This is a genomic window from Bordetella tumbae (assembly GCF_965139195.1).
GTDB lineage: Bacteria > Pseudomonadota > Gammaproteobacteria > Burkholderiales > Burkholderiaceae_B > Bordetella_A > Bordetella_A tumbae.
On record NZ_CBCSJH010000001.1, the window covers coordinates 186,798 to 243,947 of the forward strand.

At 58.1% G+C, this 57,150-nt stretch carries 49 protein-coding genes, 1 tRNA gene and 1 pseudogene (2 of these 51 running past the window's edge); 21 read left to right on the plus strand and 30 right to left on the minus strand.

Going from position 1 to position 57,150, the window contains the following annotated elements; all coding sequences use genetic code 11:
- Positions 1–810, minus strand: the 5' portion of a protein-coding gene (gene panB / locus ACNA0J_RS00915; protein WP_415815489.1) for a 3-methyl-2-oxobutanoate hydroxymethyltransferase. Its footprint begins 96 nt before the window's first position; 810 of the gene's 906 nt are visible here — the first part of the coding sequence; it begins with the start codon at positions 808–810; its stop codon lies off the left edge, out of view.
- A gap of 80 nt (positions 811–890) precedes the next feature.
- The gene (locus ACNA0J_RS00920) at positions 891–1,655 is read right to left on the minus strand and encodes a MipA/OmpV family protein (protein ID WP_415816473.1); all 765 of its coding nucleotides are present in this window, start codon (positions 1,653–1,655) and stop codon (positions 891–893) included.
- A 163-nt stretch (positions 1,656–1,818) separates the two neighbouring features.
- Between ACNA0J_RS00920 and ACNA0J_RS00925 the strand changes: the two genes are divergently transcribed.
- On the plus strand, positions 1,819–2,478 hold the full coding sequence (locus ACNA0J_RS00925; RefSeq protein ID WP_415815491.1) for a response regulator: 660 nt from the start codon (positions 1,819–1,821) through the stop codon (positions 2,476–2,478).
- A 3-nt stretch (positions 2,479–2,481) separates the two neighbouring features.
- Positions 2,482–3,858, plus strand: a complete 1,377-nt coding sequence (locus ACNA0J_RS00930) for an ATP-binding protein (RefSeq protein ID WP_415815492.1) — start codon at positions 2,482–2,484, stop codon at positions 3,856–3,858.
- 106 nt (positions 3,859–3,964) lie between these two features.
- Here ACNA0J_RS00930 and ACNA0J_RS00935 read toward each other — a convergent pair whose 3' ends face one another.
- The 6 genes from ACNA0J_RS00935 to ACNA0J_RS00960 all read right to left on the minus strand — a co-directional run bounded on the left by ACNA0J_RS00935 (position 3,965) and on the right by ACNA0J_RS00960 (position 10,778).
- Entirely contained in the window at positions 3,965–5,494 is a 1,530-nt protein-coding gene (locus ACNA0J_RS00935; protein ID WP_415815494.1) for a tripartite tricarboxylate transporter permease, read from the minus strand.
- 6 nt (positions 5,495–5,500) lie between these two features.
- Positions 5,501–5,929: a tripartite tricarboxylate transporter TctB family protein gene (locus ACNA0J_RS00940; protein WP_415816475.1), complete on the minus strand. Its 429-nt coding sequence runs from the start codon at positions 5,927–5,929 to the stop codon at positions 5,501–5,503.
- 241 nt (positions 5,930–6,170) lie between these two features.
- The gene (locus tag ACNA0J_RS00945; protein ID WP_415816477.1) at positions 6,171–6,851 is read right to left on the minus strand and encodes a response regulator; all 681 of its coding nucleotides are present in this window, start codon (positions 6,849–6,851) and stop codon (positions 6,171–6,173) included.
- Positions 6,852–6,996: 145 nt separating this feature from the next.
- Entirely contained in the window at positions 6,997–8,229 is a 1,233-nt protein-coding gene (locus tag ACNA0J_RS00950) for an MFS transporter (protein ID WP_415815496.1), read from the minus strand.
- 174 nt (positions 8,230–8,403) lie between these two features.
- Positions 8,404–9,936 carry a glycine betaine/L-proline transporter ProP gene (proP, locus tag ACNA0J_RS00955; protein WP_415815498.1) on the minus strand — a complete coding sequence of 511 codons (1,533 nt, stop codon included), beginning with the start codon at positions 9,934–9,936 and terminating at the stop codon, positions 8,404–8,406.
- A 113-nt stretch (positions 9,937–10,049) separates the two neighbouring features.
- The gene (locus tag ACNA0J_RS00960; RefSeq protein WP_415815500.1) at positions 10,050–10,778 is read right to left on the minus strand and encodes an IclR family transcriptional regulator; all 729 of its coding nucleotides are present in this window, start codon (positions 10,776–10,778) and stop codon (positions 10,050–10,052) included.
- 203 nt (positions 10,779–10,981) lie between these two features.
- On the opposite strand from ACNA0J_RS00960, the gene ACNA0J_RS00965 reads away from it, so the two are divergent.
- The 4 genes from ACNA0J_RS00965 to ACNA0J_RS00980 are packed head-to-tail and all read left to right on the plus strand — an operon-like array spanning position 10,982 to position 15,151.
- On the plus strand, positions 10,982–11,923 hold the full coding sequence (locus ACNA0J_RS00965; protein WP_415815502.1) for a hydroxymethylglutaryl-CoA lyase: 942 nt from the start codon (positions 10,982–10,984) through the stop codon (positions 11,921–11,923).
- Between the two features lie 49 nt (positions 11,924–11,972).
- Positions 11,973–13,175, plus strand: coding sequence for a CaiB/BaiF CoA transferase family protein (locus tag ACNA0J_RS00970; RefSeq protein WP_415815504.1), 1,203 nt, complete (start codon positions 11,973–11,975; stop codon positions 13,173–13,175).
- Between the two features lie 58 nt (positions 13,176–13,233).
- Positions 13,234–14,244, plus strand: a complete 1,011-nt coding sequence (locus tag ACNA0J_RS00975) for a Bug family tripartite tricarboxylate transporter substrate binding protein (RefSeq protein ID WP_415815506.1) — start codon at positions 13,234–13,236, stop codon at positions 14,242–14,244.
- A 10-nt stretch (positions 14,245–14,254) separates the two neighbouring features.
- Positions 14,255–15,151 carry an SMP-30/gluconolactonase/LRE family protein gene (locus ACNA0J_RS00980; protein WP_415815508.1) on the plus strand — a complete coding sequence of 299 codons (897 nt, stop codon included), beginning with the start codon at positions 14,255–14,257 and terminating at the stop codon, positions 15,149–15,151.
- Positions 15,152–15,284: 133 nt separating this feature from the next.
- Here the strand turns inward: ACNA0J_RS00980 and ACNA0J_RS00985 are convergent, their stop codons facing one another.
- The 4 genes from ACNA0J_RS00985 to ACNA0J_RS01000 form a co-directional block, all read right to left on the minus strand.
- On the minus strand, positions 15,285–16,328 hold the full coding sequence (locus ACNA0J_RS00985; RefSeq protein ID WP_415815510.1) for an alpha/beta fold hydrolase: 1,044 nt from the start codon (positions 16,326–16,328) through the stop codon (positions 15,285–15,287).
- Between the two features lie 264 nt (positions 16,329–16,592).
- Positions 16,593–17,060, minus strand: coding sequence for a GlcG/HbpS family heme-binding protein (locus ACNA0J_RS00990; protein ID WP_415815512.1), 468 nt, complete (start codon positions 17,058–17,060; stop codon positions 16,593–16,595).
- A gap of 106 nt (positions 17,061–17,166) precedes the next feature.
- Complete coding sequence (locus ACNA0J_RS00995; protein WP_094819565.1) at positions 17,167–17,784, minus strand: response regulator transcription factor; 618 nt, start codon at positions 17,782–17,784, stop codon at positions 17,167–17,169.
- 20 nt (positions 17,785–17,804) lie between these two features.
- Entirely contained in the window at positions 17,805–19,286 is a 1,482-nt protein-coding gene (locus ACNA0J_RS01000) for a sensor histidine kinase (protein WP_415815515.1), read from the minus strand.
- 110 nt (positions 19,287–19,396) lie between these two features.
- On the opposite strand from ACNA0J_RS01000, the gene ACNA0J_RS01005 reads away from it, so the two are divergent.
- Together ACNA0J_RS01005 and ACNA0J_RS01010 are read left to right on the plus strand one after the other, a co-directional pair.
- Positions 19,397–19,981, plus strand: coding sequence for a flavin reductase family protein (locus ACNA0J_RS01005; RefSeq protein WP_415815517.1), 585 nt, complete (start codon positions 19,397–19,399; stop codon positions 19,979–19,981).
- Between the two features lie 5 nt (positions 19,982–19,986).
- Positions 19,987–20,718, plus strand: a complete 732-nt coding sequence (locus ACNA0J_RS01010) for a sulfite exporter TauE/SafE family protein (protein ID WP_415815519.1) — start codon at positions 19,987–19,989, stop codon at positions 20,716–20,718.
- Positions 20,719–20,838: 120 nt separating this feature from the next.
- On the opposite strand, the gene hppD is transcribed toward ACNA0J_RS01010, so the two are convergent.
- The gene (gene hppD, locus ACNA0J_RS01015; RefSeq protein ID WP_415815521.1) at positions 20,839–21,915 is read right to left on the minus strand and encodes a 4-hydroxyphenylpyruvate dioxygenase; all 1,077 of its coding nucleotides are present in this window, start codon (positions 21,913–21,915) and stop codon (positions 20,839–20,841) included.
- Positions 21,916–22,286: 371 nt separating this feature from the next.
- Between hppD and ACNA0J_RS01020 the strand changes: the two are divergent.
- Positions 22,287–23,222, plus strand: a pseudogene (locus tag ACNA0J_RS01020) (Dyp-type peroxidase); the annotation flags it as partial.
- A gap of 83 nt (positions 23,223–23,305) precedes the next feature.
- Here the strand turns inward: ACNA0J_RS01020 and ACNA0J_RS01025 are convergent.
- Both ACNA0J_RS01025 and ACNA0J_RS01030 read right to left on the minus strand, forming a co-directional pair.
- Positions 23,306–24,691: a lyase family protein gene (locus ACNA0J_RS01025; RefSeq protein ID WP_415815523.1), complete on the minus strand. Its 1,386-nt coding sequence runs from the start codon at positions 24,689–24,691 to the stop codon at positions 23,306–23,308.
- The gene (locus ACNA0J_RS01030; RefSeq protein ID WP_415815525.1) at positions 24,688–25,683 is read right to left on the minus strand and encodes a Bug family tripartite tricarboxylate transporter substrate binding protein; all 996 of its coding nucleotides are present in this window, start codon (positions 25,681–25,683) and stop codon (positions 24,688–24,690) included. The genes ACNA0J_RS01025 and ACNA0J_RS01030 overlap by 4 nt, the downstream gene beginning before the upstream one ends.
- Positions 25,684–25,789: 106 nt before the next feature.
- On the opposite strand from ACNA0J_RS01030, the gene ACNA0J_RS01035 reads away from it, so the two are divergent.
- Complete coding sequence (locus ACNA0J_RS01035; protein WP_415815527.1) at positions 25,790–26,683, plus strand: LysR family transcriptional regulator; 894 nt, start codon at positions 25,790–25,792, stop codon at positions 26,681–26,683.
- Between the two features lie 269 nt (positions 26,684–26,952).
- On the opposite strand, the gene ACNA0J_RS01040 is transcribed toward ACNA0J_RS01035, so the two are convergent.
- The 3 genes from ACNA0J_RS01040 to ACNA0J_RS01050 are packed head-to-tail and all read right to left on the minus strand — an operon-like array spanning position 26,953 to position 30,779.
- Entirely contained in the window at positions 26,953–28,257 is a 1,305-nt protein-coding gene (locus ACNA0J_RS01040; protein ID WP_415816479.1) for a c-type cytochrome, read from the minus strand.
- A 19-nt stretch (positions 28,258–28,276) separates the two neighbouring features.
- Complete coding sequence (locus tag ACNA0J_RS01045; protein WP_415815529.1) at positions 28,277–30,058, minus strand: GMC family oxidoreductase; 1,782 nt, start codon at positions 30,056–30,058, stop codon at positions 28,277–28,279.
- Between the two features lie 4 nt (positions 30,059–30,062).
- Positions 30,063–30,779, minus strand: coding sequence for a gluconate 2-dehydrogenase subunit 3 family protein (locus tag ACNA0J_RS01050; protein ID WP_415815531.1), 717 nt, complete (start codon positions 30,777–30,779; stop codon positions 30,063–30,065).
- A gap of 551 nt (positions 30,780–31,330) precedes the next feature.
- Here ACNA0J_RS01050 and ACNA0J_RS01055 point away from each other — a divergent pair.
- Together ACNA0J_RS01055 and ACNA0J_RS01060 are read left to right on the plus strand one after the other, a co-directional pair.
- Complete coding sequence (locus tag ACNA0J_RS01055; protein ID WP_415815533.1) at positions 31,331–32,308, plus strand: DUF1615 domain-containing protein; 978 nt, start codon at positions 31,331–31,333, stop codon at positions 32,306–32,308.
- A 103-nt stretch (positions 32,309–32,411) separates the two neighbouring features.
- Positions 32,412–33,362 (plus strand): alpha/beta hydrolase, encoded by a 951-nt coding sequence (locus tag ACNA0J_RS01060; RefSeq protein WP_415815535.1) that lies wholly within the window; start codon positions 32,412–32,414, stop codon positions 33,360–33,362.
- A gap of 47 nt (positions 33,363–33,409) precedes the next feature.
- Here the strand turns inward: ACNA0J_RS01060 and ACNA0J_RS01065 are convergent, their stop codons facing one another.
- From ACNA0J_RS01065 to atzF, 4 genes are all read right to left on the minus strand, one after another.
- Complete coding sequence (locus tag ACNA0J_RS01065; RefSeq protein WP_415815537.1) at positions 33,410–34,363, minus strand: phosphoribosyltransferase; 954 nt, start codon at positions 34,361–34,363, stop codon at positions 33,410–33,412.
- 146 nt (positions 34,364–34,509) lie between these two features.
- Positions 34,510–35,247, minus strand: a complete 738-nt coding sequence (locus ACNA0J_RS01070) for a GntR family transcriptional regulator (RefSeq protein WP_415815539.1) — start codon at positions 35,245–35,247, stop codon at positions 34,510–34,512.
- The gene (gene uca / locus ACNA0J_RS01075) at positions 35,234–38,989 is read right to left on the minus strand and encodes an urea carboxylase (RefSeq protein WP_415815541.1); all 3,756 of its coding nucleotides are present in this window, start codon (positions 38,987–38,989) and stop codon (positions 35,234–35,236) included. The genes ACNA0J_RS01070 and uca overlap by 14 nt, the downstream gene beginning before the upstream one ends.
- Positions 38,990–39,060: 71 nt before the next feature.
- A complete protein-coding gene (atzF, locus tag ACNA0J_RS01080; protein ID WP_415815543.1) occupies positions 39,061–40,905 on the minus strand; it encodes an allophanate hydrolase in 1,845 nt (614 codons plus the stop codon).
- Positions 40,906–41,409: 504 nt separating this feature from the next.
- Here atzF and urtA point away from each other — a divergent pair.
- The 7 genes from urtA (at position 41,410) to ACNA0J_RS01115 (ending at position 49,012) form a co-directional block, all read left to right on the plus strand.
- On the plus strand, positions 41,410–42,660 hold the full coding sequence (urtA, locus tag ACNA0J_RS01085; RefSeq protein WP_415815545.1) for an urea ABC transporter substrate-binding protein: 1,251 nt from the start codon (positions 41,410–41,412) through the stop codon (positions 42,658–42,660).
- Between the two features lie 71 nt (positions 42,661–42,731).
- Positions 42,732–44,309 (plus strand): urea ABC transporter permease subunit UrtB, encoded by a 1,578-nt coding sequence (gene urtB, locus ACNA0J_RS01090; protein ID WP_415816481.1) that lies wholly within the window; start codon positions 42,732–42,734, stop codon positions 44,307–44,309.
- 148 nt (positions 44,310–44,457) lie between these two features.
- Positions 44,458–45,504, plus strand: a complete 1,047-nt coding sequence (gene urtC, locus ACNA0J_RS01095) for an urea ABC transporter permease subunit UrtC (RefSeq protein WP_415816483.1) — start codon at positions 44,458–44,460, stop codon at positions 45,502–45,504.
- On the plus strand, positions 45,501–46,361 hold the full coding sequence (gene urtD / locus ACNA0J_RS01100) for an urea ABC transporter ATP-binding protein UrtD (RefSeq protein ID WP_415815547.1): 861 nt from the start codon (positions 45,501–45,503) through the stop codon (positions 46,359–46,361). The genes urtC and urtD overlap by 4 nt, the downstream gene beginning before the upstream one ends.
- Positions 46,362–46,441: 80 nt before the next feature.
- A complete protein-coding gene (urtE, locus tag ACNA0J_RS01105; RefSeq protein WP_415815548.1) occupies positions 46,442–47,140 on the plus strand; it encodes an urea ABC transporter ATP-binding subunit UrtE in 699 nt (232 codons plus the stop codon).
- A gap of 194 nt (positions 47,141–47,334) precedes the next feature.
- Positions 47,335–48,045: a peptidoglycan DD-metalloendopeptidase family protein gene (locus ACNA0J_RS01110; protein WP_415815550.1), complete on the plus strand. Its 711-nt coding sequence runs from the start codon at positions 47,335–47,337 to the stop codon at positions 48,043–48,045.
- A 214-nt stretch (positions 48,046–48,259) separates the two neighbouring features.
- Positions 48,260–49,012, plus strand: a complete 753-nt coding sequence (locus tag ACNA0J_RS01115; protein ID WP_415815552.1) for a response regulator transcription factor — start codon at positions 48,260–48,262, stop codon at positions 49,010–49,012.
- Here the strand turns inward: ACNA0J_RS01115 and proB are convergent.
- The 4 genes from proB to rplU all read right to left on the minus strand — a co-directional run bounded on the left by proB (position 49,009) and on the right by rplU (position 52,066).
- The gene (gene proB / locus ACNA0J_RS01120) at positions 49,009–50,145 is read right to left on the minus strand and encodes a glutamate 5-kinase (protein ID WP_415815554.1); all 1,137 of its coding nucleotides are present in this window, start codon (positions 50,143–50,145) and stop codon (positions 49,009–49,011) included. The genes ACNA0J_RS01115 and proB overlap by 4 nt on opposite strands.
- A gap of 89 nt (positions 50,146–50,234) precedes the next feature.
- On the minus strand, positions 50,235–51,371 hold the full coding sequence (gene obgE / locus ACNA0J_RS01125) for a GTPase ObgE (protein WP_415815556.1): 1,137 nt from the start codon (positions 51,369–51,371) through the stop codon (positions 50,235–50,237).
- Between the two features lie 85 nt (positions 51,372–51,456).
- Positions 51,457–51,717: a 50S ribosomal protein L27 gene (rpmA, locus tag ACNA0J_RS01130; protein ID WP_160351036.1), complete on the minus strand. Its 261-nt coding sequence runs from the start codon at positions 51,715–51,717 to the stop codon at positions 51,457–51,459.
- 37 nt (positions 51,718–51,754) lie between these two features.
- Complete coding sequence (gene rplU, locus ACNA0J_RS01135; RefSeq protein ID WP_415815559.1) at positions 51,755–52,066, minus strand: 50S ribosomal protein L21; 312 nt, start codon at positions 52,064–52,066, stop codon at positions 51,755–51,757.
- A 282-nt stretch (positions 52,067–52,348) separates the two neighbouring features.
- Between rplU and ispB the strand changes: the two genes are divergently transcribed.
- Complete coding sequence (ispB, locus tag ACNA0J_RS01140) at positions 52,349–53,314, plus strand: octaprenyl diphosphate synthase (RefSeq protein WP_415815561.1); 966 nt, start codon at positions 52,349–52,351, stop codon at positions 53,312–53,314.
- Positions 53,315–53,337: 23 nt separating this feature from the next.
- Positions 53,338–53,414: transfer RNA gene (locus ACNA0J_RS01145), tRNA-Pro, on the plus strand.
- 215 nt (positions 53,415–53,629) lie between these two features.
- Here the strand turns inward: ACNA0J_RS01145 and ACNA0J_RS01150 are convergent.
- The 4 genes from ACNA0J_RS01150 to ACNA0J_RS01165 all read right to left on the minus strand — a co-directional run.
- Complete coding sequence (locus ACNA0J_RS01150) at positions 53,630–53,971, minus strand: hypothetical protein (protein WP_415815563.1); 342 nt, start codon at positions 53,969–53,971, stop codon at positions 53,630–53,632.
- Positions 53,972–54,030: 59 nt separating this feature from the next.
- On the minus strand, positions 54,031–54,375 hold the full coding sequence (locus ACNA0J_RS01155) for a hypothetical protein (protein ID WP_415815565.1): 345 nt from the start codon (positions 54,373–54,375) through the stop codon (positions 54,031–54,033).
- 569 nt (positions 54,376–54,944) lie between these two features.
- Positions 54,945–56,369: a TolC family protein gene (locus tag ACNA0J_RS01160; protein WP_415815567.1), complete on the minus strand. Its 1,425-nt coding sequence runs from the start codon at positions 56,367–56,369 to the stop codon at positions 54,945–54,947.
- Between the two features lie 16 nt (positions 56,370–56,385).
- Positions 56,386–57,150: the final stretch of a peptidase domain-containing ABC transporter gene (locus ACNA0J_RS01165; RefSeq protein ID WP_415815569.1), read on the minus strand. It continues 1,374 nt past the right edge of the window; 765 of the gene's 2,139 nt are visible here — the last part of the coding sequence; its start codon lies off the right edge, out of view; it ends in the stop codon at positions 56,386–56,388.

A 57,150-nucleotide genomic window follows, 5' to 3' on the forward strand; every position in this document is an offset into this window, starting at 1 on the left:
GAAGTTGCGAACGAATTTTGGCATACGTCCGATATTGATCCCCAGCATGTCATGCATCACCAGCACCTGGCCTGCCGTACCCGATCCTGCTCCTATGCCGATCGTTGCGCAGGTCTGCATCTGGCTGGTGAGATCCGCTGCGAGTTTTGCCGGAATCATTTCCAGCACCAACAACGATGCGCCAGCGGCTTCCAACGCTTTTGCGTCACGCATCAGCTTTGCCGCACCATCGTCGTCCTTGCCCTGCACGCGAAAACCGCCCAATGCCGATACGGTCTGAGGCGTCAGCCCCAAATGTCCGCATACCGGTACGCCTCGCTCGACGAGAAACTGAACCACCTCGGTCGTCCAGTCTCCGCCTTCGAGTTTGATCATCTGCGCGCCGGCTTCCATGAGGCGTACGGACGATGCCATCGCCTGATCTCGTGACTGATGATAGGAACCGAAGGGCAGATCGGCGACGAGTAGTGCGGCGCCATCAGCTTTCTCCAGGCCCTTGGCTACACATCGGGTGTGATACACCATTTCATCGAGCGAGACTCCCACCGTGCTGGTCTTGCCCTGGCAGACCATGCCCAGTGAGTCGCCCACCAAGATGCAATCGACACCTGCCGCATCTTCGATGGCGGCAAAGGTGGCGTCGTAGGCGGTCAGCATGGCGATTTTCTCGCCCTGCCGGCGCATGTCGGCAAGCCGTACCGTCGTTACTTTCTTTCGCTTTGGTACGTCGGCTGAGCGGCTCTGGATCCCATAGGGCGCGGCTGTCTCTGTTCCTGCTGCCGGAGTCTCTTTCTTATCTGATGTCGTCATTGCGCGTGAAGTGATGGTAAGGACACTGAGAGACTCCAGTGTGCCATAGGCCGACACTCACGCGCTGATTACCCCATTTATCAGAACCGGTAGCCGACTCCCAGGCTGCCGAAAACATTGGTCTTGCGTTCGGTCAGCGGGCTATCGCGCGCGTCGCCCAGTACGGTACTGACGCCTAATGTGCTCATTACCGTCCAGTCTTTATTCAACTGGTAGGTCCAGTTGGCGAACAGTGCGGCATTTTTAAAACCGGACGAAGCGGAGTAGGGAGACAGGTGTTCTCGGCTGCGCGCTGCGTCCGATGTGCTGACGCCATACCAGGTCTGCATATCGCTGCTATTGGCCCATTGCGTACTGACGCCCAGCCGCAGCTGTTGTCGTTCGGTTTGCACCACCGCATAGGACGTGCGTATTTCCAGCGTGCCACCGTAACCGGATTTCGCCGCTTGGCGATAGGCGGCTCCGAGCGAGTAGCGGCCCGGTGTCCATTCTAGAAAGGCACCGTATGCCCCGTGGAAATCGATATCGTCCAAACCGCGAGTGCGATCCGAATCATCCGAGTCTCGGCCCAGGCCCAGACCGACGAATACCCCGCCTTCCAGGTCGGGGGCGAGTTCATAGCTCAGCCCCATCGCCGGCAGACCCGCCCGCGGCGTGATGAAAAAATGTCCGGATCGATAATTGATCAGCGGTGTGGGGACGGCGCGATACTCGTCAGAGCCGGCATAGATGGGCACTATTCCCACCCCTATGCCGATCAGATTCGTACCCTCTGCGATGGCTGGCCCTGCTCCCGCGGCCAGGGCCATGGCGACTGCACCGCGTGTCATCGTGATTGCTTTCATCATTTTTCCCGGAATCCGAATTCACCTGCCGCATAACAGGCGGTCAGATTTCAGCCGCTATACTGCCTCGACAGTTTTAGGAATTCTTTAAGCCTCGTATGGGTCTTAAACCGGATTTAATCCGTTGGCGTAACAATGTCCCGCGATAACGAGGACGGATCCAATGCGCACACTATTAGTCGAGGACGACGCCATGCTGGCCGAGGCGCTGCAGCTGGCACTGCACCGTGAAGGTGCAAGCGTCGATATTGCAGCCGACGCGAGATCGGCGCAGACGGCGCTGGTGGACCATGACTACGAGTTGATATTGCTGGACCTGGGCCTGCCTGGTGGATCCGGCATGGGGATCCTGTCGCAATTGCGCGCGCGTTATGACACGACGCCGGTGATCATCATGACGGCGAGGGATCGCCTGAGCGAGCGGATAGCAGGGCTGGATGCCGGTGCTGATGATTATCTGGTCAAGCCGTTCCAGATCGATGAGCTGCTTGCGCGTGCCCGCGCCACTGTCCGGCGCAGCAAGGGGCGCGTCGCTCCCGTTCTGATGGCGGGCAACGTAACCGTAGACCCCGCCAACCAAACGGTCCTTCTTGCCGGCGACGCCGTTGCGCTCAGCTTGCTGGAATACCGCACCTTGCTTGCATTGGTGGAGCGGGGTGGCCGGGCGGTCTCTCGCGCCGCGCTCGAAAGCTCCGTCTACGGTGACAGCGGCGCCACAGGAAGCAATACTGTGGCTGTTTACATTCACCAGCTACGCCGCAAGCTGGGTGACGATTTGATTGAAACGGTACATGGCTACGGTTACCGTGTAAAAGGGATGTAGCTCATGATCCGTACCCCTTCGCATCGATCGTTACGATGGCGTTTGCTGGCCGGCATGCTCGTGACGGTGATGGTGGCTTGGCTGATTCTGCTCATCTGGTACCAACGTGATCAGACGCGCGAGCGCACGGGAGACTGGGATCTGAGTCTGGCGCGTGCGGGACAGATTGCCTTGCGGACTCTGCCCCAGGGATTGGAAGCCATTGCATTGCCGCGAGGCTATCAACTGTCGACTCAAGCCGTATCGCACGATAACGAGGCAGAACTGGTGCTGCAGGTTTACTCGCTCGTCAATGGCCGGTTGTTGCTGCGTTCTCCGAATGCTCCGGCAGAGCCTTTCACGACTTCACGCCGGGATGGATTCGCCACCAGTATGGCTGGCGGAGAGGAGTGGCGTACTTATACCATTTCCGATGAAGATGGCCGCATTCAAGTCCAAGTCGGAAAGGCGTTGAACGACCTGAAGCAGGAATTGCATCACAAGATGCGCAATGCGTTGATTTTCATGGCCGCGCTGTTTTTTCCGCTGGCAGCCGTAGCGTGGGCGGTCACCTACACCACCTTCCGGCCGGTTCTACGGTTGTCGACGCTGTTACGCCGGCGCCATCCTCTTGATCTTGATCCCTTGGCAACCCGGGATCTTCCTGACGAGATCAAACCATTAGTCGAATCTTTCAATCAGCAGCTGGCCCGAGTCGAGGCGGCGGTCGAGAACGAGCGCCGCTTTCTGCAGGACGCCGCACATGAACTGCGCACCCCTTTAGCGGTGCTGTCGTTGCAGGCCGATAATGCGTTGCGCAGCCAGGATATTGATGAAGTTCATCATTCAGTCCGGCAGATACATCAGGCTACGCAACGCAGTGCGCGGATTTCCGAGCAATTGCTGGACATGGCAATACTGGAGTCGACGGGGCTGCAGGAGGCCGCCGCGCGCATCGATCTGGGCGCCGTCGCACGTGCCGTTGTGCAAGATTATCGACAGCGGGCGCAGACGCGCGACCAGACGCTCATAGAGGATATTGAGTCCTGCTTTGTGCAGGGACACGTGGATAGTTTGGGTATCCTGTTGCGTAACCTGCTGGATAACGCCACGCGTTATAGCGGGAAAGGCAGCAATATTCGTATCATGTGCCGGCGAGAGGATGCCGATGGAAATATTCAATTATCCGTGCAGGATGATGGCCCAGGTGTGCCGAAAGAATATCGCGAGCGGATTCTCGATCGGTTCTTTCGAATGCCCAAGGCAGAGGGGCATGGCAGTGGCATTGGTCTGTCGCTGGTCGAACGAATTGCGCGGCTGCATGATGCGAATATTGAAGTTGGCACGGACGCAAATGGAAGAGGTTTGCGTATTACGCTGCGCTTTCCTGATGCACCATAAGGGTTGTGGTCTATCAGTATGGTTTGTCGACTCAGACCGGCAAGAAAAAAGGCCGACGCAATATTCATGCGCCGGCCCTTCATCCGCTATTTTTTGAGGACGCCTGCTAGGCAGTCTGCAGCTGCTCGGCGTCACCCTTGTTTTTCTTTTTTCCTCGTCGCAGGAACGCCCACACCTGCACCAAAATCAGTAGCGCGCTGGCGCCGACGAACCAGGCACTGATCGGGTGTTCGATGAATACGGCCATATCACCACGGGACAGCAACAGCGCGCGCCGGAAGTTTTCCTCGACCATCGGTCCCAGCACAAAGCCCAGCAGAATAGGCGCAACGGAGAACTCCAGCGTCATCAAGAGCGCGCCGATCAGGCCAAACGCCAGGACTTCCCAGATCTGAAATAGGTTGTTCTGTGTACTGAACACCCCGACCGCGATAAAAAAGAGTGCCGATGGAAAGAGATAACGATACGGCACTTGAAGAAGCTTCACCCACACGCCGATGAGAGGAACGTTCAATACCATCAGCAGTACGTTGCCGACCCAGAAGCTCGCGATCAGCCCCCAGAAAATATCTGGATGCTCGGTGATGAGTTGCGGGCCAGGCTGAATCCCTTGAATGAGCAAGGCACCGAGGATCAATGCCATTACTGCATCACCTGGAATACCGAGGCTCATCGTCGGGATAAAGTCCACCTGTGTTTTGGAATGAGACGAGGCTTCGGGCGAGGCGACACCCGCGATCATGCCAGTCCCGAATTTCTCCGGTGTTTTGGAGAGTTTTCGCTCCAACGCATATGAGATGAACGTCGTGATAGTCGGGCCTGTGCCGGGCATGGCGCCAAACAGTGTTCCGACCAGCGTGCCACGAACCATGGGCATGAATGCCGTCTTCATTTCCGCTTTTGACGGCCGCATATCGCGCAGTTTCAGCTTGGCGCCACTGCCGATGATGCTCATGCGATTGACACTCATGAGAAAGTCGGCGACGCCAAACAAGCCCATCGAGATTGCGACCAACTCCAGACCATCGGACAGATCGAGCAACCCAAAAGAAAGACGGATAGTCCCGGTATTCACGTCCGTTCCGACCACGCCGCACAGCAAACCAAAGAGCGTCATCGCTACACCCTTGAGCGCCGAGCCGCGGGACATGGTAGCACCGGCCAGCAAACCGAGCAGCATGATCGAAAAGATCTCGGTCGGCCCGAATTTGAACGCGATCTCAACCAGCAGCGGCGAGGCAAAGATCATGACGATAATGCCCACCGATGCGGCAAAGAACGAACAGATCATCGTGATGCCCAGGGCTGTTCCTCCTTTGCCCTGCTTAGTCAGAGGATAGCCATCCAGGCAGGTCACCGCGTGAGGCGGATGCGATGGTAGATTCAGTAGAATCGCGCCGATCGCGCCGCCATACTGCGAACCATAGAAAATCCCTGCCAACATGAGAATGGCAGGCACCGGCGACATGACATAGGTCAGCGGCAGCAGGATCGAAATGGCCGACAGAGCGCCCATCCCGGGCAATACGCCGATGAGGTTGCCCACCAGCACGCCAAAGAACGACCAAGCGAGGTTATGCCACTGAAAGGCAACGCCAAAGCCGTACCAAAGGTCCATCAAAGATTGTGAAATCATGGTGGATCAAACCCAACGAAAGAGAGGAAGCTGCAGTTGCAGCGCCCACCAGAACACAGCAATCGCGATCAATGACATTAGTACCGACAGCATGAGAGCTTGCTTGACGGTATTTTTTCGATCGCCGAGAGCCGAGATGAATACGATGGCAAATGTGGCGGGCAGCAGGCCGCCGTATTCCCCTAATAGCAAAAATGCCAAGACGCCGAGCACGATGCAGATGCCGCCGCGCAGATCCGGCAGCCCGTGTCCATGCCCTTCGCCAGGCACACTCTCAGCGGGTTGACCTGAGCGCGCCGAAAGCGCGATGAGCAGGCCCGTGATGGTCAGCAAGCCGCCCAAGGCAGCGGGGAAAAATCCCGGTCCCATATGGCTGAGTGACCCGACGTGGTAATCGGTGCCAGCGTATATCGCTCCTAATCCGACTAGCACCATCAAGGCGCCGCCGTAATAGTCCTTTCTATTTATTGCCTTCTGCACTTCTATCCTCCAGAAAACCGCGTCGTATTGGCCTCGACGCTGCGATCGAAACGAACGCAGCTTGGGTTTTAATGACGGTTCGGCGCACAGATTACGGAGGTAAGCTGTTGATCCGCTTTCTGTGCGCTGTCGGTTTCCTGAATTCCAGGGTATTCCCTGACGAGACTGCAGGGTCAGGCCGGCCGGTAGCGGTCGATCAGTTGTCTGCTGATTTGACGGCGGACAGCATGTACCCCAGACCACGCACGGTGACGATGCACACATCGCTGCCGGCCAGCTTCTTGCGCAGACGGTGCAGAATCACTTCGATGGCATCAGGGCTGGCGTCGCTGTCGTGAGAAAAGACTTTCTCGAATAACTGATTTTTCTCGACCGGATATCCGACGCGGATCAAGAGCGCGGCGAGGGTAGCGTGCTCACGCGGTGTGAGCATCAGCATTGAACCATCCAGCGTAAAGAGATGGCTTGCGCTGTCATAGCTGAGCGAACCGCACTGCAGCCTCGGGTGATCGCGGCCCCGGCTGCGCCGTACCAGCGCGGTCAAGCGGGCTTCCAGCTCCTCGAGGGCAAAGGGCTTTGTCAGGAAATCGTCAGCGCCCATGTTCAAACCGCGCACGCGATCTTGCAACGACCCTTGCGCGGTCAGCACCAACACCGGTGTACGGTCATCGCGCTCGCGCATGTCGCGCAGCACGTTCAGTCCATGTTTGTCAGGTAAACGTAAGTCCAGAACGACAGCGTCGTATTCGCTGCCCACCATATACCCTTCGGCATTGCGGGCATCGGCGGCATGATCGGAAACAAAACCACTCTGTGCAAGTGCGCGACGCAGCCAGAGGGCCATGTCGACTTCATCTTCAACTAGCAAAATGCGCATGGTATTCAGAATCACCAAGCAGGTATTAAGCATGACACCGTCACCATAGAACGGGAAATTGTCATGTGTTCACGGGAGTCGCGAGCCCTGTGAGCAGCGCAGAATGTATGGCTAAACCTGGAGGTGTGTCAAACGCAGAGCTGTTTTACTTGCCGGTTTTCCCTGGACCGCCACGTTGATCACGGGGCAAGCAGACCAACACCAGCAACGAGCATGCGCCAGCAAAAATGAACGCATAGTCATAGCGCCCGCTGACTGCGACAAATGCTGCAAACAGTGTAGGCGCCACCATGTTCATCAAGTTCACCAGAATGCTGGAGCCGGCTGACGTTTCCGAGATCATCTGTGGTGGCGAGCGCCGTGCGACTTCGGCGATTTGTACGCCATTCCAACTGGCTGCCGAGCAGCCTGCGACAAACGCCAGAGTAATCACAGACCAGAGCGGCCAGGCGGCACTGGTCAATCCCAGTAGTGCAGTGGTCACTGCGGAAAAAACCGCAGCGATCGTCAAGGTAATATTGGCCGAGCGCAAATAATCCGACAGCCAGCCCAGTACGATGCGGCCGATGACGCCGCCTGCCTGCATGACGGCAAAGACCATACCAGCCAAGGCTAGCGGATAGCCGAGCTGGTCCACGAGATAAATGACGGTGAACGTGAACCAACAGCTCTGAGCAATGGCAAACAGGCTGCCCACAACGGATATTTTCATCAGGCCGCTGTTGTGCCGTAACGAGGCCAGCGGCACGGTGAGTGTGCGTAGGGACTCCAACGTCGGGAAATGAAAAAAGTGATCCTTCTTGTCTGGTGTCTCGTCCAAGCTGGCGCTCAAACGCCAGGTCATCATGGTCGGCAGCAGTACGATGAGGGCGCAAAAGAAGAGAGCAATGCGCCAGCCTGTCAGCACGACCAGTAGTGGTACGAGCAGGCCCGCGATTACGCCGCCCAGAGGAACGCCAGCCTGTTTGATGGAGAACATCAGGTTGCGTTTGCCGGGCGGAGAATACTTCTGCAGGACTTCGCTGCCTGCAGGATTGGCCGCACCGCCGCTCAATCCCATGAACAGGCATGCTATCAGCGCAATGGCAAGACTAGGGATCAATAGCCATGCCATACAGGCGGCCCCGATCAGCAATGTCAATTGCAGCGTACGCATGCCGCCGATTTGCTTGAGCATGGCGGAGCCTGCCACCAGGATCATCAGGCCACCAAGGGAATTGCTGGCAGTCAGATAACCGATCGTGCTGCCGCTCCAGCCAAAATCCTCTGACATCGCTGGGGCCAGGATGGGAATGAGCCGATTCAGAAACGCCGAGATGGTTTGTAGCGTGAAAATTGCCACGATGGGCATTAGCCATGTCGGTGCTGCTCGATTCATTGCGTTTACTGAGTTGTTTTTCTGAGGCTGCGGCTGGGCGAGCATAGTCGCAGCCATCGGCGGGATGCCTTCTCCTTCCCCTTGATGATACTCCCACTCGCCGGCTGCTGCAGACGCGGCGCACATGAGCGCGCATCTGACAGCCTTTCTAGACGTTCGAGCCCCGGCGTTGCTTTACTCCAGATCGGGATGTCGATCTGTCAGCCGTTGGCGGCGGGCTTTCAAGTTTTCGAGTTGCTGCTCCAGCGCTTCGATCTCGGCATCGACGTCCTGCACGGTTTGCTCGATATGATCGTAGGCCTGTTGCAACAGGATTTTGGCTTCGCGGCGGCTGGATGCGTTTGGCGTATCGCCACGCAATGGCCGATTGGCGGTCTCTGGCAGATAGAGAGAGGTAATCAAACCGATCACCGAGGCGGCCATCAGGTAAATTGCAGGCACCATCAGGTTGCCGGTTCCTTCGACCAGCCATGCTGCGACGGTCGGGGTTAGACCCGCAATGATGATTGCGATGTTGAACGAGCTGGCCAGTGCGCTGTAACGGATGCGTGTCGGAAAGAGGGCTGGCAAGGTTGATGCCATCACGCCGATCAGGCAATTGAGGAATATCGCGATCAACAACAGGCCAAGGAAAATCAGGCCGATATTGTCGCTGCCAATGAGATGGAAAGCCGGCAGTGCAATCACGAACAAGCCCAAACTGCCAGCGAGCAGAAACGGCTTTCGGCCTATTTTGTCGCTGAAAAATCCCACGACGGGCTGCACGAACAGCATCCCGATCATGACTACGACGATGATCAGCACGCCATGGTCTTCGGAGTAACCCAGGCTGCTGGACAAATAGGTGGGCATATAGGTCAACAGCATGTAATAGGTGATGTTGGTGACCAAAACCATGCCGACGCAAACCAGCAGTGCCTTGCGGTACTTGGAAAAGATTTCGCGAAAAGAGATGGTTGGCTTCTCTTTTACCGCCTCGCGATCCTCTTGCTCCATTTTCTCCAGTTGTTGGGTAAACGCGGGCGTTTCTTCTGCAGCGTGACGCAGATACAGACCAAGCAGCCCCAGCGGGCCCGCGATGAAGAAAGGCACGCGCCAACCCCATGCCAGGAACGTCTCGTCGCCCAGTATCGTCTGCAGCAGCACAACAAGGCCGGCACCTAGTACGAAGCCGGCAATCGAGCCGAAGTCCAGCCAACTGCCTAGGAATCCGCGCCGCCGGTCCGGCGCATATTCGGCCACAAAGACGGCAGCACCTGTGTATTCGCCACCAACTGAAAAGCCCTGAGCCAGTTTGCACAACAGCAGCAGGATAGGTGCCCACAGGCCTATGCTGGCGTAGGATGGGATCAGGCCAATGCAGAATGTACTGATAGCCATGATGATGATGGTGAGCGAGAGCACTTTTTGCCGCCCGAACCTGTCACCCATCACGCCGAAGAAAACGCCGCCTAAAGGCCGCACCAGAAATGGCACGGAAAACGTGCCAAGCGCGGCAATGGTCTGCACAGCGGGCGACGCGTCAGGAAAAAATACTTTACCTAGCGCAAACGCAACAAAACCATAGACGCCAAAATCGAACCACTCCATGGCATTGCCCAGAGCAGCGGCCGTGACAGCCTTTTTAAGCTTGCTATCGTCGATGACGGTAATGTCGTCGATCTGGAGGGGCCGGACTTCTGGTGACGCAGGAACGGTTTGAGTCATGTCTGCTTCCCGTGGCTGGCTAGGGACAACGGTTTTGACGAGTTGCATGGCAACCCGAAACGTTTACTGCTGATCCTGTATCTTGAACGGGGACTCTGTCTTTTTCAAGCCTATCAGCCAACTCGGCTCGATAATTGGCTGGCTGCGCGTCGTACAACTGTCACATGGCTGGGGTTGTATCGATGGACAGGGACTGTCAACGTCACTGCGGCAGCGATCGCGCCTGCTGCTGAAAACACAGGCGCCGATATGCCCGCGACCTCGGAGAGGCGATCGCCTATCGCCGCAAAATAGCCATCGCTGCGGATTTTTCGGTACAGCTCCTGATCGGGGCCAGGGGCGGAGCCTAGAATGTCGTCGAAGGCCGTCAGGATGCGGCCGCCACTGCCTCGATCCAGAGGCAGCAAGTCCCCTGCGCGAATATGGTCTCGCACAGGATGGGGGGAGTCGACGCGATACAGGCATAACCGTGCATCGCCCTGACGCACGTGGTAGGCGGCGCTTTCCCCCGTGGTGGCGACTAACTCGCGCAGCACCGGGATGACAACACGCTCCAGTGAGAACGATGCCGAGTAGACACCGTGCAATCTCGCGACCTCGGGTCCGAGGGCGTACCGTCCGTCTTCGAGGCGTTGAATCCAACGCGCATGTTCCAGCGATGCCAACAGCCTCAAGACAGTGCTTTTGTACAGTCTGGTCCGCTCTGCGAGCTCACGCAGCGATAACGCATGGTCATTACTGGTGAACACCGACATCAGGCTTAGCGCGCGATCAACCGCAGCGACACCGCCTTGGGCTGCATCGGCGTCGGCGATGGATTCCGTCACAGCTTTACGGGGCATTTCGTGTTCTGCCTATTCAAAAGTCTAGAAATTCTATCTTATAGAACGGTCGGCGCGCTCCGTTCTCTCACCCATGGCGTGCTGTTGCCGATTTGCCGTAGAAATCCAGGGGCATTTCGGGTTGACACGAGAATGGGCTTGTACTTTAATTTCGTACAAGAGAATGATGTTCTATCTTTTAGAATTTTACAAGAGACACCTATATGCCGAGTCTGACCCCTCTTCAGCCCGAGGTTTTGATTAGCGAAGTCGGCCCGCGTGACGGATTGCAGTCGGTAAAGGCCACCATGCCAACGGCAGACAAGTTCAAGTGGCTTGACGCACTGGTGGCGGCTGGCATCCGGGAGATCGAGGTAGCTTCGTTTGTGCCTGCCCGCTTGCTGCCTCAAATGGCGGATGCAGCCGAGGTAGTGAAATACGCGACCACGGCGCACCCGGGTGTCACCATCATGGCATTGGTGCCGAACCTGCGTGGTGCACAAGCCGCATTGGAGGCGGGTGTACACAAGCTGACCATGCCCGTATCGGCGAGCCATGCTCACTCGCTCGCGAATGTGCGCAAGACACCGCAGGAAATGGTGCAGGAGGTGCAAGCGATCGCGCGGTTGCGTGACGAGCTCGCGCCGTCCGTCAAACTCGAGGCCGGCATATCTACCGCGTTCGGATGCACATTGCAGGGCGAAGTGCCAGAGGATGATGTCATCAAACTGGCGGTCATGTGTGTACAGGCGGGGGCGGATGAGTCGGGTCTGTCGGACACTGTAGGTTATGCGAATCCAGTTCAGGTACGACGGTTGTTTCGGCGATTGCGGCAGGAGCTGGGCGAGCACGCTGGCGCTGCACACATGCACAACACGCGGGGACTGGGGTTGGCGAACTGTCTTGCCGCATGGGACGAGGGCGTGCGTACGTTCGATAGCTCGTTGGGCGGATTAGGCGGTTGCCCTTATGCGCCGGGCGCCTCTGGCAATGTGGTGACCGAAGACCTGGTCTTTATGTTCGAAGCGATGGGTGTCTCCACGGGCATCGATATCGAGACGCTCGTCGCGGCACGCGCGCCGCTCGCTGCAGGGCTACCGGGCGAAGCGTTGTATGGCATGACGCCAGATGCCGGCCTGCCGAAAGGCTTTACTCAACACGCCTAGTATCAGCGGCGATTGTCAGGCCCTTTTTCTCAACATAGGTAGCACACCCATGTCTAACAACACCGCGTCCCGCCTTCCGTACGAAGGCATCCGCGTCATTGAATTCACCCATATGGTCATGGGGCCCACCTGCGGCATGCTGCTGGCGGACCTGGGAGCCGAGGTGATCAAGGTCGAGCCACTGGGGGGCGACTCCACGCGCAGGCTATTGGGATCGGGTGCAGGTTTTTTTCCGATGTTCAATCGGAACAAGAAAAGCATTGTGCTGGACCTTAAGCAACCAGAAGGCAAAGAGGCAGCATTGCGTTTGATCGATTCCGCGGACATTGTCAGCGAGAACTTCAAATCGGGTGTCATGGACAAACTCGGTTTGGGATATGCCGCGTTGAAGGCTCGAAATCCAAAAATCATTTACGTCAGTCATAAAGGGTTTTTGCCTGGCCCTTATGAGCATCGCACCGCATTGGACGAGGTCGTGCAGATGATGGGCGGGTTGGCCTATATGACAGGACGTGCGGGCGACCCCTTGCGCGCCGGCACGAGCGTCAACGACATCATGGGCGGCATGTTTGGTGCGATGGGGGCCATGGCGGCGCTGGCTCAGCGTGCAATCACTGGCGAGGGTATGGAAGTGCAGACCTCGCTATTCGAAAACAACGTCTTTCTCGTCGGACAGCACATGATGCAGTACGCCATGACCGGACGTGCGGCCGCTCCCATGCCTAGCCGCATTTCTGCGTGGGCAATCTACGACGTATTTACCGTCAAAGACGGCGAACAGATTTTTCTCGCTGTGGTCAGCGACAAGCAATGGGAAATTTTCTGCCGGGCCTTTGGCCTGTCCGAATGGTTTGCAGATCCGCGGCTGAAAACAAACAATGATCGCGTCCAGGCTCGGGATTGGCTGATGCCTAAGCTGCGGGCTCATCTCGCAGATACGTCTGCGGCGGAATTGGCTGCGGTATTCGAAAAAGAGGGGTTGCCGTACGCGCCGATCACTCGTCCGGAACAATTGTTTGATGACCCCCATCTGCTGGCGACCGGCGGGCTGGCCCCGATCACATTGCCCGGAGGAAAGCCTTCGCACGTGCCGTTGACGCCGGTAGCCTTCAACGGTGTACAGCCGCCGCTACGCACGCAACCGCCCGAGATCGGAGAGCATACCGATGCGCTATTGCGCGAAGCCGGCTATTCCGACGAAGAGATTCAAAGTTTGCAGGCCAGGAATATCACTCAAGGATGCCATCCGTAGTGAGTCCGTGGGCCTTTCACAAAAGCGCTCGCCCAAGCGTTGAATAAAGAGACAGGAAATGAACTATCGCTTGAAAACTTCGACCATCAGCCGCCGGGCATTGTCTCGCGGATTGTTTGTGTTGTCGCTTGGCCTGCTATGCAGTCAAGTCAACGCGGCCGATAGCGCCGAGAGTTGGCCATCGACACCGGTTCGGCTGGTCGTGCCGTATGCCCCTGGAGGCACCACCGACTATGCCGCCAGACAAGTCGCGCAGAAACTATCCGAGGCGACGGGAAAGACTTTTATCGTCGAAAACAAGTCCGGTGCCTCCGGGACCATTGCGACTCAGGATGTGGTTCGTTCAAAGCCGGACGGCAGTTCTTTTTTGGTGACTGATACGACATATGCCATGTTGCCATTGTCGTTCGCCAAGTTGCCGTGGGATTACGAACACGATCTGATCCACGTAGCCGAGATAATCGAAACTCCCCTGGTATTAGTCGTTCCGGAAAAGTCGCCGTTCAAAACCCTGGCAGATCTGATCGAGTATGCCAAGAAAAATCCAGGCGCTCTGAATTTCGGATCAGGTGGGCCCGCGAGTTCTACGCATCTTGCTGCGGAGATGTTCGCCTCCGAGGCCAAGGTCAAGATGTCCCATATCCCTTACCGTGGTGCTGGCGCGGCCTTGGCTGATGTGATGGCAGGCCAGATTGATCTATTGGTGACGGCTGCGCCGACGGCCATCCCACCTGTGCAAGGCTCGCGTGTGCGAGCGCTGGCCGTCAGTGGGGATCAGCGTCTGGAGTCTTTGCCTGATGTCCCGACATTCGCGCAAGCGGGACTGCCGTCGTATCAGGTCATCAATTGGTTTGGATTGGCAGCTCCAAAGGGCACGCCCGAGCCGATTGTTGAGAAAATGAACAGCCTGGTCAATGAGGTAATGGGCGATGCAGAGATGCAGCAGTTGATGGCTCGCCAAGGGGCTAGACACCGCTCAGTGGCACTGAAACCGTTCGGCGAATATGTTCAGCAGCAAGTGACTTTCTGGACCGATGTCGGACGGCGTGTCGGTATCAAGCCCGAGTGAGGAACTGGCCATGTGGAATCTTTCTTTTTCGCCGCCGGTCGTCATCGAGGCTGAAGTCATCGCCTCTGTGCCGCAGGAGCTGCGTTTGCAGCGCCGTAGTGCGTGGGCGGACGCCAACAAGGCGGGACATATTGTCGACTGCTTTCTGGAGGGGCCTGTCTTTGACAAGACGGGAGCGCTATATGTGACCGATATTCCTCATGGCCGCATATTCCGGGTGGACGGTGCGGATAGCTGGCATCTCGTTGCCGAAACTGGCGGATGGCCGAATGGGCTGGCGCTGCATGACGATGGCAGCTTGTGGGTGGCAGACTACCGCAAAGGCATTCTGCGTTGCGATCCCGCGACCGGCGCTGTCACGACAGTGCTTGGCCACCGCAATAGCGAGTCGTTCAAGGGCGTCAACGACCTGGTGTTTGATCGCGAGGGACGGCTGTACTTTACTGATCAAGGTCAGACCGGTTTGCATGACCCTCAAGGCCGAGTCTATCGATACGACGAGCGTAGCGGGCGACTGGACCTGTTGCTCAGTAATGCGCCCAGTCCTAACGGCATCGCATTGGATGCTGCACAAAAGGTGTTGTTCGTCGCCGTGACGCGCGCCAATCAGGTGTGGCGGGCTCCGATTCTGGATGACGGTTCGATCAGCAAAATGGGCGCCTTCCAGACATTTTTCGGCACCAGCGGACCGGACGGACTGGCGACATTGCCAAGCGGCGAATTGCTGGTCGCACATGCGAGTCTAGGTGGTGTTTTTGTCCTGAACTCGCGTGGCGAGATTACGCATTATCTGAAAAGTCCGATCGACGGCAGCACCGTGACCAATATCGCCGTGTGCCCCGAGGGCAAGCGCGTGGTGTTCACGGAGTCTGCGTCGGGTTCGATTTTGCAGGCGGAGCTGCCATAGGGCGCTATAGCCTGGCTCTCGATCACGTTGGGCAGAGACGTTTATCGTACTTTTCTTGAATGGCCCGCAGTCGCTTCGACAACGGTGTTGAGGGTGTCTGCCGGAACGGCTGCGGTGACTTTCTCGTGATGTCTTACAACCGGGTGACGTCGATAATCGCCTGGGCGAATTCCTTGGGCGCTTCTTGAGGCAGGTTGTGCCCAATGCCGCCATTGACGTTGCGATGCTGGTATTTGCCGGTGAATTTTTTCGCATAGGCTGCCGGCTGTGGATGCGGGGCGCCGTTAGCGTCGCCTTCCATCGTGATTGATGGGATGGTGATGACCGGTCCCTTTGCGAGTTGTTGTTCCAGATCGTCGTAGCGCGATTCGCCTTGAGCCAGGCCCAAGCGCCAACGATAGTTATGAATCACGATGGCGACATGGTCAGGGTTCTGGAAAGACTGGGCCGTGCGGTCAAAGGTCGCATCGTCGAAATCCCAATGGGGCGAGGCGAGTTTCCAGATGAGCTTGTTGAACGAATCACGGTTTGCATCGTAGCCGGCTTGGCCGCGCTCGGTGGCAAAGTAGAACTGATACCACCACGCCAATTCTGCCTCGGGGGGCAGGGGAGCTTTGTTGGCGGTTTGGCTGCCGATCAGATAGCCGCTGACCGACACCATGCCGGTGAATCGCTTTGGCCACAGCGCCGCCATGATGTTGACGGTGCGTGCACCCCAGTCGAACCCACCCAGGACGGCGGACTCAATTTTCAATGCGTCCAGTAATCCAATCAGATCCAGCGCAAACACGGCCTGCTGGCCATTTCGGGCCGTATCCGCCGACAGGAACGTGGTCGAACCCGAGCCGCGCAGATAGGGCACGATGACACGATAGCCAGCAGCCACGAGCCGCGGAGTGACTTCGGCAAAGCTGTAAATGTCGTAAGGCCAGCCATGCACCAAGAGGGCAACGGGGCCATTTCGCGGACCGGTATCTACGTAGCCGATGTTCAGCGGCCCGACCTGGATCTGCTTGATCTCGTCGAACGTCGCGCTTGGGTGCCCCGCGGCTGCGCCGGCTTTGGCGGCATGTGTTTGGGCTTGGGCCAGACTGCTCATGGTCAGTTCCATGAGGCCCAGACCGGCCACGGTGGTCTGGATCAGGCGGCGACGGCGGATATTGATGGGCTCCGACATGACTTTCACTCCTCAAAAAGTTGGTAGGAGCATTGAAAGCCTTGGGTGTATCTGCCTTGTGTCGCGTCCGAATGGGCTGAGAAACGTTGAGTATCCGTGTAGAGAAACGGATACAGTGCGGTACATAGTCGCTGCGCAGCTTGTCCTCAGATGGAAATCCTAGCCAGTCAGAGGAAAGGGATCAGCCCCATATAGCGAGGGCGAGGTGGACATGGAATGCAGCCGGGAGGGCGGTCCATGTCCATTCATACTGATCGATAAGCCTTATTTTTTCAGGGCCTCGTCGGCGCATTGTGCATCGAGATGTCCACCGGGCGCGCCAGCCACGCCAATGGCGCCGATGACCTCGTCACCTTGCTTCAGCGGGACTCCGCCGCCTAGCAACAGGAATCCCGGGATATCTTTCAGATTGGCTGCACCAGGGTTTTTCTGGGAATTTTCCATCATGGCCAGCGTGGGTTGCTTGGCCGATGCAGAGGTAAAGGCTTTGGCGCGGCTGGCTTCAATAGTGTGAGGACCAGCTTTATCGGCGCGTGCAAAGGCTTGCAATTGGCCACTGCCATCGACGACTGCGGCGCTCACGGCGTAGCCTTTGGCCTGGCAGACGGCTACGGTGTCAGCGGCGAGTTTCTGGGCATCTGCGAGCGCGAGTTTGTGCGTGGTGACCACGGCAGCGCTAGCGGCTTGGGACAGCGCGGCGAGGCAGAGCAGGGCGAGGGTTTTGCGGATCATGGTGGTGTCCTTGGTCTGTGTAGTTACGACAAGGACAGTGTATTGAGATACGCTGTGCACCGGTATGCGCACGAGCACGCTCCGGTCTCCGTAGCACTACGGAGCCTCAGGCGAGCAAAGCGGCATACTGACGTATCAATTGCGCCAGAGATTGCGCTTCGAGCTTGGTGAAGACATTCGCTCGATAGGTCTCTACGGTGCGGGGCGACAGGCCCAGTTCGCGCGCGATCTGTTTATTGCTGACACCTTCGACGACACGCCGCAGGACTTCTTCTTCGCGGCCGGATAATGTGCCCAGGCGCTCTGTGGCCTCGAGCGTGGCTGCGAGTTTTTCGCGGCTGGCGATGTGTTGACGTACGGCAGCCTGTACGGCATCCAGAAACACATCGTCGTCCACCGGCTTTTGCAGGAATTCGACAGCGCCGGTTTTGAATGCCCGCCGGCACAGATCGACGTTGGCATGGCCCGTCAGGATGATAGTCGGCAGGTCAGAGTGAGCGACGACTTGTTCGAGCACCTGCAGGCCGCTGATGCTGGGCATACGGATATCGAGAACCAGACAGCCGATTGCGTATTGATGGCCTTGGGCGAGAAAGGCTTGCGGGTCGCCGAACCCCTCACTGCGCAGCCCGACGCTCGAGAGCAGCATCGACAGGCCATCGCGCACGGCCTCGTCATCATCCACGATATATACGAGCGGTGATTGATTCGAATAGTCGTCCATGGCGTAGTCGCGTGGCTGCCTTAACCGTGAGCCTCGTGTTTTTGAGGAGAGGCGGGGGTGTCCTCACTCTGGCGTTCAGAATACAGTGGGAGTGCCAGTGTCGCACAGACTCCGCCTGCTGCGTGATTCTCAAGGTGCAGGTGCGCATCCATCGTGCCGGCCAGGGTCTCGCATAGTGTCAGGCCTAGTCCCATGCCTTGAGCTCGGGTAGTGTAGAACGGCTCGAAGATTCTCGGTAACTTGTCGGCAGGTATGCCAGGGCCGTTGTCACGAACGATGAATTCATAGCGTGATTCGCGTACACGGCCACGAATATCCAGCAGGCGAGGCCCCGTTTGTGAAGCGAGCGCGTCTGCGGCATTTTGCACCAGATTGTGCAGAATCTGTTCCAGGGCGACCCGATCACCCAGCGCACGTACGTCGGGGGCGTCGTTAGTCCAGCTGATTCGTATGCCGGCTCGCGCCAGTTCACTTTCTCGTAAAAAGCGCAGCGAAGCGATCAGCTCATCCGGGTTCAGTACCGAGCGTTGAGCGGGTTCGCCATGGGCCATCAGGGCGCGCAGGCGTTCGAGTATCTCGGCTGCCCGACGCGCCTGACCGGCCGTCGCCTGCAGGGCTCGACGCACCTGGGGCTGCTCGTCGGGATCGTCCAGCAAACGCTGGGCGGCGCCGGTTTGTGCCAGGATGGCGGTCAACGGTTGATTGAGTTCATGCGCGATACCCGCCGCCATTTCTCCCAGGGTGTTGAGCCGCCCGATCGCGGCCAGGCGCGACTGCTCCCGTTCGCGCAAAGCATAGGCTCGCGCGCGTTGCCACAATGTCCATCCGGCAACAAGCGCTGCGCTGGCCAACGCCCAGGTGAGCCAGGCCGTCCATGGCCAGGACACTGGCGTCAAGACCTGGACAGTACGCAAGGTAAACGGCTGACTCGCCGCGCCTAGTGGTTTGCTGCGGTGTAGCACCAAGCCCGTTGGATTTTGCGGCAACGCTGAACCCAGTAGATGGAGCTGCCCAGCGGGCAATGATAGTTCGACGGCGTTGAGCGTATGAGGGATGTCTTCGCGCGCGAGCCATTTCTGCGCATTGAGCAGGATGCTCCACCCCGATGGGTCCACGAGCCAATAGGATGCGGCGGCCGTTGCTGGTAATACGACAGGGCGATTGACTTGGCGGGCCTGTGCCAAGGCATCCGACATCCCCATAGGTGACGGGGAACTGCCATGCCATGTGCCGTCATCCAGGCCGATGGCCTCTAGTTGTGGCAATGCCGGCTGTAGGCTGGGAAACAGACGCTCAGGAGCGGGAGGATGCGATAGCGCTGCCAAGGTCGCGAGCACGGCTTCGTGTTGCACGGCCTTTTGGCTGAGCATGCGGTGCACGATGCTCGTATCCTGGACGAACCGATCGCGCTGGCTGGCGTAGTCTTGCAAACCAATGCCGACGACGCCGAAAATGAGGAGCAGCAGCCATATCAGGATCGGCCGCATGAGAGATCGGGGCATAGTGCACAGCATTATGGCACTGGAATCCGGGTCTTACACTCCGTAGTGCTACGGAATGGCGGCGTCTCGACTAAGATGCTGTCCAGGAATTAATCAGCAGGAGTCTCGCGATGACCAGTCATATTTCACCGGTGCCGTTAGCAAAAGCCTCGCGCCTGCTTCATCATGGTCCTACGGTCCTCGTCTCGGCTCACCATGAGGGGGTGAGCAACGTCATGGCGGTAGGCTGGGCATGCGCATTGGATTTTGCGCCGCCCAAGCTGACTGTGGTCTTGGACAAGATCACCAAGACGCGCCAGTTGGTCGAGCAAAGCGGGATATTTGTGGTTCAGGTGCCGACGGTGCCGCAGCTGCGTCTGACTCATGAGGTCGGCAATCGCAGCCTGATCAGCGATCCCGACAAGCTGGCCGAGAGCGGCGTAGAACTCTTTCATATGGATGGCTACGGCGATTTGCCCTTTGTGCAGGGCTGTTCGGCATGGATGGCATGCAAGCTTATTTCCGAGCCTCATAATCAGCAGACCTACGATTTGTTCATCGGCGAGGTTGTGGGTGCCTGGGCGGATGACCGCGTATTCAAGGATGGCCATTGGCATTTTGAATCTGCAGACCCCGCATGGCGTAGTCTGCACTACATCGCGGGCGGGCAGTTCTATGCCACAGGAGAGTCCATGGTCTATGGTGAGGAGCCCTGACCGCCGTGGAGAATTATGTCTACGTGCTGGTCGTTGCGCTGATTGCCGGTGCGTTCAGTGGCGTGGTGGGCACGGGATCGTCTCTGATGCTGTTGCCGGTATTGGTGCAGTCGTATGGGCCGAAGGCCGCCATGCCGATCATGGCGATGGCAGCCATCATGGGCAATCTGTCGCGCGTCATGGTCTGGTTCAAACAGATCGACTGGCGGGCGACGTTTGCCTATGGTTTGCCTGGTATTCCCGCTGCAGCGTTGGGCGCCCATACACTGTTAGCCTTGCCTGCGTGGGTGATCGACGCGACTCTCGGGTTTTTCTTTTGGTGCATGATCCCTATTCGGCACAAGCTGCGGCAATTGCAGTACCAAATGTCGTTGTTTCAGTTGGGTGTATGCGGTGTCGTGATTGGCTTTTTGACGGGCTTGGTGCTTTCTACCGGGCCCTTGAGTATTCCCGCATTCACTGCCTACGGGCTTAGCGGCGGGGCATTTCTGGGAACAGATGGCGCAACGTCAGTGCTGCTGTATATCAGCAAAGTGAGTACGTTTTTCGCTCAGGATGCTTTGTCAATGCAAACGGCGCTTCAGGGTGTGTTGGTGGGGGCGGGCATCATGCTCGGGACCTTTGCCAGCAAACCGCTGGTGCTGCGGCTTTCGTCAAACGCCTTTGCCGTCATGGTCGACGTGCTGCTCTTCGTCTCGGGGGCTGCGCTGCTGTACAGTGCGTGGTCGCACGGGTAAAACCATGCGGCGGTCCTTGATCGGTATGTGGTGGTCGGCCAGCGAGTCAGAGGATAAGCTCCCGGGACGTAGGTTAGGCACACGAATGCCATCGACTAACGTCCCGAGGCGTTACGTGCCTTAATCCGTCGACAATACGCCGCGGCGCACTTGATCGCGTTCGATGGATTCAAACAGCGCTTTGAAGTTGCCCTCGCCAAAACCGCTATCGCCCTTGCGCTGGATGAACTCAAAGAACACCGGGCCTAGCAGGGTCTCGGAGAAAATCTGGAGCAGCAAACGACGCTCTCCGCCCTCGGACGTACCGTCGAGCAAGATGCCGCGCGATTGCAACTCTGTGGTGGGCTCGCCGTGTGCTGGCAGACGACCCTCCAGCATCTCGTAGTAGGTTTCAGGCGGTGCAGTCATGAACTTCGTGCCTTGGGCTTTCAATGCATCCCAAGTCTTGATCAGATCATCGGTCAGAAACGCTACGTGTTGGATGCCTTCGCCGTTGAACTGCATCAGGAATTCTTCGATCTGGCCGGCGCCCTTTGAGGATTCTTCGTTCAGAGGGATGCGGATCATGCCATCGGGTGCCGTCATGGCCTTTGAGGTCAGGCCGGTATATTCACCCTTGATGTCGAAATAGCGAATCTCGCGAAAATTGAAGAGTTTTTCGTAGAAGTCGGCCCAATACGCCATGCGGCCACGATAGACGTTATGGGTCAGGTGATCGATGATCTTCAGGCCCGCGCCCACAGGGTGACGGTCCACGCCGTCGATGAATACGAAATCGATGTCGTAGATCGACGAGCCTTCGTCGAAACGGTCGATCAGGTAGAGCGGCGCGCCACCAATGCCCTTGATGGCAGGCAGGCGCAGTTCCATGAAACCGGTATGAATCTCGACCGGTTGCGCACCGAGTTCCAGGGCGCGCTGATGAGCTTCTTGCGCATTGCGCACGCGAAACGCCAGGCCGCATACAGAGGGGCCGTGCTCGGCCGCGAAGTACGCTGCGGGGCTCTGGGGCTCGTTATTGACGATGGCGTTGATGCCGCCTTGGCGAAACAGAGAGACGGCCTTGGAACGATGGTTCGCGACTTTGGTGAACCCCATGCTTTCGAGCACCGGCTCGATGACGTTGGGCGTGGGCGAGGCGAACTCAATGAACTCAAAACCCATGAGGCCCATGGGATTGTCGAAAAGGTCTGCCATTTTCTGGCTCCTGAATGTGCAAATGGTGAATGTGAAGCTTGCGAAGCAGCCAATTCACATTGGGGGCGCACAGGGGCGGCCCCGCACGCTGCGTGCCAGGTAGTCGCCAATCAGGAGTTGAAAACCCAGAATTTTCATAATGGTAGGGTCAGACGGGGTTGCCGCAGAGTTTCTTTGCTCTCGAACGGAAGAAACGCTGCTCTTCAGAGCATGGCATGCATGATCCCGCGGCGTCAAGCTAGCTCACCTGCTCAGGTGTATCTGACTATACTCCACCTGTGTTATCTCCACTATCCGGTATCGTCTTTGTACCTTGCCCTGTGCCTGATGCCGCTTCAGATTTATTACTTATCTAAGAAAATTTCCAGTCCATGACTAGCAGCAATCCTCAACCCCAAGCCGTTACCTGTCCTCTCACACGTAGTGCGATTTTCCTTGTTGCGACGTTGGGTGAGGACAGTCAAGCCGACAAGATCCGTGCCTTGTGCGGGAATCTCGCCGCGTTGGTGCGTTCCGTAGGCAAGCGCGTGCCAGATGGCAAATTGTCCTGTGTGCTGGGATTCAGCGCGCATGCCTGGGACACCTTGTTTGGTCATCCGCGTCCAGCACACCTGCATCCATTTCGTGAGTTTCACGCCGACAATCGCCATGCACCCGCGACGCCAGGAGATCTGCTGTTCCATATTCGCGCCGAGCAGATGGATTTGTGCTTCGAGCTGGAGACGCAGATTCTCAATCAGTTGGACGCGGCGGTGACCGTGGTAGATGAAGTCCAGGGCTTCCGCTATTTCGATATGCGCAGCATGGTGGGCTTTGTCGACGGCACCGAAAATCCAGAAGGCCAGGACGCCGTGGATTTTGCTTTGATCGGTGATGAAGATCCCGAGTTTGCCAATGGCAGCTATGTCCTCGTGCAGAAATACCTGCATGACATGGCAGGCTGGAATGCACTGCCTGTTGAGACTCAGGAACGCATTATCGGGCGCACCAAGCTATCGGATATCGAATTGGACGACTCGGTCAAGCCCTCGTCGTCTCATAGTTCACTGACCACGCTGACCGAGAACGGTGAAGAAGTCAAAATCTTGCGCGAAAACATGCCGTTCGGGCGGCCTGGCGCAGGCGAGTTTGGCACTTACTTTATTGGATATGCCAAATCCCCAGCCCCTATTGAGCAAATGTTGGAGAACATGATTGTCGGCCGGCCTGTAGGTAATTACGACCGTCTGCTGGACTTCAGCCGCGCTGTCACGGGCGGGTTGTTCTTTGTGCCCTCGGCAGCACTGTTGGAGGAATTGGAGGAGCGGCAAAAATAAAGGAGACGAACCGTCGTCTCCTTTATGACTGATCCCGTCGTTGTTGACGGGGTGGGTATTTGCACGTTTTGCTGTTACTTCATTGGATAGGCCAAGTCATCCGCCAACAGCGCGATGCAACACGCAGCCGAAGCCTGTACTGCCCGCGCGGGATCTGTCGCCAGGGTCAACGCTTGTGCGGCGGCTTGGGCCTGTTCGGCGCCGTAGTGGCTTTGCACCCAATTTACCAACAGCGCCGATAATGGCAGGCGCTCGGTGAGCGCCTGCGGCGCCAAGCGTTCAATGGCTTGCTGTGCGGCGTCGCTCCCGGTGATAGCGGCCAGCGCATCTGAACAACCCTCGGAGAATACGACTTCGTACAGTGAATCTATGTGTGCCTGCATGCGCGAGGTATGGATTTGCAGGCCCTCTGCGCTGTGCCGCAGCGCGGCCGCAGCGGCATAGACGTGACGCCATAGCGGCGCCCACATGGACAGCTCTGCCTGCCATTCTCCCATAGCCCGTTCGTGAGCCTGAGGCATTGCCGAAAGCAGATTTGCGGCGAGGCCTGGCACGGGCTGTGTTTGTGCAATGGCCTGCATGCAATAGACGGCATTGCGTTTATGCGGCATCGCACTGGACGTTCTGCCGCGAGGAGCTTCGGTCAGCTCTCCCACCTCGAACTGCGACATCAACGACCAGTCTTTCGCGAGCTTTGCCAGGCTGCCTGCGCAGACTGCCGCCTCCATGGCGAGTCGCATCCAGGTGTCGCGTTGGGTGTGCCAACTATGGCCGCAAGCCGTCAAGCCGAGTTCGGAGGCGAGTTCACGTTCCACGCGCAGGCCTTGCTCGCCTAACGTAGCGCGATTGCCTACAGCCCCGCCCAGTTGCACACACAGCGCGTGCTCGGACAGAACGCGTAGTTGTTCGATGCTGCGCTGTATGGCGCAGGCAGATTGCGCACATTTCAATCCGAAACTTGTGACTTGAGCTGGTTGCAGCAGGCTGCGCGCCAGAATCGGCGTGTGTGCATGGTTGCGAGCCAACGTGCACAAGGCAGCATGTAACCCGGTCAATTCCTGCAACAGCGCTGACACTGCTGTCTTGGTCAATAGGGCATGTGCCGTGTCGACGGCGTCCTGAGTTGTGGTGCCCCAATGCAAATAGGGCAAAGCATCCTTGGCATGCTGCGCCAAGAATGCCCGTAACGGGGCCACCAACCCTATGCCGAGTGCGCCCGTACGCTGTGCTCGTTCGATGAAGGCCGCGCGCTCCAGTTCGACATTGGCACATGCGTGAGAAATGGCCGCTGCCGCGCTGGTGGGAATGAGCCCGCAAGCCGCCTGTGCGTTGGCCAGCCCTGATTCAAAACGCAGCAGCGCATCGAACCACTGTGTATCCGTGAACAGTGCAGCGCTGCCGCTCGGGGTCAGACTTTCGTCGATCAGGGAAACCATCATGACAGGCTGACCCGCGGTCATACGGTGGCGCCAGAGGTGGTCACGACCTTGCCCCACTTGCGGCTTTCTTCCTGGATTTTTGCGCTGTATTCTTTTGCATTGCCCAGCAGCGGTTCGGCCCCTTCGACTTCGAGTTTGGATTGGAACCCGGGTTCGGCGGCGACTTTCAGGATTTCCGCTTCCAGCTGGCGTACTGTCTCGGCCGGTATGGTTTTAGGAGCCAATATCCCGTAGGTCAGGGTACTGTCGAAGTCCTTCAGCGCAGGAACACCCGATTCGGTCATGGTTGGAACGTCGGGCAGCAGTGCCATGCGTTTGGTGCTGGTGATGGCCAAGGCGCGCAGCTTTCCCGATTTGATCATGGGCATGGCAGCCGGAATCACGCTGAAGCTAAAGTCCACCAAGCCAGCTGCTACATCGGCGACTGCTGGTGCTGTGCCTTTGTAGGGGACATGTACGGCTTGCGCGCCCAGTGTCTGCAGGAACATTTCCCCAGTCAGATGGCCGCCCGTGCCGTTGCCGCTGGATGCATAATCCATATCGGAGTCTTTGCTCGATAGGGCCTTGGCCAACTCTGCGACGCTCTGAATAGGGGAACTGGCCGGTACAACCAGCAACAGCGCCGAGGAGGCAAACATCGCGACCGGCTGCAAATCGGTCGACGCATTAAACTTCAGGTTCTTGTACAGCGCCGGGTTGATAGAGATGGTGCCGGTATGCCCGAGCAAAAAAGTATTGCTTTGCGCGGATGCGCGCACGACCTGCTCGGTACCCAAGTTTCCGCCCGCGCCGGGTTTGTTTTCGACGATCACATCGCGCTTGAATGTCTCGGTCAGACCATGCGCCAGCTGCCGTGCAAGTACATCGTTCCCGCCGCCCGGCGAAAAGGGGACAATGATACGCATGACGGGGTTGCTTTGGGCCCAGGCGGGCGTCAAGGAGACGACCGTCAGCCCTAATGCCGTCGCCAGCGCGTGGCGACGGGAAGGGGAACGCAGGATAGGCGGGTGCATGGTGTCTCCTGGATTGGAATAGTTGGATTCACGGGTATTGTCGCTGTTAAGGGCTACCCGAATACAGTACGTGTTGCTTTCATCAATTAAAAGAAAATGCAGGCTTATGGATATCCGTTACCTACATAATTTTCTGAAAGTCGTCGACCTGGGCTCCATGTCCGAGGCCGCTCGTCAGTTGGACGTGAGCCCTGCTGCGATCGCACAACAGATGCGTACGCTTGAGCGCGAACTAGGAGCGTCGCTATTGGTGCGGCAGGGGCGCAGTGTGCAACCGACCGCCGCTGGGCAGCGCCTGCTGGAGCGGGGCCGCATCTTGGTGCAGGATGCCGATGCCTTGCGAGATTGGGTTGCGACCGACGAGGACGAGGGCGAATTGCGGCTGGGGACGGTCAATACGGCATTACATAGTTTCCTGCCCGATATTTTGCAGTCCTTTGCCGAGCATTATCCAGGTGTACGAATTGCACTGCGCAGTGCGATTACGCCTGCCTTGTATGGGGCGCTGACGCAATTCGAACTCGACGCGGCCTTGTGTTTGAAGTTGCCTTTTGAGCTGCCCAAGACGGTGTGCTGGGCGTCTCTGCGTCAAGAACCGCTGGTCGTGTTGGCGCACGTGCGCGACGCACAGCGTGATCCATTGGAATTACTGCGTACCGAGCCGTTGGTGCGTTACGACCGGCAATTGGCCGGTGGCAGTTTGGCTGATCGCTATTTGCAAGCTCAACGAATACAACCGCATGAGCGGGTAGAGCTGAACTCCATTATGGCCATCGCGCTACTGGTGCAACGCGGGTTGGGTGTGGGCTTGGTGCCTGATATTGGCCGGGGCCTGGAGGGGCCTGATTTGTGCAAATTGGCCGTCCCTGCGGTATCGGTGCCAGAGGATGGGCCGCCGTTGCCAGCACGTGAGCTGGGGTTGTTGTGGCGTCATCAGTCTCCACGGGGACATTGGGTGCAGACGCTGTTGCGGTGCGCGCGGGAAGTGATTGAGGCTTGACGCGTCAATTGACTCAGCCGATCTGTTAATGACGGTCTTTCCTGCTGATAAGTCATCGCAATAAAAAAATGCCCCACGCTGCGCCTCCGGCTTGCTGCCCCCTAAGGGGGCGTTTTTGTTTTGGGACGGCCGGCAAGAAAAAATGCCCCCACGCTGCGCCTGCGGCTTGCTGCCCCCAAGGGGGCGTTTTTGCCTTGGGNCGGCCCGGCGGCAAAAAAANCGCGCCGGGATAACTCGGCGCGCTTTTTTTAGTGCAACATCAACGTGTGTCAGCGAACCGGCTGCGGCTTCGCGCCCACTTCCTCACGCACCTTTGCCACCTGATCTGCCGTCACTGCAGGTGCTTTATTGCCCCAGTTGGAGCGTACAAAGGTGAGCACCGAGGCGACTTCTTTATCGGTCAAGCGCCAATCAAACGCCGGCATGCCGTACTGCGTCGGCGCAGCAGTCGTACCCGGCAATTGCGCGCCCTTGAGCACGATGTGGATCAAGGAGGTCGGATCCTCCGAGTTCACGGTCGAGCTCAGTGCCAACTGCGGGAAGGTTTGCTCGTAACCCTTGCCGGTCGTACGGTGGCAGGCTGCGCAGTTGTTCAAGAAGTCCAGTGCACCTTCGCTGTTGGCTTTGCCGGAACGGAACGCCACGGAGGCGGTCTCGTCATAGGCCAAGGCTTGCGTCGCGTCCTTGTTCAACGGTGAGAGTGTTTTCAGGTAGGCCGCGATGGCGTTCAGATCGGCATCGTTCAGATGCTGGGTACTGTCGGCCACAACTTGTGACATGCCGCCAAACGTCGCAGAGTGCTTGTTCATGCCTCCCTTGAGAAAGGCGACGATGTCTTCTTTGGACCAACTGCCCAGACCGTCCGTGGCGTCGCCACGCAAGTTCTTGGCCAACCAGCCCTCGACGACGCCGCCCGACAGGAACTCCGACCCATCGGCGTCGGTGAGAGCCTTTTCCTGCAAGGCTACGCCACGCGGCGTGTGGCAGGTGCTGCAATGGCCCAGGCCTTCGACCAGGTATTTGCCGCGTAGAACTTCAGCCTGTCCTGCCTCGGTGGAAGCGCTTGCGGGTGCAGCGGCAGCTTCGACGGGATCCGGCGAGAACATCCAACGCCAGATGCCCAGGGGCCAACGCATGGATAGCGGCCAGACGATGTCGGTGTCTTTGTTGGCTTGGTTGACGGGCTCTACGCCATGCATGAAATACGCGTACAGAGCCTTTACATCATCCGGTGAGACTTTTGCGTAGGCGGTGTAAGGCATGGCCGGATACAGCGAGTGGCCGTCTTTTGCAACGCCGTGACGGACGGCCTGGTCGAAGTCTTCCAGCGTGTATTCACCGATACCGGTTTCCTTATCGGGTGTGATGTTGGTGGAATAGATCATTCCCAACGGAGAGTCGATGCCCAGACCGCCTGCAAAGGGTTTGCCGCCCTGTGCGGTGTGGCAGGCAATACAGTCGCCTGCGCGCGAGAGGTATTCACCTTGCTTGATGAGCTGTTGATCCGCCGTATCGGCGGCCCATGCGGAGCTGGCTGCCAGAGCAAGCAAGGCGGTGAGGGTGTGTTTAAGCATATTCATCTTCACCATCCTCTTATGCCTGCACCAAGGGGCGGCCCTGGTTCTTCATGTACTGTTCGCGGATGGCCTTGAGAGACCAATAGGCCAGTGCGCCAACCAGACCCGTCGGGTTGTAGCCCATGTTGTAGGGGAACGTGCTCGCGCCCATGACGAACAGGTTGGGCACATCCCAGCTTTGCAGATAGCGGTTGAGCACGCTGTCTTGCGGACTGGTGCCCATGATGGTTCCGCCGGTCAAATGAGTACTTTGATAGACACGAGTATCCCAGTGCGAGCCGGGCTTGCGCACGCTGACCACGTACTTCTCCGGATTCATGGCCTTGGCGACTTTTTCGACCTGACTGCCGACATAGTCGAGCATCTTGTACTCGTTGTCGTGCCAATCGAAGGTCATGCGCAGCAGCGGCAGGCCGTGCGAATCCTTGTAGGTCGGGTCCAGCGACATGTAGGCGTCGCGGTACGGCATTACCGAACCAGACATGCCGATGTTGAATGAACGCTGATAGGCGTCTGCCATGCCCGCTTTCCAGCCCGAGCCCCACGTGGGCGAGCCTGGCAGGGGCGATGCCTGCTTGATGGGCCGGCCACCGGTAGTGGCTTGGCGGACAACGGCGCCGCCGATAAAGCCCAGTGGTGCATGATCGAATTGATCGGCATTCAGGTCATCAAAAGCCCAGGCACTGGCGCCTGCGCCTTCGAAGGGATTGAAGTAGTTCCCCTTGGGCATGATGATGCGGATGCCGCCATTCATTTGATAGGCGAGGTTCTTGCCCACGACGCCCTCGCCCGTTGCCGGGTCGTAGGGAGTACCGATACCCGAGAGCAACATCAAGCGCGTGTTGTGTGTCTGGAACGCACACAGAATGACCAGATCGGCGGGCTGTTCGACTTCGCGGCCTTGTGCATCAACATAGGTGACGCCGGTGGCCATCTTGCCGGATTTGTCTACGTTAACCTTGGTCACGTAGGCATTCGTGCGCAATTCGAAATTGGATTTTTTTAACAGTACCGGCAGGATCGTTGTCTGTGGCGATGCCTTCGAGTACATGAAGCAGCCGTAGTTTTCGCAGAAGCCGCAGAAATTACAGGGGCCCAGGCGCACGCCGTACGGATTGGTGTAGGGACCGGATGCGTTGGAGGCCGGTGCGGCAAAGGGGTGGTAACCGACGTCGCGCGCGGCTTTTTCAAAAAGCGACTGCGCGTAGGTCTGTTGCAGCGGCGGCAGCGGAAATTCGTCCGTGCGCGCGCCTTCCAGCGGATTGCCGCTTTCCTGGATCTTGCCGTTGATGTTGCCGGCTTTGCCCGAAGTGCCGCAGACTTTTTCGAAGAAGTCGTAGTGAGGTTCCAGGTCTTCGTAAGTGACGCCGTGGTCTTGCAGCGTCATGTCTTTCGGGATGAAGTCCTTACCGTAGCGCTCTTCGGTGCGAGTGCGCAGGACGAGTTCTTCCGGCAGGTTGCGATAGTGCATGCCGTTCCAATGGAAGCCTGCGCCGCCTACGCCATTGCCCAACAGAAACGAGCCGTGTTGGCGATACGGCACTGCGGTTTCGCCGAGGCTGTGGCGGATGGTCACGGTCTCCTTGGACAGATCCTGGAACAGCTTGCCGCGCACTGAATACGCCAGTTCGTCCAAGACTTTCGGATACTCCGCATCATTGGGCGTGTCTTGCATGGGGCCGCGTTCCAGAGCCAGCACTTTCAGGCCGTCATTGGTGAGCTCTTGGCCCATGATGGCGCCAGTCCAGCCGAAACCGACCAGCACCACGTCAACTTTTTCTTTTTTGATGGATGCCATGGTGTTAAGCCTTTTCGCCAGAGATAGAAACCGGGCCGTACGGATACTTCACATTGCCCTGGGCAGGCCAGTCCATGAATTCGCCGCGTGCGCCGGGGAAGCCGATCATCTTCCAGCCCACCATGCCTTTGTTGCCACCATACTGAGGATCGGCGAAAAAGCCCTCCTTGGTATTGGCCCACAAGAAACTGAAGAAAGTCTTGGCGGGGACTTTCTCAAATTTGATCTTGCCGGTTTCCAGGTCTTTGAGGACTTGTTCCTGCGCGGTTTTATCCAGACTGGCGTAGGCTTTGCCGAATTGTTTTTGGCAATACTCGTTACAGGACGCGATGCCGTGACGGTACATATCGCGTGGCGGCACATTCAACTGGTAGCCATAGGTGGGGTCCACATCGGGATGAAACGGGCCTTGCATGTACCAGAGCTTGCCGTGACCGAATGGGGTCTCCATCTGGCGGTCGATGAACTCGGGTACCCCTGCCGCAATTGCACCGGGGCCGAGATCATCTGCCGGGATCAGGTGATCCACTGCGGCGTTGATGAACGCCCACTCGTCTTGAGTGAAATAGGTGGGGCTGTATGCCTTTTTAGCTGAGCCGCTTTCGGCTTCGCTGGCCTGTGCCGTTTGCGTGACGGCGACGCTGCTGGCTAACGTGGACGCGGGAACAAGCGCAATAGCCTGCTGCAGGAATCGTCTGCGAGGCCGGATTTCTTCTGTCATTGAGACTCTCCGATGTTTACGTCAGCTGTCTCGATCAGGCGGAGAACATGCATTGTTGAAAACACGGCTACGAGCTTGAGACAGCATCAGGAATGGCAAGTGACCATTTCCTCTTTTGGCAATAGAGGACACTGATTTTTTTATTATGCGCCCTCACTGCAACTTTAAATTGCAATCCTGAGTCGATTGCTGGGATTTCAGGACTTCGTAAAGTTATGTCTGTAAAGTCGGAAAAACCCGATGTTGTATGGCGTTTTCTTTACCGTGAATCCCGGCTATGACGCCGCAGGTTTGGACTGATTTCCAACCGTTCCACTGAGCTGCCGCAATGTCAGCGTAATATTCCGGCTGGACACATCTACCAAGTCCTTTTCGGATGGATTGCTACTGATATGCGTCGCTTCTCGTTCTTACTCGACGGCAGGCGTTGGCGTCGGCTGATGCGCGTTTTTTGGAGCGGTGTACTCCTTATAACCGTGGCGGGGTGCGCCATTCAGGGTGTTAAACCCACACCGCGTAGTACCAGCGACGTAAACGCTGATCTTCTACGAATGCTGCCGGCTCAAGTATCGGACCGGGAAGGGTGGGCACGGGATATCGCCGTTTCCTTTACCGCGCAAGGACTTGATGCGAGCCAAGAAAATCTGTGCGCCGTCGTGGCGGTGACGGCCCAAGAATCCACGTTTCAGGCGGACCCCGCCGTGCCGGATCTGCCCAATATCGCCAAGCGGGAAATCGAGCGCCGTACGCAAGCCATGCATCTGCCCGATTTTCTGGTCAACGCGGCGTTAGGGCTGAAGTCGCCAACGGGAAAAACGTACAAACAGCGGCTCGATACGGTACGCACCGAAAAGCAACTGAGCGAAATTTTTGACGATTTCATTGGCATGGTTCCGATGGGCCGCCAACTGTTTGGCGGTCTGAACCCCGTGCACACGGGTGGGCCCATGCAGGTAAGCATCGAGTTTGCGCAGACGCATGCACAGGATTACCCCTACACCGTTGACGACTCAATTCGACGCGAGGTATTTACCCGGCGTGGGGGAATGTATTTCGGAATCGCCCATCTGTTGGGATACCCCGCGCATTACGACTCGGTGCTGTACCGCTTTGCGGATTTCAATGCGGGATGGTATGCCAGCCGGAACGCTGCTTTCCAAGCGGCGGTGAGCCGATTGTCGGGAATTGACCTGGCGTTGGATGGGGATCTTTTGATACGCGGCGCCATTGATCCGAGCCAAACCGAACGTGCGGTACGCGCGATCAGACGTCAGCTGGATATCAACGAAACCCGGATTCGCCCCGAGCTCGAAAAAGGCGATAGCTTGGAATTCGAAGAAACTGCTCTCTATGAGCGGGTTTTCGAGATGGCAGATCGGGATGCCGGCAAACCCCTGCCGCGCGCGGTGTTGCCGGGCATCAAGTTGGAAAGCCCAAAAATCACTCGAAACTTGACCACCGCGTGGTTTGCCAATCGCGTTTACGAGCGCTGGCAGCAATGTATGTCTCGCGTCGCACCTAATTCGTAAAGAGACGAGAAAACATCGGGTATAAAGAGGGTGTCGGCCGGGGGCAGGCCGATGACGCCTTTAATCCGAATGCCAAACAAAGTGAGTGCTCTCAGGTGGAACGATGACACATGCACTAGCGTTAGCCGATTTTGGCAGTTTTTTTGCTGGCGGCCGGCCGGTGAAAATCGAGGGAGAGTCCTCGCGCACCGTGGCTTTTACGCGCACGGCATCGTTGCCATACGATCCCAACGGACACTACCATTTCGAACAGGCTTATGTGCAGTATTTCATTCCTGCACATCGCACCCAGCCATTGCCGCTAGTGTTGCTTCACGGTGGCGGAATGACGGGCGCCATGTGGGAGAACACGCCCGATGGCAGGCCGGGATGGCTGCAGCATTTTTTGCACCTGGGCCATGCTGTGTACGTCGTGGACAACGTCGAGCGCGGACGCGCGGGATGGGCGCCGTTCGAAAGTGTGTGGTCAGAGTCACCCGTTATTCGTAATGCCGAGGAGAGCTGGTCATTGTTTCGCTTTGGCAGGGCCGAGGATTTTGTGCGTCGCGAGGGTTTCAAGGGGCAGCGATTCCCCTTAGGTGCATTTGATACGTTTATCCAGCATGCAGTACCGCGCTGGATAGGGAATAATGACGCTGCGTTACGTGGTTTGTGCGCCGTGCTTGAGCGAGTCGGGCCGTGCCTGCTGGTCGCGCATAGTCATGGCGGTGAGGTCGCATTTCGTGCGTTAAAAGAGAAACCGGATCTCGTGCGAGGGGTGATCGGTATCGAACCTTCGGGGTTCGCTGAGCCTATCAGGTCCAAGACCGTAGCGGGCAAGCCTATTCTGTTGATGTATGGTGACTATCTCAACGCAACGCCGCTATGGGAGCGTTTGGTGGTTGCCGGTCGCGAATATGCCAACACCCTGCAGAGCAAGGGCGGCGACATAGAGACTTGGTGGTTGGCCGAGATGGGGATTCACGGTAATTCGCATATGTTGATGATGGATGACAACAATGGCGAGTTGGCGCGGCGGGTTTCCCAGTGGGTGCTGGCGCGGTTTTCATTTTGACCAGGCTTCGTGGCGCAAAGCCAATCTCTTACCGTAGTGGTGACACGTCAGAGCGCAGCCGCAGGCGCAATAGCCAGAGGGCTCAGCTCATCGGCCTGGCTGGCATAGATCGATAGCGCGGTGTGTCCGTTCCACCAGTACACGCGTGCCACGGGAACGAGACGCGCGATCTCCACTGCCTGTGCAAGTTCGCTTTCGATATAGTGGGTGTGATAACCCGCCATAATGGCTTGTGCCTTGTGCTGTGCAGTCTGTTCGGGGCGATGCTGAGCCTCGTCCCGCATGGCGAGCGGGCCGTGAAAACCATGGCGGTCCAGCCATCCTTGGGTGCGTGCCCGATCTTTTTCGGGACGTCCTGTGATGATAGGGAGCTGCCGTAAATCCCGTCCCGGCAGGATCGCGCTGGGCGCAAGCGCGTCGCGTTGCGATAGTGCGCCCGCGAGATCGGATTCGTACACATGGGCGGGAACGTCTGGCAATAAGATGCCATCGAGATCGATAGCCCAGGACGCATAGGTGTCAGTGGCTCGATCAGGCAGGTTGCCGGTGGCGTCATAGGCGGGCGTGATGGATTCGCGTTCCCAGGGAAACCAGGCACGAAAACCGTCGGGGACCTTGAAACCAAAATCTGGCCGTATCCGCGACTGATCGTCGTGGGCGAGCGTGAATACATGCAGTTTGTATCCGGCGCTCGACAGAAAATCGATGCTGTCCGAAAGTGTGGTGCCACGTCCGGCGATATCCTCGATCAGCAGCACGTGGGCACCGGCGGGGGGAATCTGCGACGTGAACCAGGATACCCTGCGGGCGCGACGATCGTACGACAGCGCATGCATGGGCAGATCCAACGCCGTGCTGGCCACGAGTGCAGGAGCCAAGCCGCCTCGTGCGATCGCCACGATCGCGTCAAAGGGCATGTTGCGCCATTGCGGGAGATACGCGGCGACGGCCTGTTCGACACGGGCGTAGTCGTAGGGAAACACGGCAGGAGAAATGGACATGGCAGATCAGGCGACAAAGAAGCGCGTGGAAATTTTGCCACAAACCTGAACGGGGAGGTACTGTGCAGCACGCTGCGCCCTGATTCAGGCGGGGCATACCACCCAGTGCTCGCATGGACGCCACGTCCCCGGGGGGCTCTGCCAGTTCAAATCAATGCCTGGCGGGCCGCCTGCAGACGGTGCAGCGTGATTTTCCGAACCTCGGCTTTGCTGATCTCGATGTGGGATTTCAACATGCGTATGGCTTCATCGGTTCTACGCGCGAGGATGGCTCGCAGGATGGCGCCGTGTTCCTGGTAGGTGGCGTCGACGCGATAGTCTTTGGTGAAATCCAGTTGGCGAATGATGCGGATTTTTTCCGTGACGTCGCGATGGATGCTGGCCATTTCCGGGTTGCCGGCCGCGGCCACCAAAGAACAATGAAAGGCTTCGTCCCGTTCGGCGACCTGTTTGCCGCTACGCAAGCGTTCATCGGGAGGCACCAGCCAGAACTGCTTGAGTGCGGAAAGCTCACCATTACTGTCCATATCTTGCAGTCCGCACAGACGCGTGACGGCGGCTTGCTCAAGCACGATGCGCACATCGTATAGCGCTTCGAAGCGTTCGAAATCAAAGGGATGTACGCGCCAACCGCTGCGTTGACGCAGCAGGACGAAGCCTTCGCGTTCGAGCCGGTAAAGCGCCTGCCGTACGGGGGTGCGGCTGACGCCGAGGCGTGCAACCAGATCGCTCTCGGTGAACTCGTCGCCGGGCAACAGGCGGAATTCGAAGAGATCGCGCTTGATGAGTTCGTAGGCCTGTCCGGCGAGCGTGATACCCGAGGTGCCGGCGGCAGGAGCGTTGGGGAGTGTGGTCAGGCTCAATCGCATATCAAGACGCCGCATACTGTATTTCACCGCCGGCTTGATTGCCGTCGTCTGCTGCGATGGCCGGGACGGCCTCGGTATCAATGACCACCAGCATATCCCCGCTATCGACGGGTTTGCCTTGCGTGCAACATATGGCTGTGACGGTGCCATTGAAAGCGGCCTTGATAGACAACTCCATTTTCATCGCTTCTACAATGACGAGTGTGTCGCCTGCTTCGACGTATTGACCCAGACTGACAGGGATCTTCCACACGTTACCGCACAGATCGGCCGAGACGGCGCGTTCCGTATCAGATAGCGTCAGAGCCGTGTCGTCCGTGACCTCATGCTCTATGGTGACGGACTCTTCTGATTGCCAGAGTGCGATTTCAGACTCAAATGCTGCCTGCTGTGTTGTTTTAAAGGCTTCGATGTCCGCCGCGTGTTCGGCCAGAAAGCGCTGGTGTGCGGCGAAATCGAATTCTTCTTCGTCGATGCGCAGTGTGGCGCGGCCCTCGCGGAAGTCCTCGCGAAGCACAGTTAGCTCGTCCTCAGAAACGGGGTAAAAGCGGACTTGATCGAAGAATCGCAACAGCCACGGCTCGCCATTTTGGAACACGGGGTTCTTTAGAAATTTGTTCCAGATGGGCAGGGTGCGCCCGACGAGTTGATATCCTCCAGGGGAATCCATGCCATAGATGCACATGTACACACCACCGATGCCTACGGTGCCTTCCGCGGTAAAGGTACGGGCCGGGTTGTATTTTGACGTTAATAGACGGTGCCGCGGATCGATGGGTACTGCGCAGGGAGCCCCGAGGTAGACATCGCCCAAACCCAGGATGAGGTAGCTCGCGTCGAATACGATACGGCGTACTTCTTCGCGTGAGTCGAGCCCGTTGATACGTTGAATAAAGTCCACATTGTTCGGTAACCAAGGTGCATTGGCGCGTACCGTTTCTTGGTAGCGCTGTACGGCGCTCAACGTGGCGCTGTCCTCGAAAGCCATCGGGAGGTATACCACCCGTGTCGGGATCTTCAGGGTAGAGACATCGGGCAGCGTGCCTTCGAGTTGCAGCAGGCGATCGATGAGTGCCTTTTGGCTGATCAGGTGGCTGTCGTACTGAATCTGCAGCGAACGCACGCCTGGCGAAAACTCCAGAATCCCTGTGACGGGTGTCTCGGTGAGGGCTTGCATCAGCAGATGCACGCGCATACGCAACGCCAGGTCCAGAACGTTGTCGCCGTATTCCAGCAAGAGGTAACTGTCGCCAGCTTGCCGATACGTGATGAGCGGTCGCGAGTCGCTCGCGGGTAATCGAATCAGGACGGGTGACAGATCAGTCGCCGATCCTGGTGAGGACAAGGATGTCGACGCAGTCGCTTGTGGAGGGACTGCGGATGGCAGTGTTGACCCACCGCTTTCGCTGGCGGGCGAGGCGGGGGCGTGTGCGCTCGATGCGAGCGTTGCAATTGCGGTTTCTTGATGCGCCTGCAGTCTCAGGGCATCGTCGATCGTCAACGGAGTAAAGCGAATGCGATCACCCGGACGGACCTGACCGACTTTCCATAACTCGGCTTTGGCAATGGTCACAGGGCACACGAACCCTCCCAGGCTCGGACCATCCCGAGTCAGGATCACGGGACTGTCTCCGGTGAAGTTGATGCTGCCAATCGCATATTCGCAATCGTGAATGTTGGAAGGATGCAAGCCGGCTTCGCCACCGTCTTGGCGAGTCCAGCTGGGTTTCGGACCCAGCAGGCGCACACCGAGCCGGTTGGAGTTGTAGTGCACCTCCCAATCGGCAGCAAAAAACTCCGCTACGGAGTCCGAGGTAAAGAAATCCGGGGCGCCGTGCGGACCGATCAGCACGCCGATCTGCCATTGCGTTGGATAGTCGGGTATCAGGGCAGGATCAAGCGCCGAGGGCGCTGCGGTGGGAGCGGGTGTCAGGCTGGCGGGCAGTTCGGGTTGCGCAATGGGCAACATATCACCTACGCGCAGGCAACGCCCCGCGTGACCGCCAAACTGGCCCAAGGCAAATGTGGAGCGGCTACCCAGATAACATGGCACATCCAAACCATTGCGGATAGCCAGATAGCTGCGGCAACCAGAAAGCGCACGGCCCGTCACGAGAACCTGGCCTTGACGTACGTGCAGCGGCTGCCACATGGCGACAGGCTGCTCATCGAGCCATGCATCCATCTTTGCGCCGGTCAGCGCGATGACCGTATCGGTGTGAAACTTCAGGCTTGGGCCGATCAGTGTGCATTCCAGGCCCGCCGCCTCGGGAGCATTGCCGACGATGCGGTTGGCCAACTGGAATGCGTAGTCGTCCATCGGGCCAGAAGGGGGCACCCCGATATTCCAATAGCCCACCCGCCCAGGATAATCCTGGACGCTGGTATAGGTGCCGGCCTCCAGAATTTCAATGGCGGTGGGCCGGAAATCAAAGTTCTCTAAGAACCGCGTCGAGAGCGCACCCGCCTCAAAACGTGGGTCTGCTGCGATCTGGCGCAGGAACTCCAGATTCGTGGCGATGCCGTGCAGCTGCGTATTCGCGAGTGCATTACGCAGTTTTTTCAGAGCATCGCTACGATTCGACCCATGCACGATCAGCTTGGCCAGCATGGGATCATAGAAAGACGCCACCTCGGTACCTGTTTCTACCCAGCCGTCCACGCGCGCTTCGTCCGGAAACGCCACATGCGTCAGTACCCCTGGTGACGGTTGGAAATCGCGAACAGGGTCCTCGGCGTAGAGGCGCACCTCAATCGCGGCGCCTGAGGGAGGACGGTGCAAGGCAGCCCAATCCAGTACATCTCCAGCCGCGACGCGCAGCATGCATTCGATCAGGTCCAGGCCCGTGACGGCCTCGGTGACGGGGTGCTCGACCTGCAGGCGAGTGTTGACCTCCAGAAAATAGAATGCATCACGTGCACTGTCGTAAATGAATTCGACCGTACCTGCGGATCGATAGGATACCGATTCGCCCAACATGACGGCAGCACGCAGCAGGGCCTCTCGCGTAGCCTTGGGCAGGCCGGGCGCAGGCGTTTCTTCGATGACCTTTTGGTTGCGGCGTTGGATGGAGCAGTCACGTTCGCCGAGGGCGACGACCTTGCCCAGGCCATCCCCGAAGATCTGGACTTCGATGTGGCGTGCTTGATCGACGTAGCGTTCCAGAAAGGCGCCGCTATCGCGAAAGAAAGTCTGTCCCTGGTGCTGTACCGCACTATAGGCGGCGGCCAACTCGTCTGCGTTGGCGCAGCGCGACAGGCCGATACCTCCACCGCCGGCGGTACTCTTCAGCATGACGGGATAACCGATATGCTCGGCCTTGGCCAAGGCTTCGGCGACATCACTGAGCAGACCCGTGCCAGGCGTCATCGGGACGCGGGCGGCAGCGGCGAGTTCGCGCGCGCGGTGTTTCAATCCGAACTCGCGCAATTGCTCTGCAGTCGGGCCGATGAATGCGATGCCGACGGTGTCACATGCCTCGGCAAACTCTGCGCTCTCGGAAAGGAACCCATAGCCAGGAAAGACGGCTTGTGCGCCCGTAGTTCGTGCTGCTTCCAGAATACGATCGATACGTAGATAACTATCGGAAGCCTTGTCTCCGCCTAGCGCAACGGCGACGTCGGCATCACGGACATGTGCCGCATTGCGATCCGCATCAGAGTAAACGGCGACGCTTTTGATGCCCAAACGCTTCAGTGTGCGGATGGCCCGCACGGCGATCTCGCCGCGGTTGGCAATGAGTACAGTATGGAACATATTGGTTTTCCCCTTGGAGTACTGCCGAGCGATGGGCTTTTTTTCAACCGGACACTGCCGCGATGCGAGTTTTATTGCGTGGCGGCGCTTTTCAGATGATCGAGATAAGCGCGCCAACCTCCGAACTCGGTGATATCGCGCGCACCGGCGATACCGCATGGCTCGCAGATAAATCCTTTGACGAGACGTCCGTCTGCGAGCTCTAGCGTGCCAATGCCTAGCGGTGCAGGGATTTCGGCTACGAACTCCCCAAATGCCGCGTGTGATAGTTCCCAGATCTCCAGGGCAATGGAGGCGCCATCGCTGACGCGAGCCATGCCGGGTTTGGGCGGCGTGCTGTTGGCCAGTGCATAGAGGCGATATGTTGGCGCGCTGTGCGTGGCCTCGACAAATCGCGCATTACGTGAGGTCAGCTGATGATTCAGCGGCATGCCACGCAGATGTGCGCCGACCACAGCCACCGTTACTGTCTGAGACGGCGCGGCAGGTGCCGTGGCTGCAACTGGCGCGTCGTGCGATTTCAACCGTCCAGTTGCGCCCAGCGTGCCAGACTGCGTATGTTCCCAGCGACGGCCCAGCTCGGCGAGTATGCGATCCTGCCATGCCAGTCCGATCAATGTGATGCCGCATGGCAGGCCATCTGCGCGTAGTCCAGCGGGGACTGCCAACGCGGACAGATCTGCCAGATTTGTGAAGTTGGTATAGGTCCCCAACCGTGTGTTCAGCGCAATCGGATCTTCGCGCAGTTGTGCGATGGTATAGATGGACGGAGCAGTGGGTACGGCTAATGCGTCGAAGCCGGACAAGGTTTGCTGAATAATGCGCGTCAATGAGGCCCGTCGGTATTCGGCTTCGAACGTGTCGACTGCGCTGTAATGTGTGGCCTGTTCAATAATGCTGCGTACCACGGGTTCGATCTCGCCTGGCGCTCGTTCGTATAGTTCGCGTACGGCGGCGTAGCGCTCGGCGACCCAGGGGCCTTGGTATAGCAGGTCGGCCAGTTCCCGAAAGGCGGAATAGTCGACAGGTTCCAGTGTGGCGCCCATGTCACGTAGCACCTGCAACGCATCTTCATAAGCAGTCTGCGCTTGGGCATCACCGTAGAACTCGAGTTGTGCGGGTATGGCGAGGCGTGGTTGGCGTGCCAAATGCGTAGGCATGGCCGGCGCGGGACGCGAGTACGGATCCAAGGCATCGTAGCCGCCAGCGATGGTCGCGATGCTGTCCGCGTCGTCCACGGTCAGAGCGAAGATCGACACGCAGTCCAGCGTGCGGCATGCAGGTACGACACCGCGCGTGCTGAACCACCCTTTAGTGGGCTTGAGGCCAACGATATTGTTAAAGCCGGCCGGAATACGGCCGGACCCTGCGGTGTCAGTGCCCAGCGAGAACACCGCCAGACCACGCGCGACGACGCTGGCCGAGCCTGAACTGGAGCCGCCGCTGACATAGGCCGCATCAAACGTGTTGGGCACCGCGCCATGTGGCGAGCGTGTGCCGACAAGTCCTGTCGCAAATTGATCGAGGTTTGTTTTGCCGATCAGAATGGCGCCGGCTGCGCGCAATCGCCGCACGATCTCGGCGTCTTCCGAGGCAGTGTAGGCGTAGGCGGGGCAAGCGGCAGTGGTGGGCCAACTTGCAGCATCGATGTTGTCTTTGATGGCGAACGGCACGCCATACAGAGGCAAGCGTGCTAACTCTCCGTTGACTGCCGCCAATCGCTGTGCGAGCGCATCCAGCTGACTATTCAGTCGTGCGTTGTCGGCGCAGCAAATCCAGGCCGGGTCGGTTGAATCAAGATCGGTGATGAGCTTGCCCAGCAAGTCAGCGGGCTGAGCGCCATGTACGCGATAGGCGGCTTGCCATTCGGCCAGTGTCCGGCCTCTAGGTTGATCAATGACAGCGTTGGGGTCCATCCCGGAATCCTCGTGGGTATACAAGTACTTCACATCAAGCAATCAACGTGCCAGTTATCGAGAATCGGCTGTAGAGCCAATAATGGCGCGGGTTCTGAGCGATTGAGTTGCTTTAGGTTGGTGGCCGCTAGGAGGATGGACTGGTGCATGACATCGGTGCGAACGCACTCTTATCGAGCATGACTGCACCGTTGTTGCGCATTTTTTATGCGCTCATGCGTTTGGGAATGGGCACTGTCAGGTCGCGATGGCTGCGGTGATCTGCAGGTCATATGGCTCGACAGCCTTATGGCTGCACCGTTTGACTGTCTTTGTGGTTCATCCCCTCATCCAGGTTGGCATAGGAATTGCTTGAGTCTCGAAGCGCATGTTGCCAAGGCGAAAGTGTTCTCTCGGAAATTCGCCGCGAAGCTGACTGCAAGCCGAAGGCGAGGTGTGAGGGTTTTGTTCGTTGCACAGGCAGATTACGCCGGCTTCGCCGGTCTAAAGAAAAGGATCCGAACGATGAAACGCAGACTTGTACTGAAGCAATTGACGGCTGCCAGCGTGTTGGCAATGGCTGGCTGGGTGCCCTCGGTGTTGGCCGCGGACACGATAAAGGTGGGCATTTTGCATTCCCTGTCGGGCACGATGGCGATTTCCGAAACGTCGTTGAAAGACGTGGCCTTGATGGCGATTGAAGAGATCAATGCGCAGGGTGGTGTATTGGGTAAAAAGTTGGAACCCGTGGTGGTCGATCCTGCATCGAACTGGCCGCTCTTTGCGGAAAAGGCGCGTCAATTGCTCACGCAAGACAAAGTCGCCGCCGTGTTTGGGTGCTGGACATCGGTGTCGCGCAAGTCCGTGTTGCCGGTGTTCAAGGAGTTGAACGGCCTGCTGTTTTATCCCGTGCAGTATGAAGGGGAGGAGCTGGAAAAGAACGTGTTCTACACCGGCGCCGCACCCAACCAGCAGGCCATTCCTGCCGTGGAATATCTGATGAGCGAAGATGGCGGCGGTGCCAAGCGCTTCGTGCTGTTGGGCACGGATTACGTCTATCCCCGTACGACCAACAAAATCCTGCGCGCGTTTCTGCATTCAAAAGGCGTGAAGGACGAAGATATCCAAGAGGTCTATACGCCATTCGGGCATTCGGATTATCAAACCATTGTGGCGGATATCAAGCGTTTCTCGACGGGAGGGCGTACCGCCGTGGTATCGACCATCAACGGAGATTCCAACGTCCCGTTCTATAAGGAGCTGGGCAATGCAGGCCTGAAAGCGACTGACGTGCCTGTCGTCGCATTCTCGGTCGGCGAGGAGGAACTGCGTGGTGTCGATACCAAACCGTTGGTGGGGCATCTGGCCGCATGGAATTACTTTGAGTCCATCAAGAATCCGGTCAACGCCAAGTTCATTGAAAAATGGAAGGCCTACGCCAAAGCGAAGAACCTGCCTAATGCCAACACTGTCGTGACCAATGATCCGATGGAGGCCACGTATATCGGCATTCACATGTGGAAGCAGGCGGTGGAGAAGGCCGGAACAATCGATGTTGATCCTGTGATCAACGCCATGGCGGGCCAGACCTTTGATGCGCCAGACGGCTTCAAGATCGAAATGGACAAGACCAATCATCATTTGCACAAACCGGTTTATATCGGCGAGATCAAGGCTGACGGTCAGTTCAATGTCGTGTGGAAGAGTAAAGGTCCGATCCGCGCTCAACCGTGGAGTCCGTACATCCCTGGTAACGAAGGCAAGCAGAACCTGTGAGCCAACGGGGATAAATGATGAGACGCAGCGCGTTTTTTGTACGGTTCCTGCTCGGTCTGGTTCTAGTCTGGATGTCGGGCTCCTGGATGCCGGCCGCCAACGCAACCGGGTTGGATCCGGCGCTGCTCGCGCCCTTGGCAGGCGATGAAACCGCTGCCAAGCTGGAGGCCATCGCCCGTCTTGGCACGGAATCATCGCCGCAGGCTGCTGTGGTGCTTGATGCTTTGGCCAATGATCGGCTGTATGTGACACCCGAGGCGCAGTTATTGGTGGAAACCTCGTCCGGCGCCGTCGATGCGGCAACGGGAGCATCAGTTCCCGCCATGCCGGCGCAGGCCGAGACGGTTTCAGTGAATAACCGCCTGCGACGTGCCATTGCAGCGGCCTTGTCAGCGGCGCGCTTGCATGCGCCAGATCCCGCCCAGCGTCTGGCTGCGGCCCGAGGCCTGCAACGTGGCGCAGATGCAGCGGTCTTGCCCACGTTGGAAAAGGCGCTGGCCGATGAGCAAAACGCAGAGGTGAAAGAGGCCTTGGCAATTGCGCTAGCCGCATTGCATTTGAAGAGCGATACCGCGTCGCTGCGCATTCAAGCTGCCGAGACATTGGGTAATACCGGCAATGCAGCATTCCGCCCGGTACTGCAGGCCTTGTTGCAGCAGGATGCGCAAGGAGCGTATGCGGAACCCGATGCGGGAGTCCGGGCCGCTGCGACAACCGCATTGCATCGTATCGAACGTCATCTTTCGATGCTGGAATGGATCGGGAATCTGTTCTATGGCGTGAGCTTGGGCAGTGTGTTGTTGCTCGCTGCATTGGGGTTGGCGATTACGTTCGGCCTCATGGGCGTTATCAATATGGCCCACGGCGAACTCCTGATGATCGGTGCATACGTCACGTATGCCGTGCAGGCGTTGTTCCGATCCTGGTTTCCGCAATGGCTGGACGCCTATGTGATTGCGGCGATGCCTGTGGCCTTTGTGGTGACAGCGTTGGTCGGGATGGCGCTGGAGCGCACGGTGATACGGTGGTTGTATGGCCGGCCATTGGAGACCTTATTGGCGACGTGGGGCATCAGCCTGATGTTGATGCAAGCTGTTCGTACGCTGTTTGGTGCGCAGAACGTCGAGGTCAGCAATCCGTCTTGGATGAGCGGTGGCGTGACGGTATTGGGTGGTTTGGTGTTGTCCTATAACCGTATTGCCATCATTGTGTTTGCGATCCTGGTTGTGGCGTTTGTCTGGGGATTGTTGAATCACACGCGATTGGGCTTGTTTGTACGGGCCATCACCCAGAATCGCCGCATGGCGGATTGTGTCGGCGTGCCGACAGGGCGCGTGGATATGTTGGCGTTCGGCCTGGGGGCAGGGATCGCAGGGCTGGCCGGTGTTGCCTTGTCTCAGTTGGGGAACGTGGGGCCCGACTTGGGGCGTGGCTATATCGTGGATTCGTTCATGGTGGTGGTGTTGGGCGGCGTGGGCCAATTGGCAGGAACGGTGGTAGCCGCCTTGGGGCTTGGGGCCGTCACGAAGTTTCTCGAGCCTTATTCTGGAGCCGTCATGGCCAAGATCGTGATCTTGGTGCTGATCGTGCTGTTCGTGCAAAAACGTCCGCAAGGCCTGTTTGCACCGCGAGGCAGGAGCGTAGATTGAGTAGTCACTTCACTGAACCACGCTGGGGCGCACCATGACTCCTGAATCGGAGCAAAGAATGAGTTCAGCAAACCCGAGAGCCGGCGAGTTATACACGGCCGCGTTGCGCCGGCCGTTGTTCAGCCCTAAGGCGTGGATCGCGTTGGCGATGGTCACTGCGATGCTGGCGTTATTGCCACTGCTAAATCTGATGTTTCCTGCCGGACATACCTTGCATGTTTCGGCTTACGCCGTGGCACTGCTCGGAAAGTTCATGTGCTATGCCTTGGCCGCGTTGGCATTGGATCTGGTGTGGGGCTATGCCGGGATTCTTTCATTAGGTCATGGCCTGTTCTTCGCACTAGGTGGTTATGCGCATGGCATGTATTTGATGCGCGCCATTGGTCAGGATGGCGTGTATCAAAGCAACGTGCCGGACTTTATGGTGTTCCTGAACTGGAAGGATTACCCCTGGTACTGGGCTTTTACCGAGCATTTCTGGTACGCCATGCTGTTGGTGGTGCTGGTGCCGGGCGGACTCGCATTTCTGTTCGGCTATTTCGCGTTTCGTTCGCGTATCAAGGGCGTTTATTTTTCCATCATCACCCAGGCGCTGACCTTTGCGGCCATGTTGCTGTTCTTTCGCAACGATACGGGGTTTGGCGGGAATAACGGTTTTACTGACTTCAAACGGATTCTCGGTTTCGATATCACGGCGCCGGGTACGCGTGCCACCTTGTATTGGGTGACGTTGGCGGTGCTGTTCGGCGCGTTGATATTGGCGCGCGCCGTGACGCAATCCAAATTGGGCAGGGTGCTGACGGCGGTGCGCGATGCGGAAAGCCGTGTACGGTTCATTGGTTATGAGCCGCTGGGCTTCAAGCTGTTTGTCTGGACGTTGTCGGCTGTGATGTGCGGGATCGCGGGTGCGTTGTATGTGCCGCAGGTGGGCATCATCAACCCTGGAGAAATGTCGACCGAGAACTCGATCGAGATGGTGATCTGGGTGGCAACGGGAGGACGCGGCACGTTGATCGGCCCGATCATCGGGGCCGGCACGGTCAATGGCTTGAAGACCTGGTTTACCAGTGTATTTCCGGAGTTCTGGCTGTATGCCTTGGGATTGATCTTTGTGCTGGTGACGCTGTTCTTGCCGCAGGGGATCGTAGGGTTGGCGCGTCGTTGGATGACACGCCGTCAGGAGCGTGTGATATGAGTGCTGAGTGGCGGGCATTACATCAGGTCGATGCCGAGGATCCGAATGATGACGGAGGCCCTAGCGGACAGCCCTCGTATGGGCGAGTCAACCCGGCAGGGGTCGATACCACGCACGGTGCGATCTTGTATCTGGATGGGATCACGGTCAGCTTTGATGGGTTCAAGGCATTGAACGATCTGACATTGGATATCGGCGTGGGAGAGCTACGATGCATCATCGGCCCTAATGGCGCCGGCAAGACCACCATGATGGACGTCATCACGGGCAAGACACGTCCGACTGCCGGATCTGCTTTTTTTGGCCAGAATATCGATCTGACGACGCTGAACGAAGCGCAGATCGCCCATGCAGGTATCGGACGCAAGTTTCAGCGACCCACGGTTTTCGAGCAGCACACCGTCCTGGAGAATCTCGAACTGGCGATGAAAACGGACAAGCGCGTACGGCCGACTTTATTTTCGCGGTTGACGTCAGAGCAAGCCGATCGTATCGCGCAGACCTTGGCTTTGATTCGGTTGACGGGCGAGGTATATCGCGTGGCCGGCCTGTTGTCACATGGACAAAAGCAGTGGCTGGAGATCGGTATGTTATTGATGCAAGAGCCCCAACTACTGCTGCTGGATGAACCGGTCGCCGGCATGACCGACGCTGAAACCGAACGCACAGGAGAGTTGCTGCATGAATTGCGCGGCCATCATTCTTTGATGGTTGTTGAACACGATATGGACTTTGTCTCGCAGATCGCCGATGGGGGCAAAGTGACCGTGCTGCATGAGGGGGCAGTGTTGGCTGAAGGAACGATGGCACAGGTACAAGCGGATGCGCGGGTTATTGAAGTGTATCTGGGGCGCTGATCCCTCGCGGGCTTTGCTCCTCTATTGCCATTGCTGAATGCGTCGCGGGTTTTTCGCAGGAATCCCAGAAAGGAAGCCAAATGTTGGAAGTTCAAGCCATTGATCAATACTATGGTGGCAGCCATACGCTGCGGCAGGTGTCGCTGTCCTTACAGCAGGGCGAATGTCTGGGCCTCTTGGGACGCAACGGCGTAGGCAAAACGACTTTGCTGAAATGTCTGATGGGCGTATTACCCATCGCCGGGGGCAAAGTGATGTTTGACGGACAGGATATTTCCCGTTTATCACCGCACAAACGGGCGGCACTGGGAATCGCGTATGTGCCTCAGGGACGCGATGTGTTTGCGCGATTGACCGTCGAGGAAAACATTATCATGGGGATGGCTCGCTTTCCGGGGGGCAGGGCTCGCCGTGTCAAGGAAGAGGTCTTCGAGCTGTTTCCTGTGCTGAAAACCATGCTGGGTCGCCGAGGCGGAGATCTGTCAGGTGGACAACAGCAGCAATTGGCCATCGCCCGCGCCTTGGTAGCCGAGCCGCGGTTGATTATTCTGGATGAGCCGACCGAGGGCATTCAGCCATCCATTATCAAAGACATCGGCCGAGTGATCCGGTTGCTGCGCGAGCGCGGCAACATCGGTATCCTGCTATGCGAACAGTATTTCGATTTTGCGCGCGAGCTGGCCGACCATTTCGTGGTCCTATCACGCGGCGAGGTAGTCGCCCACGGGCCGCGCACGGAGATGGATGGCGAGGACGTGCGGCGGCACTTGTCGGTATAACGGGGCAGAGTGGTGAGAAGCGAGGCGGACTCAGATTCAAATGCATCAGCCTGTTACATCGTTTCTTGGTACCCTTCAGGGCGGGGTATTTTTTACCGTGTCCCTATCTTCCTAGCCACTTATCCGATACTTTGTCAGTGTTTGCCATTTCCACCCCTTCCGTCTCGTACGCGGTCTCCAACCGTGATTGGGCAATGCCCGCCTGGCACCGTGTTTGTGTGGTGCTGTGTCTTTGTTTGGTCATGGTATTGGCGGGATGTAGTAGTACGGGTTCCGGCAAGGTCGAGGCCGGGTATTACCGCGTACAGGCCGGTGACACGCTGAATAAGATCGCCCGTCAGCACAATACCAGTGTGTCGGCGTTGATGCGGTTGAATAATCTGTCCAATCCTGATCGCATCAGCAAGGGGCAGTTGCTGCGTGTGGATGGCTCTGGCGGCGCTGCCTCGACGGGCAGCACGAGTGAAACGACCAGCAGCCGCACCAGTGGCACTCGCGCCCCGGCGGCGTCATCGTCGTCGTCTGCAGCGGTGGTGCGGGGATTGAAACTGGTATGGCCCGCCGAGGGAACGCTGACGCAACGGTATAACGGCAACTCGTCCAAGGGGCTGACGATCGTCAACAAGGCCGGTACGCCGATCAAAGCCGCAGCGGCCGGAAGCGTGGTCTACGCAGGTAACCGCCTACGTGGCTACGGCAATCTCGTGATCGTGCAACACTCGGGTGATTTCCTGAGCATCTATGCCCATAACAGCAAGCTGCTGGTCAAAGAGGGCCAAAAGGTTTCCCAGGGGCAACAGATCGCCGAGATGGGTAATACGGACCGTAAAGGGCCCGGCCTCTATTTTGAGCTGCGGCATCGCGGCCAACCTGTTGATCCGTCGGCCGCATTGCCGCCGCGCTGATCATCTGCTGGCGACAGTTTTTCCTTCTATATAGCGTCCTGCAATAGCTCGAGCATGAGCAGGCGAAGCCGTGTGCGGTTTCGTGATAGTTCGCAGGCTTCAATTGGTCTGAAAAAGTCCGCACTCCCTGGTTAAGCCGTGCGTTTAGATTACGTGGAGATCATGATTATCACCATGTGCTTTTCACTTATGTGCTTTTTGCCAAGGAGATCTCATGCACACCGCAGTTGAATCTATCATTATTCAAGACCAACAGCCTCGTTTGCCGCATCTGTTGGCCGGTTTGGCTGCCCAGGGTTGGGTGGTCCGCGCCTGCAAGACGACGAATGCTTTGGCAGATCTGGTCGAAGTTTGCGTGCCGCAGGTGTTGTTTCTGGAGAACGGGGAAAGTGACTTGCGCACCGCTGTGGGGATAGCGCGTTATGCGGCACCCAATGCGGCATTGATCGTCCTGGTCGATGATGCTGACGTGGACGCCCGCATTGTTGCCTTGGACGCGGGAGCCGATGCTTGCTGCCTGATGTCGACCGATGTGCGCGAACTCTGCGCGTTGGGGCGCTCCTTAAGCCGGTTGCGTACCCTTTCGCCTGAGCGCTCTGCCCGAGAGACGCCGTTATGGCGGCTGACGCATTCCGGACGCGTGCTGGCGGGGCCGCGTGGTCAACACTTGCCGCTGACGTTCACCGAAAGCGCGTTTTTCCTGCGTTTGCTGTCTTCGCCAGGGCATCGGTTGCCGCGCGAGCGTCTGGTAGCCGCGTCGGTAGCAGCAGGACCACGCAGCCGTCACTCGGCGCGCAGTGTGGACGTCATGGTGTCGCGTCTACGAGCCAAGGCGGAGCGGTTGGGAGTAGGACTGCCGCTACTGGCCGTACGGCAGTGGGGCTACATTTTTCTGGCGGATGTGGTGCCCGACGGTGGCGCCTTTGACGAAACGCCGAAGGCATCACCAGCCAGCTATGTCAACTAAGTAATGACCAGATTGTCGCGATGCATTAATTCTGGGTCGCTCATGCTGCCCAGAATTGATGCAATTCGAGACGACGGCTGACGCAAGATGCGTCGCGTATCGGTTGACGAGTAATTGATCAAGCCGCGTGCGCACTCGGTGCCTTGCGCGTCCAGGCACGCCACCACATCGCCTCGTTCGAATTCGCCTTGTACATCGACGACCCCGATCGAAAGCAGGCTCTTGCCGTCATGGAGCAGTGCTCTGACTGCACCCTCGTCCAGAATGACTCGCCCGCGCAGGCGCAGGTGGTCTGCCAGCCATTGTTTGCGGGCCGACCAGACGGGCAATACGGCGCGTAGTTCGGTGCCGATACATTCCCCTTGTGCCAGGCGCGTCAGTACGTCACGTTCGCGGCCGGAGGCGATGACCGTGTGTGCTCCGCTGTGTGCGGCGCGCTTGGCGGCCAGGATCTTGGTGAGCATGCCGCCCGTACCGATGCCCGAACCGGCGCCGCCGGCCATGGCTTCCAACGTCAGATCGCCGGCCTGTGCATGTGAGACAAAGACCGCGTTGGGATTTTTGCGCGGGTCAGAGTCGTAAAGACCGCGCTGATCAGTCAGGATGACCAGCGTGTCCGCTTCGATCAAGTTGGTGACCAACGCCCCCAGGGTGTCGTTGTCGCCCAAGCGGATTTCATCGGTGACGACCGTGTCATTTTCATTGACGATCGGCACCACGCCCATGCGCAACAGGGAAAACAGCGTGCTGCGTGCATTCAAATAGCGGCGGCGATCGGCCAGATCCTCGTGGGTGAGCAGAATCTGCGCGGTGCGCAGGCCATGCTCTGCGAATGCAGCCTCGTACGCCTGGCACAGCCCCATCTGGCCCACGGCTGCTGCCGCCTGGAGCTCATGCATGACGGAGGGGCGCTTGCGCCAGCCCAGCCGGGCCATGCCTTCGGCAATGGCGCCGCTCGATACGAGAATGACTTGCTTGCCTTGCTGGCGCAGCGTGGCAATCTGGGCTGCCCAGTGTGCGACGGCAATGCGGTCCAGTCCTCGGCCTTCGTTGGTGACTAGAGAGGATCCGACTTTGGCTACCAGACGGGTGGCCGAAGCAACAACAGAAACAGCGGTGTGATCAGCAGTCATGGCAATGACCGAAGTGTCGCGATGATGAGAGTAGTGGCCGCCATATGCGATGCGCGGCGGCCCGCGGAAAACGAAAATGCGATTATGGCTTATTCGTCACCGCTACGCGGCGCCTGAGTGATGGATGCGTCACTGCGTGTGGCGTCAAAACGCGGGTCTTCGGCGACGTAGGTGCCGTCCGCCTGGTCCTGGGCGACATGATCTTTGCGCTGTTCGGCGTCCAGGTAGTCCTGGAGCGCCCAGATCAGCTCTTGGGTGCCATCGCCGCTGAGGCCCGAAATGGCGTAAACCGGACCTTGCCAGCCGAACTGCTCGATAAAGCGTTCGCGTGCGGACTCGGGGTCGGCGACCACGTCCAGCTTGTTCAGCACCAGCCAGCGCGGTTTGTCGGCCAATTCTGGGTCGTAACGGCGTAATTCCTCGACAATGGCGCGAGCGTCAGTCACGGCCTGGTCGATAGGATCCACGTCGGGATCGACAGGTGAAATGTCGACCAGATGCAGCAATACCCGCGTGCGAGCCAAGTGCCGCAGGAACAAATGTCCCAGGCCTGCACCCTCGGAGGCGCCCTCGATCAGGCCGGGGATATCTGCCACGACAAAGCTGCGCGACGGCGAGGTGCGTACGACGCCCAGATTGGGGTGCAGTGTCGTGAAAGGATAGTCGGCGACTTTGGGGCGCGCATTGGAGATGCGGCTGATCAGCGTCGATTTGCCGGCATTGGGCAGCCCGAGCAGGCCTACGTCGGCCAGGACTTTCAGTTCCAGGCGCAGACGGCGTTGTTCGCCTTCTTTGCCGGGCGTCCATTGGCGTGGCGCGCGGTTGACGCTGGATTTGAAATGGATATTGCCCATGCCGCCTTGGCCACCCGCAGCCAGCGTGACCTTTTGGTCGTGACGGCTGAGGTCGAACAAGAGTTCGCCGGTATCGGCATCATGGATGACGGTGCCTACGGGCACTCGCAGCGTGATATCGGGTGCGGCGGCGCCGTATTGATCCGAGCCGCGGCCGTTTTCACCGTTTTTGCCACGATGCAAACGGGCGTAGCGGAAATCGATCAGCGTGTTGATGTTGCGATCCGCAACGGCAAAAATGCTGCCGCCGCGTCCACCATCGCCGCCGTCGGGGCCGCCCTTGGGGATAAATTTTTCGCGGCGAAAGCTCGCCACGCCATTCCCGCCTTTGCCGGCGATGACCTCGATGGTGGCTTCGTCTACGAATTTCATAAGTATCTGCCTGAAGCAAAAAAGCCCTGCCGCGTGCGACAGGGCTTTTGCCGTTTGTGAAACGGTTGCCGTTATCCGGTAACCGTTATTCGGCTGCCACGATCGACACGGTCTGCTTGTTCAATGCGCCTTTGAAGCCGAATTGAACCTTGCCGTCGACCAGCGCGAACAAGGTGTGATCCTTGCCGATGCCGACGTTGGTGCCGGGGTGGAAACGGGTGCCGCGCTGGCGCACGATGATCGAGCCAGCCGGGATGAGTTGGCCGCCAAATGCCTTGACGCCCAGTCGCTTCGATTCTGAGTCGCGACCGTTTCGCGTAGAGCCGCCGCCCTTTTTCTGTGCCATTTTTGATTAGCTCCTGCTATTCAATTAACCGAGTCGCTTACGCCGTGATGACGTCGATGCGGATTTCGGTGTAGTTCTGACGGTGGCCCTGGTGCTTCTGATAGTGCTTGCGACGGCGCATCTTGAAGATCTTGACCTTGTCATGCCGGCCATGCGCAAGAACCGTTGCCTTGACCACGGCGCCAGCGACGATCGGAGTACCAACTTTCAGTTGGTCGCCTTCGCCCACCGACAGGACCTGGTCCAGGGTGATTTCTTGCCCAATGTCAGCCGGTATCTGTTCTACCTTGAGTTTTTCGCCAGCGGCAACACGATACTGCTTGCCACCGGTTTTTACGACCGCGTACATGGGGTATTCCTTAAAAATAGGGATTTCGGTATTGACCGAACCAAAGATTCTAGCGCGCGGCTGTGGAAAAGTCAAAATTTCCTTATGGGGCAGGTGGTTAGGCCGATCAGGGCGCTCGGTTCGAGGGGAGGCCCGGGGCCTGCCAGGCGTTTTATTTGTTGAGGGCCAGTGTACTGGTGATACCTCGTATAATTTGCGAGGCCCCCGACAGCAGCGCGATTGCCTGCGTTGATACATCACAGAGCCTCGGGTCGGCTCTCCCTAATACCTGCCGGATACGTTTTGAATCTCCCTGAGCTGATCGCCCCTATTTCCGATGATATGAAGGCTGTCGATGCGGTTATCCGCGGACGCCTGGATTCGGAGGTCGTACTGATCCGGACGATTGCCGATTACATCATCGGTGCGGGTGGCAAGCGCATGCGGCCGGCCATGGTGCTGATGATGGCACGGGCGCTGAACTACCAAGGAGACCATCATCATCTGCTGGCGGCTGTTGTAGAGTTCATTCACACGGCGACCCTGCTGCATGACGATGTGGTCGATGAGTCTGATTTGCGCCGGGGGCGAGAGACGGCGAATGCCATGTTCGGCAATGCGGCCAGCGTATTGGTGGGCGATTACCTGTATTCGCGCTCGTTCGAGATGATGGTCGAGGCGGGGTCGATGCGCATTATGCAGATATTGTCCGAGGCGACCACTGTGATCGCCGAGGGCGAGGTGTTGCAATTGCTCAACGTTCACGACCCTGACGTTTCGCAAGAGCGCTATTTGCAGGTCGTGCGTTACAAAACCGCAAAGCTCTTCGAGGCGGCTGCCCAGGTGGGCGCCGTGCTGGCGGGAGCAACGGCCGAACAGGAGGCTGCGGCGGCTGCCTATGGGCGCCATATCGGCACCGCATTTCAGCTGGTGGATGATGTGCTGGACTACAGCGGGGATGCTCAGGCCCTGGGTAAAAACGTCGGAGACGACTTGCGCGAGGGCAAACCCACGCTGCCGTTGATCTGGGTGATGGAGCAGGGCACGCCCGCCCAGCGCGAGCTGATTCGTAACGCGATTCAGACAGGTGACGCAGACTTTGCCGCGGTGGCCGAAGCCATCCGGGCTACCGGCGCGCTGGAACACGCGCAGCAGGCTGCTTTAGCCGAGGCAGATATCGCCCGACGGGCGCTCGATATTCTGCCGATTTCCGTTTATCAGAAATCCCTGTTAGAATTCTGCGCTTTCGCGGTTAATCGAGATCGCTGAAGAAAAACGCTGCATAAGCAAATCGGGGCGTAGCTCAGCCTGGTAGAGTACTGCGTTCGGGACGCAGGAGTCGGAGGTTCGAATCCTCTCGCCCCGACCACTGATTGGTGGTCGAATTTTTACTGGTGTGCCCGACACCCGTAGCAAGAGCCGGAACTGTGAATACAGTGTCCGGCTTTTTTGTTGCCGGGTCGCCCCAAAACAAAAAACGCCCCCTTGGGGGGCAGCAGGCCGAAGGCGCAGCGTGGGGGTCTTTTTTGCTTCGGCAGCGGCGGCCTGATCGTGAAACAAAGAGCGCAAATATCGCGGCCGTCACTATGCTTTGATGAAGCCCGCGGCGGCGGTTTTGATGATTCCTTCGGCCAATCCCACGCCTGCCCCCAGGATAAAGCATCCGCACATGGCGGCGCCCGTGCTGTCTGCCGGGTTATTTCCCGGATGATCCCACATCGAATGCGTGGCCCATTTGGCGATGGTTGCTGCGCTGGCGGCGCCCATTGTTGTTTCGCGGCCGAGCGACCCCCACCGTTGCAGTGTGCGTATGGCTGTCACGTAGCCGAATGTCGAATTAATGGTTCCAATCGCGCGCAGTGTTGCGCCGCGTGTGTCAAATCCGCCCGAAACGAGCTGGAGGTCCGAGGACGATAAGTCGCGCATGGTGTTTTCGGTGATGAGGGTTCAGGTATTGTCGGCTGACAAAATGGGAGGACTGCGCGTCAGTCGTTTTGCATGGCGTCCGAAATGGCGGTCTTGGCGAGTTCCTCGAATAAGCCGACGGCCGCGCCGCAAAGCAAACTCGTCTTTAAACCTGAACCTATGCGCTCATCGACACGAAGGTTTTGGTCGTCCCATACTGAATGACTGAGGAACCCGCTAATGACGTTCGCGCCTGTGACGCCTTCGACTGTTCCCGATACGTTGATTCCCGTGATCCGCTGTATCTGTATGGCAAGCATATAGCCCACTGTCGAACCAACGGCGCCCAGTGCATGCAGTGTGGCACTGCCTACATTGAATCCGCCGGAAACGAATCGAAGGTCTGACGATGGCAATTCTTTCATGATATTTATTCGTGAAAAGGGTTAGCTAGCAATGGCCGGGATGTGTGGAAATATCGATTTTTCTCCATGATGTTCGCGCATGATGTCCTTGTTTATGAGAGAAGGTACGTGTATTGATGAGGCTGAACAGGAAGATATGAAATCAAGGAAATGCCCAGGGATCCGGCTGTGTTCAGCTGCATACAACCCACGTATCCCGGTCATCAGTTGCGGACACCGCGACCGCGAAAGCGATGCCAAATGTCACAATGGCCGCCTTTAATGTCCACCGCAAAAATGGGTTTTCCACATCCTCGATGATGGGTCCGAAGGACATGAATTCGGTTGATAGGTTGCTGTCGTAATCGTGTCGGTGCTGGAATCCGTCTGGCGTCATCGCAGCATTGGGCCGCGGCAGCATACGCATTGTGATACGCCAATAGTCTCCGTTGCGTGGCTCGCTGAATCCGCCTGATATCCATACAAGTTCATGCCGTGATAGTGTGCGCACGTGATAACTCCAAGGCCAGATAAGCCAATGCGTTTGTCTGAACTGTTTGATGCAAGATGGGGGCATCCATAGAACAGTGTTAATGATCATCAACGTGAGCAGCGGGCAATGCATCTAGCGCAATTGCGATACGGAACTGTGCCGCGAGTAATTCGTAATGCACGTCGATGACGGCCTGTTGAATGTTGGCGAGTTCGTCTTGCGCCTTGAGGAGTTCGACGGCGGTGCCTACGCCTTGCTGGTAGCGGATCTGGGCGCTGCGGTAAGCTTGTTCAGCGCTGGTTTCAGCGTCTCTGAGCAGCGTGTTTTTTTGGGCAGCGCTGCTCATGTGATTGAAATCCGTGAGGAGCTTCAGTTCTTCTTCGAGCTGCACCGTGCGTTCGGTCTCGCGGGCGGCTCGGGTTCGAGCGCGAGCGGCATCCGTGGCGTATCGGGTAGCTTGGCCGTCAAAAATGGGGATATGCACGGTGAGGCCGACGGACCAACTGTTGACGTTTTCTCTGGCGACGGCGTTGGCTGGAGGGGTGATGCCGAGGTGACGATCGGCTTGCAGGCTGATCTTGGGCTGATGCTGGGCCTCAATGGCTTGGGCTTCTGCTTTGGCAGCCTGTGTATTGGCGCGTGCGGCAGCGAGTCTTGGGTGATTGCGAATGGCGGCAGTGATTTGCTCGTCGATGGTGGAGCGGGTCGTTGCAGGTCTCGCGGTGGTAATTGCCGCGGCTGCATCATTCGAGACAGCCAGGCTGATGCGAGTCTGACCGGGCAGGCCTATCGCGGTGACGAGGGCGATCTTAGTGACTTCAGCTGCCGTGGCTTTGGTTTCGCTGTCGACGAGGTGTCGTTGCCACGCGACTTTGGCAAGAAGCTCGTCGGAGATGGAGCCGACTCCGCCCTCACGCAGGCGCTGGGTGGCGTGGAAATTTTTCTCGGCGCGAGTGGCGGCTGCGCGGGCTGCTGTGGCGCTGGCTGTGGCGCTGCGAGCCTTGTAATAGCTGTCAGCGACGGTGATGGCCTGATCGCGACTGACGAGCACTTTACTGTATAAGGCCGCGCTCAGTTTGGCATGTGCGTTGTCGTATTGTGCGCTGCGCTGTCCCGAGTCGAACAGCAGCCAGTTCAGCCCGAGCCGGGCATTGCCGCTGTACGCATGGAGATCATAGTTGCGCGCTGCGTGATCAGGATACTTGACGTGTTTGCCGATACGGCTGACATCGGCATTGGCATTCAACGTGGGCAGATATTTGGCGTTTGCGGCATCCAGGTTGGCGAGACTCTCTTCGATCGCGATGGCAGCCTGTTGCACGTTGGGCGCTTTGCAAAGCGCGACTTGGACCGCGTCGCGCAGACCCAGCTCCGTTAACGCAGGAGGCATTTCGCAGACGTCAGGCTCAAGGTTGAGCACGAGTGGCGGTGGCAGATCAAGCGATGTCTCTAGTGCAATGGCCGAGCCTGCCGTCGTCATCAGGCTGGCAGCCAAAAGAAGCGCATGCGATGAATGCATCATGCGTGTCAGTTGGGGGTTAATCATGATCGGGCGGGGATAGAATGTATTCGTGGATCCGTCCGTTCTTGAGCTCTAGTACGCGCTCCGCCGAGGCAATGGTCTGGGGCCTGTGGGCGACGACGATGCGGGTGATATTGAGCATTTTCAGCATGTGGACGACACGTGCCTCGACCGCGAGATCGAGATGGCAGGTCGCCTCGTCCAGAATGAGAATCTTGGGGCGGCGGTAGAGGGCGCGGGCAATCAATAACCGCTGTTTCTGACCGCCGGAAAGCATGGTGCCCATGTCGCCGACCAGCGTGTGATAGCCCATGGGTAGCGCCGCAATTTCGCTATGGATGGCGGCGTGCTTGCAACAGGTTTCAATCCAGTCACGATCCGTGTTGTGGTCAAAGAAACTGACGTTGTCTGCAATGGAGCCCGCGAATAAAACATCGTCCTGGAGTACAGAGGCGGAGATGGATCGTATACCGCGAGCCCCTAGCACGTGATAGGGAACACCGCCAATCGTTGCTTCGCCCTGCGTGGGCTGAAGAATGCCCAGCATGAGTTTGAGCAACGTCGATTTTCCGGCCCCCGTGGTGCCGACGATAGCGACGGATTGCCCCTCTGCGATCTGGAACGAGGCTTGGTCCAGCACCATGGGATCCGCGTCGCCATAGCGAAAACTGACATCGGAAAAGGCCAGCGTGCCGGAGATCTGGTCCAACGGGCGTTGTGGATCCCGTCCTGGGTCTTCGGGCGAGGTGAGCACGATGTCGGATAGCCGTTCGCCCTGAAT

Excerpts from the sequence above, each read along its gene's own strand:
- ACNA0J_RS00980 (WP_415815508.1), top strand. The coding sequence starts at position 14,255 with ATGTGGAATCTTTCTTTTTCGCCGCCGGTCGTCATCGAGGCTGAAGTC.
- ACNA0J_RS00970 (WP_415815504.1), top strand. The coding sequence starts at position 11,973 with ATGTCTAACAACACCGCGTCCCGCCTTCCGTACGAAGGCATCCGCGTC.
- ACNA0J_RS01050 (WP_415815531.1), bottom strand. The coding sequence starts at position 30,779 with ATGACAGAAGAAATCCGGCCTCGCAGACGATTCCTGCAGCAGGCTATT.
- ACNA0J_RS01030 (WP_415815525.1), bottom strand. The coding sequence starts at position 25,683 with ATGCACCCGCCTATCCTGCGTTCCCCTTCCCGTCGCCACGCGCTGGCG.
- ACNA0J_RS01110 (WP_415815550.1), top strand. The coding sequence starts at position 47,335 with ATGCCCGCCTGGCACCGTGTTTGTGTGGTGCTGTGTCTTTGTTTGGTC.
- ACNA0J_RS00995 (WP_094819565.1), bottom strand. The coding sequence starts at position 17,784 with ATGGACGACTATTCGAATCAATCACCGCTCGTATATATCGTGGATGAT.
- ACNA0J_RS00925 (WP_415815491.1), top strand. The coding sequence starts at position 1,819 with ATGCGCACACTATTAGTCGAGGACGACGCCATGCTGGCCGAGGCGCTG.
- ACNA0J_RS00965 (WP_415815502.1), top strand. The coding sequence starts at position 10,982 with ATGCCGAGTCTGACCCCTCTTCAGCCCGAGGTTTTGATTAGCGAAGTC.
- urtC (WP_415816483.1), top strand. The coding sequence starts at position 44,458 with ATGGTCACTGCGATGCTGGCGTTATTGCCACTGCTAAATCTGATGTTT.
- ACNA0J_RS01160 (WP_415815567.1), bottom strand. The coding sequence starts at position 56,369 with ATGATGCATTCATCGCATGCGCTTCTTTTGGCTGCCAGCCTGATGACG.
- ACNA0J_RS00945 (WP_415816477.1), bottom strand. The coding sequence starts at position 6,851 with ATGCGCATTTTGCTAGTTGAAGATGAAGTCGACATGGCCCTCTGGCTG.
- urtB (WP_415816481.1), top strand. The coding sequence starts at position 42,732 with ATGTCGGGCTCCTGGATGCCGGCCGCCAACGCAACCGGGTTGGATCCG.
- ACNA0J_RS01055 (WP_415815533.1), top strand. The coding sequence starts at position 31,331 with ATGCTGCCGGCTCAAGTATCGGACCGGGAAGGGTGGGCACGGGATATC.
- ACNA0J_RS01005 (WP_415815517.1), top strand. The coding sequence starts at position 19,397 with ATGACCAGTCATATTTCACCGGTGCCGTTAGCAAAAGCCTCGCGCCTG.
- ACNA0J_RS01045 (WP_415815529.1), bottom strand. The coding sequence starts at position 30,058 with ATGGCATCCATCAAAAAAGAAAAAGTTGACGTGGTGCTGGTCGGTTTC.
- ACNA0J_RS00940 (WP_415816475.1), bottom strand. The coding sequence starts at position 5,929 with ATGGTGCTAGTCGGATTAGGAGCGATATACGCTGGCACCGATTACCAC.
- urtE (WP_415815548.1), top strand. The coding sequence starts at position 46,442 with ATGTTGGAAGTTCAAGCCATTGATCAATACTATGGTGGCAGCCATACG.
- obgE (WP_415815556.1), bottom strand. The coding sequence starts at position 51,371 with ATGAAATTCGTAGACGAAGCCACCATCGAGGTCATCGCCGGCAAAGGC.
- ACNA0J_RS01150 (WP_415815563.1), bottom strand. The coding sequence starts at position 53,971 with ATGCGCGACTTATCGTCCTCGGACCTCCAGCTCGTTTCGGGCGGATTT.
- ACNA0J_RS00935 (WP_415815494.1), bottom strand. The coding sequence starts at position 5,494 with ATGATTTCACAATCTTTGATGGACCTTTGGTACGGCTTTGGCGTTGCC.
- ACNA0J_RS01060 (WP_415815535.1), top strand. The coding sequence starts at position 32,412 with ATGACACATGCACTAGCGTTAGCCGATTTTGGCAGTTTTTTTGCTGGC.
- urtA (WP_415815545.1), top strand. The coding sequence starts at position 41,410 with ATGAAACGCAGACTTGTACTGAAGCAATTGACGGCTGCCAGCGTGTTG.
- rplU (WP_415815559.1), bottom strand. The coding sequence starts at position 52,066 with ATGTACGCGGTCGTAAAAACCGGTGGCAAGCAGTATCGTGTTGCCGCT.
- urtD (WP_415815547.1), top strand. The coding sequence starts at position 45,501 with ATGAGTGCTGAGTGGCGGGCATTACATCAGGTCGATGCCGAGGATCCG.
- ACNA0J_RS00975 (WP_415815506.1), top strand. The coding sequence starts at position 13,234 with ATGAACTATCGCTTGAAAACTTCGACCATCAGCCGCCGGGCATTGTCT.
- hppD (WP_415815521.1), bottom strand. The coding sequence starts at position 21,915 with ATGGCAGACCTTTTCGACAATCCCATGGGCCTCATGGGTTTTGAGTTC.
- ACNA0J_RS01000 (WP_415815515.1), bottom strand. The coding sequence starts at position 19,286 with ATGCCCCGATCTCTCATGCGGCCGATCCTGATATGGCTGCTGCTCCTC.
- ACNA0J_RS00950 (WP_415815496.1), bottom strand. The coding sequence starts at position 8,229 with ATGAATCGAGCAGCACCGACATGGCTAATGCCCATCGTGGCAATTTTC.
- proB (WP_415815554.1), bottom strand. The coding sequence starts at position 50,145 with ATGACTGCTGATCACACCGCTGTTTCTGTTGTTGCTTCGGCCACCCGT.
- ACNA0J_RS01040 (WP_415816479.1), bottom strand. The coding sequence starts at position 28,257 with ATGCTTAAACACACCCTCACCGCCTTGCTTGCTCTGGCAGCCAGCTCC.
- rpmA (WP_160351036.1), bottom strand. The coding sequence starts at position 51,717 with ATGGCACAGAAAAAGGGCGGCGGCTCTACGCGAAACGGTCGCGACTCA.
- ACNA0J_RS01070 (WP_415815539.1), bottom strand. The coding sequence starts at position 35,247 with ATGCGGCGTCTTGATATGCGATTGAGCCTGACCACACTCCCCAACGCT.
- ACNA0J_RS00930 (WP_415815492.1), top strand. The coding sequence starts at position 2,482 with ATGATCCGTACCCCTTCGCATCGATCGTTACGATGGCGTTTGCTGGCC.
- ACNA0J_RS00990 (WP_415815512.1), bottom strand. The coding sequence starts at position 17,060 with ATGATCCGCAAAACCCTCGCCCTGCTCTGCCTCGCCGCGCTGTCCCAA.
- ACNA0J_RS00960 (WP_415815500.1), bottom strand. The coding sequence starts at position 10,778 with ATGCCCCGTAAAGCTGTGACGGAATCCATCGCCGACGCCGATGCAGCC.
- ACNA0J_RS01065 (WP_415815537.1), bottom strand. The coding sequence starts at position 34,363 with ATGTCCATTTCTCCTGCCGTGTTTCCCTACGACTACGCCCGTGTCGAA.
- ACNA0J_RS01115 (WP_415815552.1), top strand. The coding sequence starts at position 48,260 with ATGCACACCGCAGTTGAATCTATCATTATTCAAGACCAACAGCCTCGT.
- ACNA0J_RS01155 (WP_415815565.1), bottom strand. The coding sequence starts at position 54,375 with ATGAAAGAATTGCCATCGTCAGACCTTCGATTCGTTTCCGGCGGATTC.
- ACNA0J_RS01025 (WP_415815523.1), bottom strand. The coding sequence starts at position 24,691 with ATGACCGCGGGTCAGCCTGTCATGATGGTTTCCCTGATCGACGAAAGT.
- atzF (WP_415815543.1), bottom strand. The coding sequence starts at position 40,905 with ATGGACCCCAACGCTGTCATTGATCAACCTAGAGGCCGGACACTGGCC.
- ACNA0J_RS00985 (WP_415815510.1), bottom strand. The coding sequence starts at position 16,328 with ATGTCGGAGCCCATCAATATCCGCCGTCGCCGCCTGATCCAGACCACC.
- ACNA0J_RS00920 (WP_415816473.1), bottom strand. The coding sequence starts at position 1,655 with ATGAAAGCAATCACGATGACACGCGGTGCAGTCGCCATGGCCCTGGCC.
- proP (WP_415815498.1), bottom strand. The coding sequence starts at position 9,936 with ATGACTCAAACCGTTCCTGCGTCACCAGAAGTCCGGCCCCTCCAGATC.
- uca (WP_415815541.1), bottom strand. The coding sequence starts at position 38,989 with ATGTTCCATACTGTACTCATTGCCAACCGCGGCGAGATCGCCGTGCGG.
- ACNA0J_RS01035 (WP_415815527.1), top strand. The coding sequence starts at position 25,790 with ATGGATATCCGTTACCTACATAATTTTCTGAAAGTCGTCGACCTGGGC.